The 42,205-nt window shown below is 61.3% G+C and carries 36 protein-coding genes (1 of these 36 running past the window's edge); 8 read left to right on the forward strand and 28 right to left on the reverse strand.

The features are described 5' to 3' along the window. On the forward strand, positions 1–420 hold the end of the coding sequence (locus ACE03M_RS00230; protein WP_485932049.1) for an iron-containing alcohol dehydrogenase. Its footprint begins 900 nt before the window's first position; 420 of the gene's 1,320 nt are visible here — the last part of the coding sequence; the start codon falls outside the window, past its left edge; it ends in the stop codon at positions 418–420. A 121-nt stretch (positions 421–541) separates the two neighbouring features. On the opposite strand, the gene ACE03M_RS00235 is transcribed toward ACE03M_RS00230, so the two are convergent. From ACE03M_RS00235 to ACE03M_RS00265, 7 genes are all read right to left on the reverse strand, one after another. After that, positions 542–1,444: a patatin-like phospholipase family protein gene (locus ACE03M_RS00235; RefSeq protein WP_485932050.1), complete on the reverse strand. Its 903-nt coding sequence runs from the start codon at positions 1,442–1,444 to the stop codon at positions 542–544. 98 nt (positions 1,445–1,542) lie between these two features. Next, the gene (locus tag ACE03M_RS00240) at positions 1,543–3,558 is read right to left on the reverse strand and encodes an ABC1 kinase family protein (RefSeq protein WP_485932052.1); all 2,016 of its coding nucleotides are present in this window, start codon (positions 3,556–3,558) and stop codon (positions 1,543–1,545) included. 841 nt (positions 3,559–4,399) lie between these two features. Continuing rightward, the gene (locus tag ACE03M_RS00245; protein ID WP_485932601.1) at positions 4,400–4,693 is read right to left on the reverse strand and encodes an 8-oxoguanine DNA glycosylase OGG fold protein; all 294 of its coding nucleotides are present in this window, start codon (positions 4,691–4,693) and stop codon (positions 4,400–4,402) included. A 155-nt stretch (positions 4,694–4,848) separates the two neighbouring features. After that, entirely contained in the window at positions 4,849–6,129 is a 1,281-nt protein-coding gene (gene dctP / locus ACE03M_RS00250; RefSeq protein WP_485932054.1) for a TRAP transporter substrate-binding protein DctP, read from the reverse strand. A 138-nt stretch (positions 6,130–6,267) separates the two neighbouring features. Beyond that, positions 6,268–7,812 carry a TRAP transporter large permease gene (locus ACE03M_RS00255; RefSeq protein ID WP_485932056.1) on the reverse strand — a complete coding sequence of 515 codons (1,545 nt, stop codon included), beginning with the start codon at positions 7,810–7,812 and terminating at the stop codon, positions 6,268–6,270. A gap of 23 nt (positions 7,813–7,835) precedes the next feature. After that, positions 7,836–8,372 (reverse strand): TRAP transporter small permease, encoded by a 537-nt coding sequence (locus ACE03M_RS00260; RefSeq protein ID WP_485932057.1) that lies wholly within the window; start codon positions 8,370–8,372, stop codon positions 7,836–7,838. Next, positions 8,372–9,322, reverse strand: a complete 951-nt coding sequence (locus ACE03M_RS00265; RefSeq protein WP_485932059.1) for a LysR family transcriptional regulator — start codon at positions 9,320–9,322, stop codon at positions 8,372–8,374. The genes ACE03M_RS00260 and ACE03M_RS00265 overlap by 1 nt, the downstream gene beginning before the upstream one ends. Positions 9,323–9,427: 105 nt before the next feature. Between ACE03M_RS00265 and ACE03M_RS00270 the strand changes: the two genes are divergently transcribed. Beyond that, entirely contained in the window at positions 9,428–10,174 is a 747-nt protein-coding gene (locus ACE03M_RS00270) for an aspartate/glutamate racemase family protein (RefSeq protein ID WP_485932061.1), read from the forward strand. Positions 10,175–10,389: 215 nt separating this feature from the next. Here ACE03M_RS00270 and ACE03M_RS00275 read toward each other — a convergent pair whose 3' ends face one another. The 6 genes from ACE03M_RS00275 to pheS all read right to left on the reverse strand — a co-directional run bounded on the left by ACE03M_RS00275 (position 10,390) and on the right by pheS (position 20,526). Beyond that, positions 10,390–12,354, reverse strand: a complete 1,965-nt coding sequence (locus ACE03M_RS00275) for an ATP-dependent nuclease (protein WP_485932063.1) — start codon at positions 12,352–12,354, stop codon at positions 10,390–10,392. A gap of 510 nt (positions 12,355–12,864) precedes the next feature. Continuing rightward, positions 12,865–13,638 (reverse strand): aminotransferase class IV, encoded by a 774-nt coding sequence (locus ACE03M_RS00280; protein ID WP_485932065.1) that lies wholly within the window; start codon positions 13,636–13,638, stop codon positions 12,865–12,867. A 1-nt stretch (position 13,639) separates the two neighbouring features. Beyond that, entirely contained in the window at positions 13,640–15,871 is a 2,232-nt protein-coding gene (gene pabB, locus ACE03M_RS00285) for an aminodeoxychorismate synthase component I (RefSeq protein ID WP_485932066.1), read from the reverse strand. Positions 15,872–15,922: 51 nt separating this feature from the next. After that, entirely contained in the window at positions 15,923–16,804 is an 882-nt protein-coding gene (locus ACE03M_RS00290) for an SDR family NAD(P)-dependent oxidoreductase (RefSeq protein WP_485932067.1), read from the reverse strand. An 88-nt stretch (positions 16,805–16,892) separates the two neighbouring features. Continuing rightward, the gene (gene pheT / locus ACE03M_RS00295) at positions 16,893–19,481 is read right to left on the reverse strand and encodes a phenylalanine--tRNA ligase subunit beta (protein ID WP_485932069.1); all 2,589 of its coding nucleotides are present in this window, start codon (positions 19,479–19,481) and stop codon (positions 16,893–16,895) included. Position 19,482: 1 nt separating this feature from the next. Further along, entirely contained in the window at positions 19,483–20,526 is a 1,044-nt protein-coding gene (gene pheS / locus ACE03M_RS00300) for a phenylalanine--tRNA ligase subunit alpha (protein WP_127363095.1), read from the reverse strand. 211 nt (positions 20,527–20,737) lie between these two features. Between pheS and ACE03M_RS00305 the strand changes: the two genes are divergently transcribed. Then, entirely contained in the window at positions 20,738–22,393 is a 1,656-nt protein-coding gene (locus tag ACE03M_RS00305; RefSeq protein ID WP_485932072.1) for an acetolactate synthase large subunit, read from the forward strand. 723 nt (positions 22,394–23,116) lie between these two features. Here ACE03M_RS00305 and ACE03M_RS00310 read toward each other — a convergent pair. Further along, positions 23,117–23,776, reverse strand: coding sequence for a pentapeptide repeat-containing protein (locus ACE03M_RS00310; RefSeq protein WP_485932074.1), 660 nt, complete (start codon positions 23,774–23,776; stop codon positions 23,117–23,119). 70 nt (positions 23,777–23,846) lie between these two features. Between ACE03M_RS00310 and ACE03M_RS00315 the strand changes: the two genes are divergently transcribed. Then, complete coding sequence (locus ACE03M_RS00315) at positions 23,847–24,263, forward strand: VOC family protein (protein WP_485932076.1); 417 nt, start codon at positions 23,847–23,849, stop codon at positions 24,261–24,263. 2 nt (positions 24,264–24,265) lie between these two features. On the opposite strand, the gene ACE03M_RS00320 is transcribed toward ACE03M_RS00315, so the two are convergent. The 4 genes from ACE03M_RS00320 to infC all read right to left on the reverse strand — a co-directional run bounded on the left by ACE03M_RS00320 (position 24,266) and on the right by infC (position 26,757). After that, positions 24,266–25,156 carry a TrmH family RNA methyltransferase gene (locus ACE03M_RS00320; RefSeq protein ID WP_143922572.1) on the reverse strand — a complete coding sequence of 297 codons (891 nt, stop codon included), beginning with the start codon at positions 25,154–25,156 and terminating at the stop codon, positions 24,266–24,268. Between the two features lie 124 nt (positions 25,157–25,280). Then, the gene (gene rplT / locus ACE03M_RS00325) at positions 25,281–25,670 is read right to left on the reverse strand and encodes a 50S ribosomal protein L20 (protein ID WP_096157223.1); all 390 of its coding nucleotides are present in this window, start codon (positions 25,668–25,670) and stop codon (positions 25,281–25,283) included. Positions 25,671–25,771: 101 nt separating this feature from the next. Continuing rightward, positions 25,772–25,978 (reverse strand): 50S ribosomal protein L35, encoded by a 207-nt coding sequence (gene rpmI / locus ACE03M_RS00330; protein ID WP_009885053.1) that lies wholly within the window; start codon positions 25,976–25,978, stop codon positions 25,772–25,774. Positions 25,979–26,076: 98 nt separating this feature from the next. Continuing rightward, positions 26,077–26,757 (reverse strand): translation initiation factor IF-3, encoded by a 681-nt coding sequence (gene infC, locus ACE03M_RS00335; RefSeq protein WP_143922571.1) that lies wholly within the window; start codon positions 26,755–26,757, stop codon positions 26,077–26,079. Between the two features lie 272 nt (positions 26,758–27,029). Here infC and ACE03M_RS00340 point away from each other — a divergent pair, with 272 nt between their 5' ends. Both ACE03M_RS00340 and ACE03M_RS00345 read left to right on the forward strand, forming a co-directional pair. Beyond that, on the forward strand, positions 27,030–27,401 hold the full coding sequence (locus ACE03M_RS00340) for a DUF1844 domain-containing protein (protein WP_143922570.1): 372 nt from the start codon (positions 27,030–27,032) through the stop codon (positions 27,399–27,401). A 130-nt stretch (positions 27,402–27,531) separates the two neighbouring features. After that, entirely contained in the window at positions 27,532–30,981 is a 3,450-nt protein-coding gene (locus ACE03M_RS00345; RefSeq protein WP_485932081.1) for a DEAD/DEAH box helicase, read from the forward strand. Positions 30,982–31,012: 31 nt separating this feature from the next. Here ACE03M_RS00345 and ACE03M_RS00350 read toward each other — a convergent pair whose 3' ends face one another. Then, positions 31,013–31,669, reverse strand: a complete 657-nt coding sequence (locus tag ACE03M_RS00350) for a TetR/AcrR family transcriptional regulator (RefSeq protein ID WP_485932083.1) — start codon at positions 31,667–31,669, stop codon at positions 31,013–31,015. 167 nt (positions 31,670–31,836) lie between these two features. Between ACE03M_RS00350 and ACE03M_RS00355 the strand changes: the two genes are divergently transcribed. Continuing rightward, positions 31,837–32,862 (forward strand): NmrA family NAD(P)-binding protein, encoded by a 1,026-nt coding sequence (locus tag ACE03M_RS00355; protein ID WP_485932085.1) that lies wholly within the window; start codon positions 31,837–31,839, stop codon positions 32,860–32,862. Positions 32,863–32,924: 62 nt separating this feature from the next. Here the strand turns inward: ACE03M_RS00355 and ACE03M_RS00360 are convergent, their stop codons facing one another. From ACE03M_RS00360 to ACE03M_RS00400, 9 genes are all read right to left on the reverse strand, one after another. Then, entirely contained in the window at positions 32,925–34,562 is a 1,638-nt protein-coding gene (locus ACE03M_RS00360) for an AbgT family transporter (protein ID WP_485932086.1), read from the reverse strand. 128 nt (positions 34,563–34,690) lie between these two features. Further along, positions 34,691–36,037 (reverse strand): M20 family metallopeptidase, encoded by a 1,347-nt coding sequence (locus tag ACE03M_RS00365; protein ID WP_485932087.1) that lies wholly within the window; start codon positions 36,035–36,037, stop codon positions 34,691–34,693. Positions 36,038–36,131: 94 nt separating this feature from the next. Continuing rightward, positions 36,132–36,932, reverse strand: a complete 801-nt coding sequence (locus tag ACE03M_RS00370) for an SseB family protein (RefSeq protein ID WP_485932088.1) — start codon at positions 36,930–36,932, stop codon at positions 36,132–36,134. A gap of 4 nt (positions 36,933–36,936) precedes the next feature. Continuing rightward, positions 36,937–37,674 (reverse strand): bifunctional 1-(5-phosphoribosyl)-5-((5-phosphoribosylamino)methylideneamino)imidazole-4-carboxamide isomerase/phosphoribosylanthranilate isomerase PriA, encoded by a 738-nt coding sequence (priA, locus tag ACE03M_RS00375; RefSeq protein WP_143922563.1) that lies wholly within the window; start codon positions 37,672–37,674, stop codon positions 36,937–36,939. 76 nt (positions 37,675–37,750) lie between these two features. Next, positions 37,751–38,380, reverse strand: coding sequence for an imidazole glycerol phosphate synthase subunit HisH (gene hisH / locus ACE03M_RS00380; RefSeq protein WP_485932090.1), 630 nt, complete (start codon positions 38,378–38,380; stop codon positions 37,751–37,753). Next, on the reverse strand, positions 38,377–38,979 hold the full coding sequence (locus tag ACE03M_RS00385; protein ID WP_485932092.1) for a hypothetical protein: 603 nt from the start codon (positions 38,977–38,979) through the stop codon (positions 38,377–38,379). The genes hisH and ACE03M_RS00385 overlap by 4 nt, the downstream gene beginning before the upstream one ends. Next, a complete protein-coding gene (gene hisB / locus ACE03M_RS00390) occupies positions 38,976–39,572 on the reverse strand; it encodes an imidazoleglycerol-phosphate dehydratase HisB (RefSeq protein ID WP_143922560.1) in 597 nt (198 codons plus the stop codon). The genes ACE03M_RS00385 and hisB overlap by 4 nt, the downstream gene beginning before the upstream one ends. 101 nt (positions 39,573–39,673) lie before the next feature. Continuing rightward, positions 39,674–40,807, reverse strand: a complete 1,134-nt coding sequence (locus ACE03M_RS00395) for a histidinol-phosphate transaminase (protein WP_485932095.1) — start codon at positions 40,805–40,807, stop codon at positions 39,674–39,676. Between the two features lie 9 nt (positions 40,808–40,816). After that, positions 40,817–41,149, reverse strand: a complete 333-nt coding sequence (locus tag ACE03M_RS00400; RefSeq protein ID WP_143922558.1) for a LysM peptidoglycan-binding domain-containing protein — start codon at positions 41,147–41,149, stop codon at positions 40,817–40,819. Between the two features lie 234 nt (positions 41,150–41,383). On the opposite strand from ACE03M_RS00400, the gene lexA reads away from it, so the two are divergent. Further along, positions 41,384–42,139 carry a transcriptional repressor LexA gene (lexA, locus tag ACE03M_RS00405; protein ID WP_143922557.1) on the forward strand — a complete coding sequence of 252 codons (756 nt, stop codon included), beginning with the start codon at positions 41,384–41,386 and terminating at the stop codon, positions 42,137–42,139. The last annotated feature ends 66 nt before the right edge of the window (positions 42,140–42,205 follow it).

Here is a 42,205-nt window from a genome sequence, read left to right on the forward strand (position 1 = left end):
GGAACCGGACTGCTCATGCCATACGTGATGGAGTTCAACTGTCAGGCTCGAATTCCGGAATACGCAGAGATTGCTCGGATCATCGGAAGAAGTGTCATTGCGGACGACATCTTGTCGGCAAGTGTCTCACAAGCGGATCATGCGCTTATCCTCGCTGCCAGCAACGGAACGAGCGCAGGCGGAAACCAAGAAGAACAACTAGCGGCCGCAGCACCCCGTCTCGTACAGCTGTATCTGTCGGGAATAGAAATTCCGAGCGCTCTGAGCCAGATCGGCTTCGATCCCGCCACGATTGGGTCGGCTGCAGAGAAGGGGGTCGCCTCCAAGCGGCTCTGCGACAACAATCCCATCTTGCTCGACACTTCAGGAGCAGAGTCAATTCTGCAAGCTGCAATGATTGGTCGTTTGTCTCTGGGGTGAGATTACCCGTCGCGATGTAGAAACCTTTAATGGCGGTTCTCGTGGAACTACGCAGAAGTGGGCTCCGTTTCCACGCGGAATCGTGTTGCGAAAAGCTGTCGTTCGCGTAGCAATTCGCTGCTCACACCCCGAGGAACTCGCGCATCGCCGGCAACTCACGGCGTGACTGAGACAGCCCCATACGATGAGCCGCGGCGAGACGCGAGAGATCCCGGGTGCCGTTGTCGACCGGCATACGCTCCGGTGCGAACACGTGGGCCTTCCCCTCGGCTTCGAGAGCGAAGATGCGGTCACGCGTTTCGTTGTAGCGCTTCCACCGAGTCAGCAGCGCCTCGCCCACCGCCGGGTACCGACGAAAGATGCTTCGGTAGATGGCAGGAAAACGCTGCGGTACCTTCCGGTATGAGCGCTCCTGGGTGAGGACGATGACGAACTTCTCGAAACCTTCGCGCTGGGCCTGGCTCAGCGCGATTCCGCCATCTTCGCCCATCGCCCCGTCGACGTAGACGTGTCCGTTCAGGTGGACCGGCGGCATGAGACCCGGCATCGTCGAGGAGGCACGGACGCGAACCATGAGATCTTCGATGTGCGGTGTGTCCTTCCGCGACCACACGACGTCCTCACCTGTCACTGCGTCAAACGCGACGATTCGCATTTCGGCAGAACTCGACTGGAAAGACGCCCAATCAAAGGGCAGGGCCTCTTCGGGACCGCCGGCCTTCTGGTAGATGTACTCCGCGTTGAACATGCCCTGCCCGCGGGCAAAGTAACGCAGACCGCCGAATTGCTCATCCGCAGCAAAGTCGACAAATGATCTGCGTGCCCGACGTGCGTCACCGGACAGATAGTTCACCGCATTCGACGCTCCGGCGCTGATCCCTGCCACCCAGTCGAAGTTCAGACCGGCGCCAAGCAACGTGACGACCATCCCGCTTGTCAGAGACGCTCGCATACCGCCGCCTTCGAAGATAAGTGCGGTGTCGCTGATGCGCGCCGTTCCTGTCGTGTGGTCTGTGTCCGTCATGTCGATCATCCTAGCGAGTGCCATTCCGCTTGCAGTGCACCGCCGTCACTCCGCGACTATGGGAACAAACCAGCCACACGGTGTCAGGCCGCCTTGGATTACCCCAGGCCTTCCCACACCATCCGCTGTCGCAGCGCCGGTGCCAGCACCATCGCCGCTATGACGCTGCCGACCAGCAGCACCCAGGCTCCGAAGTACGTGAACAGCTTGAGCTCGGGCGCCAGCGGCGGACCGAAGTCCGCGGCCATGAGAATGACTCCACCGAGGATCAGCGCAGTAGACACAATCACTTGGATGAACTGTTCGACCGTTGACTTGAGCAGCCCCTTGATCATCGAAATATTCAGGCCGCTCGTACCGACGTCGAGGGTCCCGTCCTGCAGGTGGCCGGCGATGCGTGAGAGCTGACCGGGAAGTTCTGCGATCTGCGGACCTACGGCGGCCGCGTAGAGTGCTGTCTCCTGCAGGTCGACTCCCAGCCCTCCGACCTCACGCAGAAGGCTGCGTCCGTTCTGCGTCACGAGAGTGAGCAGGTTGAGCTCGGGGTTGAGCTTCGTGATCGACCCCTCGAGCGTGCTGATCGCACGGAAGGCCGTGGCCACAGAGGCCGGCATGGGGAAACCGAAGTCGACGACGAAGTCGATGAGCTCCCCGAACAGGGCAGCCGAGGTCGAACCAGGCAGGCCGTCACCGTATTTGAGTAGTATCTGGCCGATCTCTCGCTGCAGCTCTCGAAGATTGATGTCACTGGGTGTGCCGAGGAGGTCGAGAATTGCGGCCGTCGCGGCCTGGGAGTTCTGCGAGTCGAAGGCCATGAGCAGCAGGGCAATGGCACGGCGGTCTCGTTTGTCGATGCGCCCGACGGCCCCAAAGTCGACGAGGCCGGCCCGGCCTGCTGGTGAAATGACGATGTTGCCCGGGTGCAGGTCGGCGTGGAAGATGCCCTTGCCCAGCACCTGCCGGACGACCATGAGGAAGAGATCCTGGGCGATCTCGTTTCTGGCCAGCTCCGAAAGATTCTCGATAACCTCGGTGGCATGTGAGAGCGGAACACCTTCGATGAGATCCATGACGATGACGTACTCACCGGAGTACTCCTTGTACACCCGTGGGATGCGCACCATGGAGTCCGTCCCCGAGGTGGATCGGCCCGTCTCGTCGGCTGTGCGCAAAGCCTCGATGTGGGACAACTCCCCGCGGTAGTCGAGTTCTCCCTGCAGGGAATCGACGAAGCTGCGGGCAAGTTTCCCAATGCCGACCCTGCTCGCCCAGTCGGTGGAGCGTTCGAGGCGATCTGCAAGGGTGAGGACGATATCGCAGTCGGCTCGGACTTGTTTGCGGATCTTCGGCCTCTGTACCTTCACGGCGACGACACGACCGTCCCAGGTGATGGCTCGGTGGACCTGTGCGACCGAGGCGGCAGCGAAGGGGACCTCGTCGAACTCTGCGAACACCTCGGCGACGGGCCTGCCCCACTGTGCTTCGAGCTGGCCCTTGACCTCACTGAACGGCACCGGCGGCACTCCCGCCTGCAAAGTAGAGAACTCTTCGACGAATTCGTGCGGGATCATGTCACCACGGGTGGCGATGAACTGGCCGAGCTTGATGAAGGTGACGCCAGCAGCGGCGAGCGCGTCACGCGTGGTCGACGCGACCTCGCGCAGGGACACTCGCAAGGTCGGAATCCGGGGCTTGAGGTAGCGGGAGAGTCCGAACTGGATGAGGATCTTCTGGATCTGGGCCAGGCGATTGAGCCTGCGATACCAGGTGGGGATCTTCGGCGCCGACCGCAGCAGCGAACTCAGCGATCCTGTCGGGAGAACGAGCTCGATGGCCAGGAGCACGAACATCTGGATGACGATGAACCAGGCGAACAGCAGGAGGAAGACCATGATGGCCGGGAAGCTCATGTCGAGGGTCGGATACTGTCCGCCTTCGGCGATGCCCAGAAGACGATACGCCTGGAGGGTGATCGGCCAGATCGACAGCCCCATGGCGAGGGAAACGATGGTGTTGCGAGCTGCACCCGTGCCGGTGAACATCATTCGCCGGACGAGGAAGCCGACGATGAGTGCACTGAGGACGCCCAGTCCGATGGAATAGAGGATCGTCACCCGTCAAGCCCTTCTGTCGTTCGATCAGATGCGCAGAGCGGCGCTGGCTGTGGTCGGCAGACCGACTCAGTTGTGCGCCGCCACCAGCCTAATTGATCAAGCCTCGCTGAGATTGAGAATTCGCAGTGCATCACGACTACCCGTAATCCTGGAACAACCATAGATCGACAAGAATGCTAGTGAGCCCGGAGTTGGTGCCGCAATTAGTAAAAGCATTCGAGGCCATTCTCGAGGCTGCGACGATAACATCGCTGTTCTTCAGTACTGACCGACGTGTGCACGAGATCAATCAGATTTGGCTGAAATTAGACGAGCGTGTTTCACTTCAGATCGTCGAAGCTGGCCTCTGATCGCACCGTGCCGAAACGCCATAACAAAAATGGCGACACTAGCGGCCATGCAAACCGCCACGCCGAAGGACATCAACTTACTGACTTCGTGGACCAATATATCGATGTCACTACCGAACATACGATCGTTGTCCCTGGTCCGGCCGTCTTGGCTTAAGAGTGTATTTGATCCAAGATTGAAGAATACGGCGATCGTGCTTACGAATAGTGGAGCGCCGAGTGCAAACGCAATTACCGGGATGTTCGTCCAAGTCCGCCAACGCTGGTCTCGACGTGCTAAATCCTGGATTTGGTGCTCGAGATCCTCTAGATCCCGTTGGTCGCCATGATCTTTCATAGATTCCTCACAAATAGCCTTGCCACCGGCAATATGGTACTCCGATACAAGCTGTTGAAACGAGTCGTTTAGCTGAGTCGCCAGATGTGCGCTCCCGACTGAGGCCGAAAATCGCGAGTTAAACCAGGGAGCCAGTCTTGTTGACTGGGGCCCTTCACTGGACCAGAAACGAAATAGAGACTGACTTCCCTTGAGTTCGGTCCGCTCTAGGACCAACACAGTTGTTGGGTTCAACGTGACGAACAATCCAGCCTCCGACTCGCTGATCAAAAATTGGAGCGACGTCCTCATCCTGTTCAGATTCTTCCATTGAACGAATCGCGAGCCACTTGGTGAATACTGCTCCGCCTAGATATTTGACATGTTCGACACTATTCATGAAGCAGAAGGCATCTATTGCTCTCCGCGTCTGCAGGTGGCAACGCCAGGACTCACTAGTGCAACCAATACGGCTTCACGATGTCGAAAAGTTCTCGGCACACGACTTTGGCTCCGCCGCCTACAAGAATTGTCGGCCCACACATGGGAGGTGAATTCCGGACACAAAATCAGATCCTCAAGATCACCGAGCAACTGAGGATCGCGTTAGTCCCCCGCCCTACCTCACTCCGGCCGGTGCTCTGCCATGGCCTTCTCGAAGAGCTGCGTTCCGAGCTCGTCGTAGTTCGCGTCCTTCGGGTACCACTGATCGAGATCAGCGAAGTCGCCCTTATCGTCGTAACCGAGCTCGGTCACGCTCTTCTGCCAGTCGGCCCCCGCGGTCTTCAACGTCGACGGCGCATCAGGGACGTCGGCGTTCTTTGCGGTCTTATCCGAGAGCGTCTTGGCGTACTTCGCCATCTGCTTCTGCACCTCATCGTCGAAGGGCTCAACCGATCCGTCGTTGGCCTTCGCCTGTTCGACGGCCATCGCCTTGGCACCGATGACGACCTCCATCATGGTGGAGAACGTCGTCGACATCGAGTCGAAGACGATCTGCTGATAGGCCGCCGGCAGCTCCGAGTACTTCTTCCCGGCTGTGATGGCACCGGCAGAGCGCGCGATTCCCGCATCGGAGGCGACTCCGATATTCGGGGCGACTTCGAACGTGCCGGCCTCCACGTTCGGGGCGAGCTGCCCGAGATCGCAGTCCACGGTTCCGCGCTGCAGCGCCTCATAGGTCTCCGGGAACGACAGCGACACCGGAGTGGCCCCAAGATCGGTGACCTGCTTACCGGCGGCGGCCGACCCGACACGCAGCTGCTTGCCCTTCCAATCGTCGAGAGACGACATCGGCTTCGAACACATTGTGGAATACCCACCGGCGGCGAGCATCGGGATGAGCGGAACGAGGTTCTTATCCTCGAACTCGGCGAGCACCTCAGGCGTCTCCCACGCCGCTTGGACACCAGCGGCATTCGCGGCCAGATCACTGGCGACCGGCGAGGACGGCAGTGTCGACATGGCGGTGCCGAGCGCATCGAAGGCCGGGTATTCGGCAGGAGTGTAGGACGGCAGCGTGAACGCGAGATCGACTCGCCCGTCAGCCAAAGCGTCATCGACGTCGGCGTAGCTGGCGATCGCCTGACCCCAGACGATGTCAACGGTGATCTTCCCGCCCGAGCGCTCCTCGATCGCCTTCTTCACATCGAGCCCATTCGGCGCGAGGATCGACTTCTCCGACATCGCCGAAGGCTGGAACTTCAGGGTCACCGGGTCAAGATCGGACAGAGCCTCATCGATCTCATCCTGTGGCGCGTCGTAGGCGAAGCCCTCCCCTGCGGAGGCATCCGAGTCTGAATCGCTCCCGCCGACAGATCCGGCGCATCCGGCCAAAAGCGCCAGCGACGCGACCGTCGCGATGGCGGTGAGAGGGCGGACTGACGCCGACCGAATGCGATTCATGGGACCCCTTTGAACAACGACTGAGAGTTTCCTTCGATCATAGATCTGAATGAGTCCACCCTGTTATGACTCCCCTCACACCGCTCTGAATCCCGCGACAGCACGCACGACGGAACTGCAGGGCCACCTCGGCGAGGGTCAGCTACTGGCCATGCCGCCGCTGGTGCGCTCGATGAGATCCGGCAGCCACTCCGTCATGCCTGGTACGGCGACCAGAAGGACGAGGAAGACCACGGCGACGGGTAGGAACCACAGCAGAGAGATGAAGTTGTCGCGCAGCGTGATGGTGTGCCCGAGGTTGACGGCCTTGTCCTTGACGATGTTGTGGATGATGTAGGGGATGATGCCGACCGGCGGGGTGATCATGCCGAATTCGCCGAGGAGGACGACGAAGACACCGAACCAGAGTGGGCTGACCCCCATGGTCTCGAGCGTCGGCAACAGGATCGGGATGGTCAGCAGCATCATCGACATGGTGTCGAAGAACATGCCCATGATGACGTAGAGGACGATGAGCACGAGCAGGAAGCCCACCCGCGACAGCCCCAGGTCGGTGATGAAGCCGGTGAGGATGGGGGCCAGCCCCGTGATCGCGAGCAGGCTGGTGAGCATCGTCGCACCGATCATGATGAAGAAGATCGCCGAGGTGGCCGACACCGTAGCCAGCGCTGAGTCCGCGATCTTTCGCCAGGGTTGGTCGCCCCGCTTCTCCCACAGACACAGCAGGACGGAACACAGTGCGGCCGCGGCTCCCGCCTCGGTGGGGGTGAAGATTCCGGAGAACATGCCACCGAAGAGCACGACAAGGATGACTAGGAAGCCCCACACTCCGCCGAGTGAGGTCAGTCGCTGGCGCCAGGTGGGAGTCGTGCGGTCGGCGGTATCGACGCCGCGACCGACGAGTTTCGGGGCGATGACACCGATGGCGAAGATGAAGACGGCGAAGCACAGCGCAAGCAGAATTCCGGGCAGAGCGCCGGCCATGAGTGCCGGACCCACGGGCACCGAAGCGATGCCGGCGTAGATGACCATTAGGATCGACGGTGGGATAAGGTTGCCGGTCATTCCGGAGACCATGATCGTGCCGACGGCCATGCGCTTGTCGTAGCCGGCCTTGAGCATCTCGGGGATTCCGGCACGGCCGAGCGCGTAGGTCATGCCGATGGTTGACCCGGTCACTGCCGAGAGTCCGGCCCCGGCGAAGGTCGTGCCGATGCCGATGCCGCCGGGCAGCCAGGAGAACCAGTGGTCGGCGACCCGGTAGATCTTGCCAGAGAGTCCGGATTGGGTGAGCAGCATGCCCATGAAGATGAACATCGGCAGCACGCTCAGCGACCAGTCCGAGACCGCGCTGAAGGGTGCCGTCGAGAGGATATTCATGGTCGCGGGGATGCCGCTGACCGCGTAGACGCCGATGATCGAAGGCACGGACAAGGCGATGGCGACAGGAACTGAGAGAAACAACAGAACGAGCATCATCGCGATGCACCAGGCGCCTCCGACTGCTGCCGAGGGGCTGGTGAAGAGGCCGATCAGGCAGATGGCGACCAGGCCGAAGCCGATGATCAGAGCGAGGACGCCGGGCGGTTTCCTGCGGGAACCCGATGGCAGCAGCTGGGGGCTAGTCGGCGGGCCGTCATCCGGCGTTGGGCCAGCGGCCGGATTATCAGTATCTGCGTTCACAAGTCGGTTCCGTCAGCAGCTCGTCAGTATGTTCTGTTGTCGGCGTCGTGCTCGGCCGGTCTGCCCGTGGCACGGTCGAGCACGGATTCGCTAGTCCGGGCGATGAGGACGGCGTCGAGGACGTAGAGCGCGGCTAGGAGTACGAAGACGATCGGGACGAGGAAGTAGACCGGCCAGGTGATGATGTCGGACACGTCAGCGGTCGAGCCGATCGCCATGTTCTCGAGTGCCTTCAAGAAACCGAACCAGGCGAAAGCGAGGGAGACGAGGGCGCCGAGAATGCAAGCGAAGACTCTGAACACCGAAGCGGTGGCTGGCCGTGCCCGGTCGATGGCCATGGTGACGGTGATGTGTTCCTTCTGCAGCTGCGCAGCTGGGATGCCGAGGAGTGCCACGATCGGCAGATACCAGTACTCGACGATCTCGTTGGTGCCGTAGATCGGGGCGTCGAAGAGAGAACGCGTGAGCGCGTGGATGACGATGTGGAGCATCATGATGATGACCGCGGCTGCCGTGGTGATCGTCAGGCACTTGTTGAGGACTTTCGTGAACGTCGGCATCACATATCACCTGCGACTTCCACCGCACGAAGCGCATTCAACAGATCCTCGACCTCTGATGTCGAGCGCAGTCCATCGGGGATCATCGCGGTGACTCTGCGTGCCCCGGCCTCGTCGAGGACGATCGGGTCGATGCCGGCTACTTGGGAGTAGCGACGGGCGCTGCGTGGCAGAAGGGCAACGCCCAGTCCGTTGGAGACGAGCGACTGGATCGCACCAGGGTTGTCCGTGATGTGTCGTGTGCGTGGTTCGAAGCCAGCGCGCCGGCAGAGACGCTCGGCGGTGGAGCGGCAGCGTACGCAGCCCATGATCCACGGCAGGTCTGCGACATCGCTGAGGCGGGTGATCTGTCCAGCTCGGTTCCATCGTTCGGGGACCAGCAGGTCAAGATGGTCGGCGCCGAGATCGACCGTGTCGTGAGCAGGAAGGCTTGGAGCTTCCTCATCTTCGTGATGGAACAAGAAGGCTACGTCGATCTCGCCTTCCTCCAGCAGAGTCATGGCTTCGGGCGGTTCTGTTTCGGCAACCTCGTAGGAGTGGTGTTGGACGGATTCGCTGCCCGTTCCGGAGGATGATGCGAGACTCCCCAGGGCTGCGGCCAAGGGGCCGACGACGAAGCTGGGGAATCCAGCCAGTCGGACATTGCGTCCGCCGAGGCCGAACGCTCCGGCCAGGTCCCCTCGCAGACCCGTCACCGAGGTGGCTATTTCGTTGGCGCGGATGCGTGTCAGTTGGCCAGCTGTGGTGAGGACGATACCGCGAGAGGTGCGTTCGAAGAGTTTGACGCCCAGATCTTTCTCGAGCGCGTTCATGTGTTGGGACAGTGCCGGTTGTGACCAGCCGAGTTCGCGTGCGGCGGCTCCGATGCTGCCTGCCTCGGCGATCGCGCCGAAGATCAGCAGACGTTTCGGTTCGCCGACGTCGAGCGCCTGCTCAAACACATTTGCCATAAGTCCAGGTTATGTCATGGCAGAGGGAACTGGGCCTACCGGGAGTCCCTGGATCGGACGAGACTGGAGGGAAAGCACTGATACACGAGGACGAGGAGACAAACTATGCGCAGGATCGGACTGTTGGGTGGAATGAGCTGGCACTCGAGCATCGAGTACTACACGAAGATCAACTCGGCTGTGACTGAGCGTCTCGGCGGGCATCATTCTGCACAGATCCTGTTGGACTCAACCGACTTCGCCGATATCCGCGACATGCAGGTCGCCGAGGATTGGGCGGGTATGGATGCCTCCCTGGCCGCAACGGCACAGCGACTCGTCGAGGGTGGAGCCGAGGCAGTGGCGATCGCGACGAACCTCATGCACAAATGCGCACCTGCCGTAGAGACCGCAGTCGGTGCACCCCTGATTCACATCGTCGATGCAATTGCGACGGTGGCCAAGCGTCAGGGCCATTCGACTCTGGCGGTGCTCGGCACTAAGTGGACGATGCTCGACGGCTTCTACACCGAACGGCTCGAAGCGCAGGGCATCCGCACTCTCGTCCCCGACGAGGAGACCTGTATCGAGATCGACCAGATCATCTTCGACGAACTCACCCAGGGCATCTTCACCGATGCCTCCCGCGCCCGATATGTCGAGATCATGAAGGATCTCAAAGCTCGCGGCGCCGATGCCGTGGCACTGTCGTGTACGGAGATCGGCTTACTGGTGCCGGCTGGAGCCGCGCCCCTTCCGGCAATTGATTCGGTTGAAGCGCATGTTGCGGCGATTGTCGAGTGGATGATGGCGGAGGAGCTGGCGGGCGATTGGCCACAGATAGAGCACAGGGCACAAATCCCAGCGCCCTAAGTTGCCTATACAAACGACCGAAGGTCGAACAAGACGCTATTGCTGCAGTCGCTATGAGCGAACAACTCTAGCTCGAGACTTCCACCCACTACCTACCCGTCATCACCGAACCATCTAAAACGTATACGTACGAAACACTTCCCCGTATCACTTTTGGCTCTCTCAGATTAGGTTCGAGCATACAACAACTTATTGCCGTCACGGTCAACAGATGGTCAGCAAACAAATCCACCGCCCATCGCGTCATCTGTCACATTTAGCCCGTTGTCTCCAGGTAGCCCTCCGATCACACTCCGAATTTCCTCATCCAACCCCTCAAGGCCAGAACCGTGGCCTTCAGACACTGAAACATCCGACACGACAAACAATGACGATAGCTTATCCCTAAAGCGCAAAAACTCCTTAGGCATGACTTTAGAGCTGCCCCTGGAAGCTTGAAGTAATACTTCAATAAACGCTTCTCCGGTACGATAAATGCGCATCTCTCCATTCACAACATTTAATACCTTTTTTCCATCGACGTACAAATGATAGAAGTCTTTCCACTTTGAGTCGATTTCATTCGAAACCTCGGCTCGTATATCTTCGAATCTATTTAATCGCATTTCCCAGATGCTAATCTGCCTCTGCATATAGTCGGAGACTGCATTCGAATGCTCAAACGATTTTTCACTGGGCAGAGTCAGGGCACGCTGCTCTGCGAAGACACCAATAGCCTCAGCTCGAAATCTATCTGCCGCCGCGCGGATGATTACTGCAATTTCGGCTGCGCTCTTATACGTAACAGCAGAAATTAGAGATGAATTCAGTAGAATGTTTTCTATCATCCGTGCTTTCCATACAAATACACCTTTTCCTTCCAGCCTCATGACCTCTCGGTCAGACAGGTAGTCCCGGTCTACAACACACAGGTGAGGAATTCCGACTTCGACCCGACTCAGCGCTTCAGAAGCGCGAAGGACCTGCTCGCGACTCCCTGCCTCCACTATCTTCACCCTGGCCAATTCTTCAGGAAACAGTACTTTAAGTCTTTTGGCGTCATTAGGGCCTTCGACGATAAGCAGTGCCTCTATCTGCAACAAGTCGCGCGGACTAATGCCAAGCTCAAGTAGGGGCTCGAACCACTTTTCGGAGTCGCTGGCCCATTCAAGCTGGTTTTGAAGCGTCTCCCATGCCCCCTTCACCGAACCGATTCGGTCTTGCGGAACAGTGGCCACGATGACTGGCGAGTGGGTCACAATGAAGGCCTGCCCCTCACTTGCAAGTGAACTGATCGCCTCCAGTACTGCGGATTGCAGAGAAGGGTGTAGATGTTTTTCGGGTTCGTCTAACAATAGAACGCCATTCTTAGACGATAGTTGACTGATAAAATAGAACATGCCGATCATCTCGCGTTCACCATTAGAGAGGTCGGACAAGCCATGCTCTACGCCGGAGGGAAGCTCGACTGTAATAACAGGACGCCCGGTGTGCTCATCAAACCTGGGACGTGAAATACTCTTCCCGGTTGCCCGATAAAATGTGTCGCATAATCGGCTGTACTCACCGGAAATCTGATCCGACGACTTGGAGTTGACGTACTCGCGGTAGTCCAACGCAGCCAGATAGGAACCAACGTCAGGCATCACTTGCGCATTTTTCCAACGAATCTCATCATGCATCATCTGCCGACGATTCATCGCGCTCTGGGCAGTATCTAGAAGGTTGAGGTCAATTCCGATATCAGCTTCAAGCGTCGGCTGCCGACGTGCCGAAAGTAGATCGATATTGGCAAATGAATATCGGCTAGCAAAATGCCGGTTTTGGAGTGCCTGTATAACAGGATCAATTTGAGCATAACGCCCAGACTCTTGAGTTGAAGTCGCGATTGCCCGTACCACGTGTTCATTCTGCCGTTCCGACTGGTCCTGGCCTGTCTCAGAAAGCCATTTATCAAGAAGATCGTATTCGTGGCTAGAAAGTTGCACTGCAATTTCAATCGATAACGAGTTCGCATAGGGGCCAACCAAATCGGGCAAATTGATTTCTCCTGCCCAAATAGCCGCGATTGCTTCAAATATTAGACTTTTTCCGGTCCCATTACGTCCAGTGAAAACTACATAGGGCAGCTCTGATAAATTCGTGGCTTCAGCTTTCCGAATGCCTTTGTAGTTCAATATTTCGAACCGAGCTATTTTCACTATCTGACTCTTCCTGCTATCGTTGCTATTACAAGCCTCAAATCAATTAAAATAACTCCATCACTAACAAACTGCGATGAGTTAACGATCACAATCTTACTGTAGCCCGATCGTCCGCCAGCTAGCTCTGCGACGACCGACAAACTCAGCGGAGCATGAGACGGCAGAGGGCCGCGTCAACGCAACCGCCGTCCCAGCGATCAATGATTCTTCGGTATCGGCACCTGCAGGCACGTAACGACCTATGAATGCGTCGAGGTTTCGGGAGGCCAACGCCAGAGCCGGATCGGCGACCTGTTCCGGAGCTGTCCAGTTACTTTTACCGCGTAAGTCGTAGATGGGCATGGACTTCGTCATTGCCGTCTCCAGAACGGGTGCCATCTCGTAGATCCGCAGCTCCTAGTCGTGACCGAAGTGGACAACCTACTCGGCGAAGCGGGACACGACGGCTACGTCACTTGCCCGTGACGCTGGGAAGTTCGGCGTAGCTACCGCCGAACTAGCATGTCCTCAGAACGGTTCTGCCTGCGCTTCCAGCCAAGCTTTCCACTCCCAGAACCGCTCTGGGGCAGGCCTGGCAATGGAATCGTTTGAACCGGAGAAGGTGTGTACGCGCCGGATTCCGTGGAGAGCGTTGACGAGCCATACCTCGTGTCCCAACAGACTGTCCGGTTGCACCTGCCGATATTGAACACTGATGCTGCGCCTGCAGGCTTCGTCTTGGATCAGTGAAGTGGTCACGCCCGGTAGTTGGGCCAAATCAGAGTGCGGAACGCACAGCGTCTCGTCCTCCCACCACAGCAGGCTCGAGGTTGCCGATTCGACAGCGAACCCGTGTTCGTCGACGAGCAGCACCTCATCGCATTTCTGCTCCTCGCGCGCCCGCGTCCTCAACTCGCCGAGGCGTGCAATGTCCGGGCCCTTCGTCCGCGGGTATTGACGCGGATCGGCGAACGGTGGGATCCACACATCGAGTTCATCGGTTCGAGGCGGTGCTGGTCTCAGCCGAAACCCGAGGACGGGTTCGCAGCCACCGAGGACCTCTACTCTGGGGAACCACTCCCCCGAACGCGGAATGAGGTCGCCGAGTGCCGACCAGAAGTCCGCCGAGGCGGCATCAGCGCACCCCAGCTCGAGTGCGGCCTGGCTGAATCGCTGGCGATGCCGGTCGAACGCACGGACTCTGCCCGCCTCCACGAGCCAGGAATCTGCAAGGCGAAGTGCACCCTCGGCACCACCTGCGATGAATTCTCGTTGCTGCTCATCCCAAGTCCAGATCGTCATGTCATGAGCTCCCCTCGGCGGTGGAATCCTCGGCCTCAAGCGTCGTCTCACTGCCTTCCTGCCCAAGCGGCATGTCCTCAGCGGCTCCGGGAAATGCGGCATCACCGAACAACTTCAGCAATGGAGCTGCTTTGGCTACAGTTTCAATATATTCGTCCTCGAGGTCGGAGAGGGCGACGATTGCACCACCGACCCCGTAGCGGATGGTGCCATCCGAAATGACCAGGGTTCTGATGGCGACGCTGAGATCGACGGCCCCGTTGAGGGAAAAGTATCCGATTCCACCGCTGTAGACGCCGCGGGGCCCGGTCTCGAGTTCGTCGATGATCGACATCGTCCGCAGCTTTGGCGCACCGGTCATCGAACCCGGTGGGAAGGCCGCTCGGACACACGCCACCGGGGAATTCTCGGGGTCGAGGACTGCACTGACCGTGCTGACCATCTGGTGGACGGTGGCATAGGATTCGATGCCGAACAGTTCATCCACGGATACGGATCCGAGCTGGGCAGTGGCTCCGAGGTCGTGGCGGACAAGGTCGACGATCATGAGGTTCTCCGAGCGATCCTTCTCTGAGTGGAGGAGCTCGTCTCGGATCGCATCATCCTCACTTTCGGTGGCACCACGTGCCCGAGTGCCCTTGATCGGCTTTGATTCGATGCGACCATCGGCCGTGATGCGCACAAACCGTTCGGGCGAGGTGCTGAGGACGGTGGCTTCTCTGGACTTGAGATAGGCCCCGAACGAGGTGGGGTTGTCTGCGCGCAGTGCACGATACATGCCCAGCGTGTCCGCCTCGGTGTCCAACTCCATCCTGGCCTCGAGCATGTTGGTCAGGCAGACTTCGTAGGTCTCCCCGTCTGTGATCTTCTCCAGCACGCGCTCGATGTTGTCCCGGTACTCACTGCGGGAGTGCCGGGCCACCAGAGACGTCGCGTTGGGAACAGCGATTCGGGTTCCAGTGCCGGCTGTCAGTCCCTGAGGAGTCGACGGGGTGCCAGTAGCCAGGTCCTGGATCGCTGCCCTCGTCTGTGCGCACCAGGCCTCGGCGTCCGCCGGTGAGAAACCGAGCCCTTTGAGTGCCAGCAGATAGACTCTCGACTCCTCGTGATCGATGACCACAGCGCGGTCGAGGAACATCAGCGTAGCGTCTGGCAGGTCTGAGTGGTGCTGGTTGAGCGAACCGACCTCGGACTTCAGCTCGTATCCCAGGTATCCGACCCAGCCGAGGCGGAAGTCGAAGGGAAGTGCCGGAACCTCAACGTCGATGGTGTTCAGCTCGGCCTCGAGCCAGTCGAAGAGGCCGCTGCTGACTGTTGTCTCCGCATCTGCCGGGTCGACCGGAGCACGTCCGGTGTGGCGAATGCGGATCGTGCCGGTGGATGTATCTGCCGTAGCGACTCGGCCATTAGCTCCGGTGGGCGCACCCATGATGCTGAACCTCGATGACCTTCTGCTCGGGTCATTGCCATCGAGCCAGACGGCTTCTTCCTCGTCTCCGTACAGCGCTGAGAAGATGGCCTCGTCCGGCACTGTCAACTCCAAAGTTTCTACCTGAAGCGCCACTGTGACTGGCTCGGGTCGGTCAAGTGTGCCGGAGCTTGGAGTCCCGGAGTTCAAAGTCCCAGTGTTCGAGGCTTCAGTCTCTCCGCCTGCCCACTCCCGGGTCAATCGCGCGAAATTGCCCAGCAGTTGAAGGCTATGTTCGGTGGAGATCGATTCGGGGTGGAATTGGACTCCCCACTGCGGAAGAGTGCGGTGACGCAACCCCATGATGACTCCGTCGTCGGAATAGGCAGTCACCTCCAGCTCCTCTGGAACATCGGTGACGGCCAGCGAGTGATAGCGCACCGCATTGAACGTCGGCGGAATTCCCGAGAAGAGATCGACGCCGAAATTCCGGATCTCCGAGAGCCGCCCGTGCCGTGGAGTAGGCGCGTGAGCGACTGTTCCACCGTGAGCCAGGGCGATCCCCTGGTGCCCCAGACAGATACCGAGGATGGGAATTCTCGCATCGTCAATCACCTCGGCGCAGATCCCGAAGTCGTCGGACTTGTCCGGCGACCCGGGTCCTGGGGAAATTACGACATTGTCGAACTCCTCGAGGGCACCGATGCTCCAGTCCTTCCAGTCATTGGACACGATGACGGGTGGGCAGCCGTTGACCTCAGTGAGGTAGTGGTAGAGGTTAAAGGTGAACGAGTCGTAGTTGTCGATGAGAAGTGTGCGTATCACTGCTCTGCCGATGTCTCAGTCTGTCCGTGAGCTCTGCGAAAACCTGGGAACTCAGCCGAGGACAAGACGTCGTGTGGACTCTGTGAACCCAGCAGCCGCCTCGGTGAGAAGCGATTCCTCGGTGTCAGCACCTGCCCGCACGTACCGCCCGCTGAACGCATCAAGCGTGCCAGAGGACAAAGCTAGCGCCAAGTCGGTGACCTGCTGCGGGCTGGTCCAATCGTCTTCGCCGCGGAAGTCGTGGACGGGCATGGACTTCGTCATCTCGGTCTCGACGACGCCAGGTGCCATCTCGAAGATCCGGAGACCCTTGTTATGACCGAAGTGGACGACGGAATCGGCGAGACGGAACAGGGAGGCCTTCGATGCCGAATACACGGCGTAGGCGGGAGTGCCCTTTGCTCCTGACCCCGAATTGAGGTCGATGATGCGGCTAGGACGACCGGTCGCCTCGGCGTTGGTGATGAGGACCGGGGCGAAGGCGTTGATCATGAGGGCGACACCAAGGACGTTGGCGTCGACGACACCTTTGATGCTCTCCGGGTCTGCCTCCCACAGTGGGCCCTCGGTGGACTCGATGCGGCCGGCATTGTTGACGAGCACCTGCATACGGCGGCCACTCTCAGATTCGAGCGCTGCAACCGCAATGTGCAACGCCGACACCGAGTCGATGTCATCGGCGCGCAGCGCCAACCCGGTGACCGCTCCCCCGGTGGCGTCGACGATCTCCGCCGCCGCTGCCTCAGCCTTCGACGCCGAGGTGGCTGTGACGACCACGTGGTAGCCGGCCTTCGCGAATGCTTCGGACAGGTACCGACCGATGCCGCGTACTCCCCCAGTGATGACAGCGATCGTCTCGGACGGCACTGCTGTCGCCTCGGGTTTCGCTGTATTGGTGGGCAGGTTGGTACCGTAAGGCAGCTTCTCGGTCATGGTCGTACTCCTGTGATGTTCGGTTCGGATGTGACAGTACCCGGCCGGGACACCAAAGCAACCGACCGGGCCATCATGCGTTCAGTCCTCAGCTTCGGACTTCAGCGCCGTGACGCTCAGCCGCCAGCTGGGTCGCAGCCTCACGCATCGCTGAAGCGTCATCTGCCTTGAGCGTACGATCCGGTGCCCGGAAGGTCAGCCGGAAGGCCAGCGACTTCTTGCCCTCGGGCAGCTGGTCACCGGTGTAAAGGTCGAAGGTCTCGAGAAGCTCAAGTTCCTCCCCCGCACCTTCACGCAGTGTTGCAGCCAGCGTCTGAGTCGGCAGATTCGCGTCGACGATGAGGGCGACGTCCTGGCGGGAGACCGGGTAGGTCGACAGTGCGCCGTCCCAGGTCCGCAGGTCCTCCTGTCCCAGGAGTGCGTCGAGATCGATCTCGAAGGCCACGGTCCGAGCCGGCAGGCCCAGGTTCTCGCACACCTTCGGGTGGAGTTCACCGGCATGTCCGAGTTCCTGACCGTCGGCAAGGAGGAACTTCGCGGCACGGCCTGGGTGCCAGGGCGCGATCTGGTCAGCTTCGACACTGACCTCGATGCCGTTGACGCCGGCGATGCGGCGGACGGTGTCGATGACGTCGGTGGCCTCGGCCTTGCGGCCCTTGCCCCAGACGCCGGGCAGTTCGACGTTGCCGGAGATGATGCCCGCGTAGTGGTACGGCTGGGCGGGAACCGAGGCGTAGACCTCCTCGAGTTCCGCATCCGTCGGGTGGTAGCCGGGCAGGTGCCGTGGCCCAGGACCTGTAGGCAGTCCCGCCGAGGTGGAGACGAGCCCGGCCTCGAACAAGGCGACATCCTTGGCTCCACGACCGAAGTTGCGTGCCACCAGTTCGACCAGGGTCGAGAGCAGGTTGGTGCGCATCAGTGGCAAGTCCTCGGACATCGGGTTCGCCAAGCGGATGTGCTTGCGGCGCACATCGTCGGCTTCAAGGCGCAGCTGATCATCACGCTTATCGGACGTGAACGGGTAGGACAGCACCTCCGTGTACCCGTCGGCGGCGAGCAGATTAGAGATCCGGCGCCGCGTGCGCTGTGCTTCGGTCATGCCCTGTCCGGCGCGAGCGGCCGGTTGGATCGATGGGATCCGGTCGTAGCCGCCGGTGCGGGCGACTTCCTCAATGAGGTCGACGTCTGCGGTGATGTCCGTGCGCCAGGAGGGCACGGTCACGGCCAGACGGTCCTTGCCGATGACCTCGATGACTGCACCGATACCTTCGAGCAGCCCGGTCACCTCGGCGGTCGTGTAGTCGACGCCGACGAGGGAGTCGACGCGCTTGACCGGAAGCTCGATGACGGTGGGTTCGGGAGCCTGCCCGACCTGTGTTGTCGCCGGGCTGAGTCTGCCGCCGGCGAGTTCGACGAGCAGGTCAGCGCAGCGGCGTGCAGCCACGGGGCCGAGCAGCGGGTCGACTCCACGTTCGAAGCGCCGCGAGGCCTCGGAAGACAACTTGTGCCTGCGTGCGGTCCTGGCGATCGAGATCGGGTCGAAGTGAGCGGATTCGATGACGACGGCGGTGGTCTCATCGTTGACCTCGACCGCGGCTCCGCCCATGACTCCGGCGAGGCCGATGATCTTGCCGCCGGTGCTGTCTGAACCCTGTCCACCGCGGTCGGTGATGAGGAGGTCCTCGGCATCCAGGGTGCGTTCGACGTCGTCGAGGGTCGTGAACTTCTCCCCCGCCTGCGCACGGCGCACGACGATCTCCTCGCCCAACAGTGCCGTGTCATAGGCGTGGAGGGGCTGGCCGAGTTCGAGCATGACGTAGTTCGTGACATCAACGGTGAGGCTGATGGGGCGCATGCCTGCGGCGATGAGACGGCGCTGCATCCAGAACGGTGTCGTCGCGCTCGTGTCCAGGCCGGTGACCTGCACGGCGGTGAACTGGTCGCAGCCGACGTTGCCGTCGATGGGATTGGAGTCCTCGATGACGACATGAAAGCCGTCATCAGTGGGTACGTTCACCTCGGCGACGGTGGGGCTGCCGATGTCGGTGAAGGGCTGGCCCTTCATCTGCGCGTACTCGCGGGCGATGCCGCGCATCGACAGCTGGTAGCCGCGGTCAGGGGTGACGTTGACGTCAAGGGTGACCTGGTCGAGTCCGAGGAGGGCGATCGCATCGTCACCGGGTTCGCCACTCAGGCCGAGGTTCTTCAGGACGATGATGCCGTCGTGGTCCTCGCCCAGGCCGAGTTCCTTGGCCGAGCAGATCATGCCGTCGGACTTGTGTCCGTAGGTCTTGCGGGCAGCGATCTGGAAATCACCGGGCAGGACGGCTCCGGGCAGGCAGGCGACGATGAGGTCACCGACGACGAAGTTGTGGGCTCCGCAGATGATGCCGCGACTGGGTCGTTCCTCGCCGGGCTGCGGGTCCTTCGGATCATCGAGTTCTTCATTGTGCTCAGGTCCGACGTCGACCCGGCACCAGTTGACGGTCTTGCCGTTCGAGTGCTCTTCCTTGGTCAGTTCAAGGACGCGACCGACGACGAGGGGCCCGGTGATCTCGGGGCCGAAGAAGTCCTCTTCCTCGAGTCCGATCGACGCGAACTCCGCTGCCAGGGCATGGGGATCCGTATTGGCCGGGAGATCGACGTAGTCGGCCAGCCAGTTCAGTGGGACGCGCATATCAAGCCTTCATTCCGAAACGTGCCGAGAAGCGCACATCGCCCTCGACCATGTCATGCATATCGTTGATTCCTTCGCGCAGCATCAGGGTGCGCTCGATGCCCATACCGAAGGCGAAGCCCTGGTAGACCTCGGGGTCGATGCCCGCTGCCTTGAGCACATTGGGGTGGACCATGCCGCAGCCGCCCCATTCGATCCAGCCGGGCCCGCCGACCTTGTTGGGGAACCAGAAGTCCATTTCCGCGCTCGGTTCGGTGAACGGGAAGAAGCTGGGGCGCAGGCGGGTCTTCGACTCCGGGCCGAACATCTCGCGGGCGAAGCCGTCGAGGGTGCCCTGCAGGTTGGCCATGGTCAGGCCCTTGTCGATGGCGATGCCCTCGATCTGGTGGAAGACCGGCGTGTGAGTGGCATCGAGTTCGTCGGTGCGGAAGGTCTTGCCCGGGCACACGATGTAGAGCGGGACACCGCGCTGCAGGAGTGAGCGGGACTGAACCGGTGAGGTGTGGGTGCGCAGGACGAGGCCGGCCTCAGGAGGATCGACGAAGAAGGTGTCCTGCATCTGGCGAGCAGGATGGTCGGGTCCGAAGTTGAGGGAATCGAAGTTGAGCCACTCGGATTCGATCTCGGGGCCTTCGGCAACTTCCCAACCGAGGCCGATGAAGTAGTCAGCGGCCTGTTCCTGGATGAGGGACAGCGGATGGCGAGCGCCGAGGCGGTTGCGGTCTGTGGGCAGCGTGACGTCGATGGACTCTTCGATGAGAACGGCAGCGTCGCGCTCGGCCTCGAGCTCGGCCTGACGGGCGTCGAGGGCCTTCTTGACCTGACCTCTGGACTTGCCGACGATCTTGCCGGCGGCGGCCTTATCGGCCTTGTCGAGTCCGCCGATGGCTCGGTTGGCCAGCGCCAGCGGGGCCTTGTCGCCCGTGAACTCGATCTTCGCGGCCTTGAGATCGTCAAGGGTGCGTGCGTCCGCGAATGCCCTCAGTGCCGCGTCAACGGCCGCATTCACGGCCGACTCGTCCAATGGGTCGAGCTGGTCAGTCATCAATGTCCTTCATCTGCCTGCGTAGGTACCGTTCGTCTACCGCGATCAAGTCTATCGCCTGTGATTCGGTGTCAGGCCACCCGTCCGGATGATGTCCCATAGGGATTTAACCTCCCACCCTCGCCGAGGTGGTCCGACCCGAATCCGGTCCGTGTCCTGGTCTGTGACCTGGCTCATCGAGACCTGTCAACAGAAGATGTAGTGTCGAAGAATGACGACTCAGCGAGCTTCCGATGTCATGGTCAAGGCCCTGGAGAACGAGGGAGTCGAGCGCATCTTCGGCATCCCCGGTGAGGAGAATATCGACTTCATCGATTCTCTGCGCCAGTCCTCGATCGAATTCGTCCTCACCCGCCACGAACAGGCTGCCGCGTTCATGGCAGCGACCTATGGGCGCCTGACCGGCAAGCCAGGAGTGTGTCTGACCACGCTCGGTCCCGGCGCGCTCAACTTAGCGACCGGCGCGGCGTACGCCCACCTCGGCGGGATGCCGGTGATCATGATCACCGGGCAGAAGGGGATCCGCACAGCAGAGCAGGCACGCTTCCAGATCGTGAATACGGTCGCGACGATGAAGCCGCTGACGAAGGACAGCCGACAGATCACCTCGGCGAATATGGTTCCCACCATGGTCCGGGAGGCCTTCCGCGTCGCCCGGTCCGAACGGCCGGGCCCGGTCCACCTTGAGCTTCCCGAGGACATAGCCGCGATGCCGCTGGAGCACTGCGACCTTGTTCAACCGCACACCAATGGACGGGCGACTGCCAGCGACGATGCCATCGATGCCGCCGCCAAGGTGATCCGGAATGCCGAGCGGCCGCTGCTCATGCTCGGCGCCGATGCCTCGCGCTCGGACTGCAGTGAGGCTCTGTCGAGATTTGTCTCTCGGGTGCGCATCCCCTATTTCACCACTCAGATGGGCAAGGGTTCCGTGTCCGGCTCGTCCGATCTGTACATGGGCACCGCGGCCCTGACCAGCCGCGACTATGTCCACGATGCGATCGAGAAGGCCGATGTCATCGTCACCATCGGACACGATACGACCGAGAAGCCTCCGTTCACGATGGACGAGAACGGACCGACCGTCGTCCACGTCGGCTACCGGGCAGCCGTCGTCGAGCAGGTCTACTTTCCGCAGGTCGAAACCATCGGTGACTTGGGCCCCAGCCTCGATCGACTCGCTGTGGAACTCGTCGGTCACGTGCCCAACGCCGGAGCGCTGCTGCCGATGCGGGCCGGAATTCTGGAAAAGATCGAAGAAGGCACGACGGATGATCGCTTCATCCCACAGCGCATCGTCGCCGAGGTGCGCGCGGTCATGCCCATCGATGGAATCGTGGCGTTGGACAACGGCATGTATAAGATCTGGTTCGCCCGCAACTACCGCACCACCCGGGCCAACACCCTCCTCCTCGACAATGCGTTGGCGACGATGGGTGCCGGTCTCCCCTCTGCTATGGCCGCCAAACTGACCTACCCGGATCGCCGGGTCATGGCAGTCGTCGGCGACGGCGGATTCATGATGAACAGCCAGGAGATGGAGACCGCTGTCCGCCTCGGTCTCGACCTCGTGGTGCTCGTCCTCGAAGACAGCTCCTATGGCATGATCCGGTGGAAGCAGGCGGTGGACGGCATGCCCGACTACGGCCTGACGTTCGGCAATCCGGAGTTCGTCGCCTATGCCGAATCCTATGGTGCAACCGGGCACAGGCTGGAGAATGTCAGCGAGATGCACGATGTCCTCGAGTCGGCCTTCGCCGCCGGTGGAGTCCACCTCGTCGTCGTGCCCGTTGACTATTCGGAGAACCAGCGTGTGCTCATCGATGAGTTGGGTGACCGCGCGACTCAGGCGCTGGACGCACAGTAGGTCTGACTTCAGAGTCCAGCTGAACCGGCCGCACTTTCCCGCTGACCTCGCGGCGCTGGGCGACGATCATCAAGACGCTGAGTGAAGTTGTCTCCGTTGCCTCGACGGGAAATACTGCCCCAGCGTAGAACGAGCGGATGCGAGACGAGCCGAGCGTGCCATCCTCGAGTTGGTCAGCCTGGGCCGCATGAGATCTCGTCACGAGCTCTTTAATCCGGACTCGCTGTGTGCAGTGGCGACGGGCGTTGCAGTCTCGTCACCGTTCACCCAGACCAGGCACCTCGATTCGAATCTCCTCGCGTTGAGGCTACGTAGCGTTGTCATTGCCCACTGGAAACTCAACTATGACACCCAGGAGAAATGATGACGACTCGCATCCGATCGAAAATAGCCGGCGTGGCTCTCGCGCTTGCCACTTCTGCAACCCTTTTCACTGCCGCTCCTGCGGCCGCCTCTCCAACTTACAGTTGGGGCATCTCGGTCCCCGGTGCCAAGAGCAAGTGCCTGGCAGCCACAAACAAGAAGATCCACGAGATCAGAATGGATGGTGGATCCGTCGTCAAGAGTTCTATCTGCAAGTTCGCGCTTGGTAAAAACCCTTCCACGGGTAAGCCCGTCATCTACCATTCGACCAATCTCAGTTGGAAGCCCCGGTATTGATCGCACTCGCCGGTCGGCCTGCGTCAACACTGCGCGGGCCGTCCCCCAGCGATGATGGCCCGATCATTCGACCGTGATGCCGAGTTCGTGAGCGAAGAGTTCGGCGAAGAGCATCAGTTGTGTTTCATCAATGGTGGCTCCGCGCAATGAGTGGACTCCGGAGATCTTGTGCGGTTGTAGGCCCCGGAGGTCGACATTGCCCAATGTTGAGCCTTCGCACTGGAGCACTCCGACGGTGGAGCCGGGGAATGACACTTGGTTGACCTTGGCTCGGTCGAGGTCGATCTCGTCGATGACGCAGTCGCGAAATTCGACGTCGGTGAGTTTGGCGCCGCGTAGGTTGAGGTAGGAGATGCGGCAGTTGTTGACGGTCGTTTTCTCCCACACGCTGTCATGGAAGACTCCGGCGCCGATCCGTGTTCCAGAGATCTCGGTGTGGATGAAACTTCCCCGTGGCATCGTCCAGGTGTCGGCACGAGAGTCTTCAATTTTCGAGCCTGAGAAACGCGCACCGGTGAGATCCGCCGGCTCCTCAGATGCGCCGAAGTTCACCCTCGCCAGTGAACAGTCCAGGTATGTAGCCTGGGAGGAATCCACCTCAGCGAGGTTGAGATCCGTGAACTCCATGCCCTCGAGAAACTCTTCCGGAGTGATATCGCCGAGGTAGCCGGGCACCAGGTTCGTCAGTCTGATCTTCGGCGCGCGAGGAGCTTCAGTCGTCATGGCTTCAGCGTATCGGTCCGCCCTGACTCGAATCGGGCAGCCCACTGTACTTGATCGCTAGACTGGGCCCATGAAGCCACTGACGACAGTCTTGTCCCTGCCGGTCACCGACCCTCAGCGCACCGCCAACTTCTATCGAGACGGACTGGGCCTCGAAACAGAGGGCGTCGACGAAGGCATTGTCGCCTTCGAACTTCCGAATCTCTCGGTCTTCTTCATCGAATCAGAACAATACGACAGCTACATCGAACTGTCGGGGCAGATCGCGGTTGACCATCCCTCTCCCGGCGCCAGCATCATCTCCTGCGCCTTCGCAACACCGTCCGAGATCGATGACACCCTCACAAAGGCAGCAGCAGCTGGCGGATCCTCAGCACCGGCCAATGACATCGATGGGTCATATATGGGCTACTTCTCCGACCCGGACGGATACATCTGGGAACTGGTCGCCAATGAGCACACCGCAAAGTCTGCAGAGGCCCGATAGGGTCACATCCGCTGGTTCCGAGCACTCTCGTAGATGCACACGCTCGCGGCGGTCGCGAGGTTGAGGCTCTCGGCCTTGCCGTAGATGGGCACGGCGGCCGAGGCGTCGCAGAGTTCCAGGTCTTTCTCGCCCATCCCCCACGCTTCGTTGCCGAAGACCCAGGTGGTGCGAGCGGTCAGGTCGAGCCCTGAGTCCCAGGGGTGGTGAAGGTCGTGGGCATCGTCGTTGGCGTCTGCGGCGAGGACCTGGAGGCCACGGGCACGGGCCATTTCGGTCACCTCGGACAGTCCCACACCGGTGACCACAGGGATGTGGAACAGAGAACCGGCGGTCGACCGCACGGTCTTGTCATTGTAGATGTCGACGCTCGACGAGGTGAGCACTACTGCATCAGCGCCGGCGGCATCGGCCAGGCGGATGATCGTGCCGGCGTTGCCGGGATCTCGGACCTGTGAGAGGACGACGATGAGCTGAGCTTCTTTGTCGATGACCGAGTCAAGGGCCACATCGAGGTGTTCACACACGGCAACGACACCTTGTGAGTTCACGGTCGTCGCCAGTTCGGCGAGCACCTCGGGGGTCACGATGTTCCAGTCGATCTGTGCGCTCTTCACGGTCTCGACGAATTCGGGATGAACCTCGGCCGCCTCCTCGGTGATGAAGAGGTCGACGACAGCACCCTTGGGATCGATAGTCGAGCCCATCCACTCCGGTACACCAGGATTGTGCCCGTCAAGATCCTGCGAGACATGACGATCCAGAGCCTCTCGCACGGCCTGTGGCCCTTCGACGAGGAACTGGCCTGAGCTCTTGCGGCCGTGGCGCTTGAGCAGCTTGACGGCATTCTTGATCCGTTTCGACTGTGTGGAGGAGATGACGTCTGGAAGCTTCATGAAGTTTGTAGACCCGCGTTCTGGGAGTTCTGGAAGTGCTGAGGAGTTCTGGATGAGCTGAGACAAATTCAACGGCCCCGAACAAAGTAAGTTCGGGGCCGTTGAGAGTATGAGGACCGGCAGCTCAGGCTGCGGCGGTCTTAGCTGCGTTGACGTCAGCCGGAAGAGCTTCCTTAGCAACCTTGATCAGGTGCGCGAAGGTGGCTGAATCGTTGACGGCGAGCTCGGCGAGCATACGGCGGTCAACCTCGACGCCAGCGGCCTTGAGGCCCTGGATGAAGCGGTTGTAGGTCATGCCGTTGGCGCGAGCACCGGCGTTGATGCGCTGGATCCACAGGCGACGGAAGTCACCCTTGCGGGCGCGACGGTCACGGTAGCTGTAGACCAGCGAGTGGATGACCTGTTCTTTGGCCTTGCGGTACAGGCGCGAGCGCTGTCCACGGTAGCCCTTCGCCCGGTCAAGGATGACCCGACGCTTCTTGTGAGCGTTGACCGCTCTCTTAACACGTGCCACGTGTTACTCCTTCAAAATTAGTTCAACCGGCAGTGCCGGAGTCTGGTTCAAGCTATGGGAACCACGTGCGTGGTTGCCCGGGATGGAGACCCGAAGGGGTCTCACCTGCCCTTGAGCTTGCCCAGAAGCTTGCGGGCTTTGGCGCGATCTCCGCCGGTGAGGACCTGGTCCTCAGCAACGCGACGCTTACGGGCCGAGGACTTGCCCTCGAACTTGTGCTGGTTGTTCACGCCTTCACGCATGATCTTGCCAGTACCCGTCACACGCATGCGCTTCTTGGCGCTGCTGTTCGTCTTCTGCTTCGGCATCGAGCCGTTCTCCTTTGCATTTCGTTGTCGGTGGCGACCACCGCCAACTACTTCACACGCTGAAACCGTTCAGGCTTCAGCGAATCGGTACTTACTTCTCACGCGTCGGGCGCTGCGTGCTTCTCTGCAGCGACGCGATCGCGTCGGGATTTCACCTCGGCGACGTTGCCCTTGGCATCTGATGATGCCTTGCGGGCCTCGGCCTTGGCGTCGGATTTTGACTTAAGTGGACCAATGACCATCACCATATTGCGTCCGTCGACCCGTGGTGAGGATTCGACGGTGCCTAGGTCCGACACATCTTCGGCGAGGCGGTTGAGCAGCTTAATACCCATTTCGGGGCGCGACTGTTCACGTCCGCGGAACATGATCATGACTTTGACCTTGTCGCCACCGGCCAGGAAGCGGGTCACATGCCCCTTCTTGGTCTCGTAGTCGTGTTCATCGATCTTGAGACGGAAGCGGATCTCTTTCAGCGCAGTGTTCGCCTGGTTCTTGCGGGCTTCTCTGGCCTTCTGAGCAGATTCGTATTTGAATTTCCCGTAGTCCATGAGTTTGGCTACGGGAGGCTTCGCCTGCGGTGCTACCTCGACCAAGTCGAGATCTGCCTCACGGGCGAGGTCGAGTGCCTTGCGAATGGCAACGATACCGACCTGTTCACCGTTGGGTCCGACCAACCGAACCTCGGGAACCCGAATCCGGTCATTGATGCGCGTCTCGCTGATGTGTTCACTCCTTTTTAGCTCAAATGATGTCGTGGCAATAGAAAAGGCTCCCATTGACCACATGCCAAGGGAGCCTGCACACACATCAGAGCAACGGAATTGAAACCGCAGCACATCAAGTGAATACACCTCGATCTGAAAACTTCTGCCTCAGGTTTGCACCCGGGCTGTCGATCATCAGATCATTGGACCCGATCGCTCTACACGATCAAGGTGGGAGTCAGACCCCGCTTCGCACCACTATTCAGTGTACTACGCTTCATGACTCTTCGCACATCGAGGTCGATCGTGCAATCGTCGGGTCAATCATATGACAAGCTAGTCCCATGAGTTCTGAAAATTCTGTACCCGCCGAGGCGGTTGCCGATGTCACTCGTGATATCGCCGAAGTACCAGCCGTCGAGGTCATCACATCAGCAGCTGTGCACCTGATGTCCGCTGCCGCCGTCAAATGCGGACTGGCCGAGGACTCCCCCGAAGCTCCGGCAGCAGAGCTGCAGGACCTCGACGAGGCGCGCAAACTCATAACCGCCCTGGCCGGCCTGGTCACCGGAGCCGCCACCGTCATCGGCGACCACCATGCTCGCCCCCTGCGCGACGGTCTGCGCAGCCTCCAGCTGGCCTTCCGCGAAGCCTCGACGATTCAGGACGAGCCCGGACAGGGCCCCGGCGAGAAGTTCACCGGCCCCGTTCGCTGACACAAGCCTTGATGAGTGCCGGCAGTCTCGTCGTGCACCACTCGTGGTGACTCTCCTCATCCGCTGCGGCTCTCGACCATTGGTCGGGGGCCGCTTTAGTCATGTCAGTGCCGAGTGAGACCATCGTTCCATGCCTCCCGTTGAACTGCCATACGTGAGTGCCAAGGAGTTACAGGACTACTTCGGTGCCACGTTCTACGAGCGCGGACGCAGCTACGCCAACAAGGGAATGGTCGGGCAGGCCAGCTGGGATCCAGACGCCATGACTCTTCGGGCGGATGTCTCAGGCACCGCGGCACACGGTTACACAAGCACTGTTCGGCTGGAGCGGCACGATCCCACAGCAAAATCGTTCACCGTGATCTCCTCTCTGTGCACCTGCCCTGTGGGCGGAGACTGCAAACACGTGGTGGCTGCGCTGATGGCGGCGTCGATCCGGCAGGTGGCACCTTTCGGTTCCACGGCGCTGCACGATCCTGAGCAGCGCCGCTCCCCTGACGAGGCCGACTGGCGCAGCGCCCACGTGCGCACTGCGCGCTCGAGCCCCCGAGGCCGGCCTCCTGATGGCAGCGACGTGTCGTCGCACAGTCGAAGAGAACCCGACTGGAAGTCGATTCTCTCCGGGTTCTCCTCCGACCGAGTCGACGATTCGGTATGGGCCTCCGGTCCCGGGGGCACTTTGGTCGGCAGCGCACCGACTCGCCTTGCTCTCGGCTTCGAGATCTCCGAGCTGAGACGCACGGGCTTCGGGAACTTCGAAACCCATCCCACCAGACGATCCGAACTCACCGGTCGCACCGACCTCGTCGTGACCCTGCGACCCTTGATGGAAGGTGCGCGCCGCAATTGGATCAAGGGGAACGTGTCGTGGTCCAACATCGCCAACAACTCAAACACTCGTGCATTTGCACAGGGGCAGGCGGCCTGGTTCGCACAGCTCTACGGCCTGTCCGCCATCAGCTCGAATCACCTCATCACGAATGACGACTCGGTCGTCCTTGACTGGTTCACTTCGCCCTTGCTCTGGCATCTCTTCGATCAGGCGAAGTCGCTGGGTATCGAACTCGTCGGCACCAGCCGCGGACTCTCGATTCGCCGAGGCGAGGAAGGGTCGACCGAATGTGATGTGGTTGCGGTCTCGGACGGGCTCGAGGCCCGCTCCCTGGTCACGATTGACGATGTGTCGTTCGACCAGGGCTTCTGCGGCCCGATCGATGATCACGGCTTCTACGGCATCTCGACCTCCGACGGTATGTCCCTCGTTCTGGCTCCGACCGAGGAAAGAACGAATCGTGATGTGGTTCAGATGCTGCGTCGGTGGGAACCGATCACCATCACCGACGGCCAGATCCGTGACTTCTTCACTGATTTCTATCCCAAGCTCGCCTATGCCACCACCGTCGTCTCCTCCGACGATTCGGTGACCCTGCCTGTGCTCGTACCTCCCGATCTCGCACTCACCGTCACCCACGGTGACCATGGTGCGCACCTGACCTGGGAGTGGCATTATCACCACCCGGTGCAGACGTTCCCGGTCCGCCGTGGACCGCTGGCTGATCGCAACCGGAGCATCGAGCACGAAGACCGTGTGCTGGAGAAGCTGAGCACCACAGTTGCTGTAACCGCGATGCCGCTGACTCTGCCGAGCGAAGCTCGCCGGGCGGACACCGTGGGCCTCGACGGCCTGCAGACAGCAGTTTTCGTCGACAAACTGCTGCCGGCCCTGAGCGACATCGATCATCTCGAGGTGCATGAGGTCGGAGATCGTCCGGGCTATCGACAAGTCACCGATGCACCCCTGGTCGCAATGTCGACCGACGATGCCGAGGACAGCGACTGGTTCGACATCCGCTTTGACATCACGATCGCCGGACAGCAGGTGCGCTTCGCCGACCTGTTCGTCGCCTTGGATCAGGGTGCTGCGATGATCGTTCTGCCCGACGGTGCCTACTTCTCACTCGACGCACCCTTCTTCGACAAGTTTCGGCAGATGCTCGCCGACTCCGATGTCATCGCGGACTGGAAGCCGGAATCACCCCGCCTCTCCCGATATCACATGGATCTGTGGGCCGAATTCGACGAGCTCGTCGACGAATCTGCTGCCGCGGCCTCATGGCGGCGCTCGGTCGAAGCCCTCAGCCACCTCGGCGAGATTCCAACTCTCGACGTGCCCGAAGGAATCGAAGCCACACTGCGGCCCTACCAGCAGGAGGGATTCAGTTGGCTGGCAGCACTGTGGTCCAGCGGACTCGGCGGCATCCTGGCCGACGACATGGGCCTGGGCAAGACGCTGCAGGCGCTGAGCCTGTTCACTCACGTCAAGAACACGGACAAGAACGCCGCTCCCATCCTCGTCGTCGCGCCCACCTCGGTGATGTCGACCTGGCGAGCCGAGGCGGAGAAGTTCGCGCCGGGACTGCGAGTCGCCACGATCTCAGCCACAGAGAAGAAGCGGAAGACCACCCTGGCCGAAGAGATCGAGGAAGCGGACCTCGTCATCACCTCATACGCCATTCTGCGCCTCGACGCACTGGCCTTCAGGTCGATCGTGTGGGATACGTTCGTCCTCGATGAGGCACAGTTCGTCAAGAACAGGACCGCCAAGGTCCATACTGCGGCGAAGGCGATTCAGGCCCGGTTCCGCCTGGCCACCACCGGCACACCGATGGAGAACTCCCTGACCGACCTGTGGTCGCTGTATTCGATCACCTCACCAGGACTGCTTCCGGGCTTCGAGAAGTTCCGGCGCGAAATCGTCTCCCCCATCGAATCCGGCGAGGCCCCGGAGGGGATGGCTCTGCTGCGCCGGCGGATTCGACCGTTCATGAAGCGGCGGAGCAAAGAACTTGTCGCTGCCGACCTGCCACCGAAGCAGGAACAGATTCTCAGCGTCGAACTCAGCACCAAGCACAGGGAGCTGTACAACACGGTTCTGCAGAAGGAGAGGAAGAAGCTCCTCGGTCTCATCAACGACATGGATCGCAACCGCTTCGCGATCTTCCGTTCGCTGACACTCCTGCGGATGTTGGCCATCGACCCGTATCTCATCGATGCGAAATATGAAGGCATCGGGTCGAGCAAACTCAGCGCACTATTCTCCCACCTTGACGACATCGTTGCCGAGGGCCACCGGACCATCATCTTCAGCCAGTTCACCTCGTTCCTCACCCGGGTCGGTGAACAGCTCGAGCATCGCAATATCAGTTACGCCTACCTCGACGGCTCCACGCGGAATCGCGGCGCAGTCATCGAGGATTTCAGGGCCGGGGACGCACCCGTCTTCCTCATCAGTCTCAAGGCAGGTGGGTTCGGTCTGACACTGACGGAGGCCGACTACGTCTTCCTCCTCGATCCCTGGTGGAACCCGGCGGTGGAGGCTCAGGCAGTCGACCGCGCACACCGAATCGGGCAGACGAAGAACGTCATGGTCTATCGGATGGTCTCGGAGAAGACGATCGAGGAGAAGGTGCTGGCGCTGCAGGAGAGGAAGGCGCAGCTCTTCGACTCCCTGGTCAATGAGGGTGAGGGATTCTCCTCAGCGATCACGGGTGAGGACATCCGCGGACTGCTCGACGGGTAAGTGACTCGTCGTCACTGGTTCGTTCTCCGACTCAATACCCGAGCGTCGACACGAGTCCTTGCATCAGTTCGTCTTCGACCAGTTCGATCCCGGGGCCGAACTGTCCGAATCGCAGGGCGTTGATGAGGCCGATGATCGCAGCCCACACGGTCACAGTGCGCATGATCACCTGATCGTCTGGCTCCAGTCCCAGTTCTCGCAGTCCTTCACGCAGCACGTCCAGTGCATGAGCCGGCGGTACCTGAGTATTGGGAGTCTGATGCACAGAGGACTGTGAGAGCAGGGTCGTCAGCGTCACCATGATCCTGGTCCCAGGAATCACGGTCTCGTCCCGCGGTGCCTGGTAGTCGGGGACGGGCGTGCCATAGATGAGCGCCCACCGGTTGGGATGCCTGCGCGACCACGCCAGCATCGTCACACCGACGGTGAGAACAGATGTGTCGTGTTCGAGAGCTTCGTCCACGTCATCGGCGATCGAGGTGAATGCGTCGCGGATGAGTATGGTCAGCAGTTCGTCGCGGTTCTTCACGTACCGATAGATGGCGCTTGAGACGATTCCGAGTTCCCGTGCGATGGCGCGAAGCGAGACTCCGTCGAGACCGTCGTCATCAAGCATTCGGTTCCCGATCCGGGTGATCTGCGCTTCGGTTTCCAGCCGAGCCCGCTGGCGCGGAGTCGAGTTCGTCATGCCTCAACCCTAGAGCGAGAGAGCAAAGATAACAATAGTGAGCACCGCTCTTGAATTCGCGCGAGCGGCGGTCTATTCTCATTTCAGAGAGCAGTGCTCTCGTCCACCGAAGGACTCGAGGGTCCGCACGGCCTCACGACACCACGAAACTGCGAAGGACGACCATCATGAAATCTGCACTCGTCATCGGCTACGGACAGATCGGCAGCGAGATCGCCTCCCAACTCACGGCAGCAGGAATTCACGTTGCAGTCGCAACCCGTTCGGCTCCAGCCGCTGTCGCCGTTACCGCCGCAGCCAGCCAAGGATCGACAGTGCCCGGAGACGCCGATCACGCCTATGGCGCCGACCGGGCCAACCGGGCCAACCGGGCCAACCGAGCAAACGGAGCCGACCAAGCCACGATCGCCCGTGTTCAGGCAGACGCATCAGACCCCGAGCAACTGCTCGAGGCCGCTGCAGGCAGCGATGTCATCTTCGCCTGCGTTCATGCTCCCTATGACAGCCGAGTCTGGGCACAGGTTCTGCCTCAACTGGAGAAGACGATCATGGATGCCGCCGCGGAACTGGGCATTCCGGTCATCTTCCCCGAATCTGTCTACGCCTTCGCCGGCACCCCCGGCCCGGTAACGGAGACCTCTCCGTTTGCACCGGTCGAGGAGAAGGGACGGATCCGGCAGCAGCTCATGGAGGCGAGGCTGGAACACCCGGCCACCTCGGCGAGCGTCGTTGCCGGGGATCTGCTCGGTACGACCGCACAGCCGCAGACGTCGGTAGTGCGGATGTGCATCACCGCTCCGATCTCCAAAGGGCGTCGGGCCATCGTGCCCGCACGCTCCGATGTCGCCCACGGCATCACCGTGATCGAAGACCTCGCTGCCGCGATGATCCGTGCGGCACAGCTGCTCGAAGACGTCCCCGCGGGGACGCATCGCCTGCTCATCGCTCCCTCGTCGAATCCGACTCTCGGCGAGATCGCGGAGTTCACCCACGAGCATCTGGGCACCAGGCCGAGAAGACCTCTCTCGCTCCCCCGCTGGACGACTCGCGTCGCCGGGATCTTCGAACGCTCGATGTACGAACTCAACCAGCTCGCCCCGATCTGGTACTCCCCCTGCGTCATCGAGTCAGGGGCATTCGCTGAGGATCTCGGCACGACCAACTGGCGCGAAGGCGTGAGGCAGATGCTGTGAAGCCACCCCGGCGCGGGCCGTGGTGCGCACCGAGCTCCCACGGTCCGGCCCTCCCTATCGTCCTATTTGAGGAAGATGCCGTTGCCGGGGCCCAGGGGCAGGTCGAAGAAGAACCAGATCGCCAGCAGCGCCGCCCAGGCGAGCCAGAATGGGATGACGAAGGGGAACATCCGCGAGATGATCGTGCCAAGTCCAGCATTGGGTTCATACCGGCGCACGAGTCCCAGCAACACAATCATGTATGGGTTGAGCGGGGTGATGACCTGGGTGGCCGAGTCACCGACGCGGAACCCGGCTTGGATGAAGGCCGGCTCATAGCCGAGCAGCGCGAACAGCGGGACGAACACCGCGGCCATGAGCGTCCACATCGATGAACCGGAGACGATGAAGAGGTTGAGCACGCTGGCCAGCAGCATGAAGCCGAGGATCGCTGCGAATCCGGTGAGTCCGATCGCCTCGAGACCGGAGGCACCGGCAACCGCGATCCACGATCCGATCCCCGTCCAGTTGAACAGGGCGATGAACTGGCCGAGGATGAACGCGAGGATGAGAAAGGACATCATGTCGATGATCGATTGGCTCATCATCCTCACCAGGTCGTTCATCGACCGCACGGTACGCACGACGAAGCCGTAGACCACGCCCATGAGCATGAAGTAGGCGAAGACGATGAAGACGATCGATGACAGCAGGGGCGACTTCGGCAGGAAGCCGCCGTCCTCGTTGCGCCACGGCGAATCGGGGATGAGCACGGCGAAGAGCACCACCGCCGTCAGCAGCAGCGCGGAGCCCACGGCCCACAGCAGCCCCTTCTTCTCCTCAGGCTCAAGTTCGGCCTTGACCTCCTTCTGAGATTCCTCGACCTCTTCGGCAGACACCGAGTTCTCGCCAAAGGGGTTGTCCTTCGCCTGGTATTCCTTGGCCAGGCCTGAACCCTTGGCATCCGCGTATTCGCGCGGAACGCCCTTTCGAACCATGTTCGGTTCGATGAGCTTGTCGATGATGAAACCGGCGATGACCGCCAGCACGATCGAGGCGACGATATTGAAGAAGTAGTTCGACACCGGATTGACGGCCGTATAGTCAGTGTCGGGCAACGTCCCCATCACCGAGGTGGTGATGCCGGCGAACAGTGCATCGAGGCTCGTCGGCACGATCGAGGTCGAATACCCGGCCCCGGTGGCGGCGAATCCGCCGATGAGCCCGGCCATCGGGTGCCGCCCGGCGGCCTTGAACACGAGCGCAGCCAGGGGCGGGATGATGATGAAGGCCGAGTCGGCCATGATCGACCCGACGACGCCGACGAATCCGACGGCGTAGGGCAGCAGCCAACGGGGGCTCTTGCCGAAGGCGATCCGCACGGCCGCAGCGAGCATCCCCGACTTCTCGGCCACGCCCACCGCCAGGAGGATCGGCAGTACGGTGGCCAAGGGTGGGAACCCGATGTAGTTGTCGCCCATCGTCGTCGTCAGCCACGACATGCCTTCCCCGGTGAAGAGTCCCTTGATCGCCACGGTCTCATCGCTGCCGGGAATCTCAACCGACACGTCGGCTATGGCCATGCCGGTTGAGATCGCTCCTGTGATGAGGAACAGACCGAGGAAGAGGGTGAACGGCTCAGGCAGTTTGTTCCCCAGGCGTTCGATCCCGTCCAGCAGGCGCTGGCCGATACCGACTTTCGCTGTCGTCGTCGTTGACATGTGACTTCCTTCTCTTCGATGGTCGCGATCCGAGCCGAATCCCTGGTCTCGCCCGCTTCGCAGCGTTATCCAAATCGTCCTGGGCCTTCGAGACGCCCAGCAGGTGTCGTCTTGAAGCCGATCTGTCTCTAGTTGAAGTAGTTCTCCACGTCTACCGCTCCTCCGTTACGCTCGAATTCCGCAGCCACCTCGGCGGCCAGTGAATCGTCGACGAGGAAGTCCAATGCAGTACACGCCAGTCCATACCCGGCGTCGTGAGCAGCATCTTCAGCAGCAGGTGTGATCGAGGCTGCCGCGAACTCGCGGGTGTGCAGCGCCACCTCGGCGTCGGCGGTCTTGATGAGTGGGTGGATGCCCGGTATCCGGTAGGAGACATTGCCGAAGTCGGTCGATGCTGCGATCGACTCATCGAGCACTCCGCCTGGCAACGGTGTTCGCCCCTGCGTCTCCTCGTGCACGGCCCACCGCTGGGTCAGCGCGGAGTTCGAGCGCACCGGCAGCGAGGGCGGATGCTCGTCCCATGTCACGTCGACCCCGGTTCCGGTCATGAGCGCCGCTCCCTTCGCCGCGTCCTCGACGCGCTCCGAGAGCTCCTTGAGGGTCGCTGGGAACTTCGACCGCACATAGCACTGAACGGTGGCCGATTCGGTGATGATCGAGGGCCTGGTCCCGCCTTCGGCGACGACGGCGTGCAGTCGAGAGATCGGCGGCATCTGCTGACGGATGAGCCCCAACCCTTGGTAGAAGAGATTGGCGGCGTCGAGTGCGTTGCGGCCCATGAACGGCTGCGCCGAGGCGTGGGCGGCGACTCCCGTATAGGTGACCTCAAGCAGCCGCCTGCCCAACCACACCTGATCCGCGCAGTCGTACCCGTAGCCGTGGACCATGATGGCCGCGTCGATGCCGTCGAAGGCACCCTGGCGAGCCATGACCTCCTTGCCCGAATGCCCCTCCTCCGCGGGTGTGCCCAGCAGCACCACCGTGCCGGAAACGGCACTAGGATCCTGTTCGAAGAGGGAGTGAATGGCCAGGAATGCTCCCACCGCCGAGGTGGCGATGAGGTTGTGCCCGCAGGCATGGCCGATCTCGGGCAAGGCGTCGTATTCAGCGAGGATCGCGATCGTACGTCCCTGCCCGGAACCTGTGGTGGCCCGCAGGGTGGTCTCGACGCCGAAGAGCCCGGTCTCGACCTCGATTCCACGATCACGCAGCAGCGCGGCGATGGCGGCGACGGATTCGTGTTCGTCGTAGGCGGTCTCTGCCAGGGAATGGATCGTGTGGAGCAGTCCGTCGAGTTCCGGCTTCGCCTCCGCGAGCCCGGCTGCGATGCTCGCTGCACTCGCTTCGGGCGCTCCGGAGAACCCTGAGGTCCATGCTCCCACCTGTTCTGCGCGGGCGCGGGTCTCGGCAGCGATCTCGTCGACGTAGCTCTCGTCGGGGACGGTGGGTCGACTCAGATCGCGCATCGGGTTCATGGGGACCAAGCATAGAAGATGAGCGGCAAGCGCACATGCTCTTTCCCGCTATCTGGTACCTGGCCGAACAGCACGGGCGTGTCGACGCGAACGCTCAGGACTCGGCGAGCTGGAGCGCCATCGAATCCACGCTCTCGACGATGGTCGCATCGGCGGCCAGAGCCGCCTGGAACCGTTTCATCTCCTCGGCCGGCACCTGGGAGCGCACACCCAGCCTGATGCCGACCTCCGGTCCCTCGACGTGGACTCGAGCACTGCCGGGGCTGAGACTGATCTGAGCCACCCACGGAAACTGTTCGGCGATGGCGACTAGCGCCTGCCCCACCTCGGCGTCGGCCCAGGCCGGGGTCCACTCACGGCCCTGAACGAACGCGAACATCGCGGGGCGACGCAGCAGGAACGAGGTCTCGGCACCCGGGTCGAGGACGACGAGCTGAGAATCGGCTTCGATCGCCCCGAGGACGAGCCGCTCCGATTCGATCGGCACGGGCCGAGCATCGCGATGCCATGCTGTCAGCGGAGGGATCGAGCAGAATCCTGGGGTGCACTCGCGTCCGTCTTCGGCCTGCAGCCGCACCATGGCCATCTCTGAGGAGTTGTCGACCATCAGCCCGTTCTCGCCGACCTCCTGGTCGACAGCCATCGGAACGATCGGGGCATAGAGACGTGCCTCCGACAGGGCGGTGACGACGTTGCGGTGCAGATTCGGATCCAGGGGGTTCCGGCTCACCAAGGTGAGGGCCTCGAGGAGCCCGGCATCGGCCAGTCCCGAATCACCTGAGAACGGATTCGGGCGCAGATCGCGCCCCGACCATGACACTCCTGCCGAGTCGGACCGGCCGGGTGCTTGTTGCCGGTCAGGCGGCTGGGACTGGTCGTCCGAATCCGATGCCAATTCTTCAGCCTCCAGCGACTTCGAGGGCTTCTTCCAATGTGAACTTTCCGGCGTAGAGGGCCTTACCCACGATCGCCGAGTCCACGCCGAAGGGAACCAGCTCGCGCAGGTTCCGCAGATCGTCGAGGCTGGAGACTCCACCCGAGGCCACGATCGGCTTATCCGTCTTCTCTGCCAGAGACTTCAGCAGCTCCACATTGGGTCCCTGCAGCGTGCCGTCCTTGCGGACATCGGTGACGACATAGCGGGCGCAGCCTGCCTTCTCAAGAGTCGAGAGAACCTCGTAGAGGTCTCCCCCGTCCTTGGTCCAGCCGCGGGCCGCGAGAGTTGTTCCGCGCACATCGAGACCGATGGCGACCTGATCGCCGAAACGAGAGATCATGTCGGCGGTCCATTCCGGGTTCTCCAACGCGGCAGTGCCGATGTTCACCCGCTCGGCACCGGTGTCCAGTGCACGCTCGAGGCTCTCGGTGTCGCGGATGCCGCCGGAGAGTTCGACCTTGATGCCGACAGCCTTGACGACCTGGTTGAGCAGATCCGAGTTCGATCCGCGACCGAATGCGGCGTCGAGGTCAACGAGGTGGATCCACTCCGCTCCACGGCTTTCAAAATCCTGGGCCGCGTCGATGGGAGAACCGTAATCTGTCTCCGTGCCGGCTTCGCCCTGGACGAGGCGGACGGCCTTGCCATCGGCGACGTCGACGGCGGGAAGCAGGACCAACTTGTTGGGGGTTTGAGTCATTGTGACCTTTCTCAAGAGGCTGTCGAGACTGATGTGAACAGATTGGAGCAGGTGAAGTCGAAGGGTTCGGACAATCCTAGTGGGCAGTCGCGCCCGCTCCGGAGAACGTGCCGAGCCAGTTGCGCAGCAGACGCGCTCCCGCATCGGATGACTTCTCGGGGTGGAACTGGGCTGCCCAGGTGGTGCCGTCTTCGACGGCAGCGATGAAGCTGCTGCCATGGGTCGCTGTGGTCACCATGGTCTTCGGTGGAGTGTCGGTTGCCGCATAGGAGTGGACGAAGTAGAAACGCTCCTCGGCCACACCGTCGAACATCTGTGAGGACTTCGGTGCGCTGACCTGCGACCATCCCATGTGTGGAACGACCGGAGCCTCGAGCGCGGTGACGGCGCCGGGCCACAGTCCGATGCCTTCCGTCTTCACTCCGTGCTCCTCTCCGCGGGCGAAGAAGACCTGCAGCCCCACGCAGATGCCGAGCAGAGGCCGCTGGCTTTCGTGCCAGGTGCGGATGAGATCATCCCCGCCGACTCGCTTCAGTCCGGCCATCACTGCCGAATAGGCGCCGACGCCGGGAACGAGCAATCCGTCTGCGTCATCGATGATGGCACGGTCTGCTGTGAGCACGACTTCGGCACCGGCCGCTTCCACCGCGCGGACAGCTGAGCGGACGTTTCCTGCCCCGTAGTCGAGGACAGCCACCGTGCTCATTTCTTCGCTCCCTTGGTCAGGACGCTGTAGATCCTCCACAGGGAGAAGCCGAGGACGATCGCGCCGAAGGCGGCGACCACCCAGGCCATGGTGTTCCCGCTGAGCCCGATCGTGATGCCGAAGGCGGTGATGAGTCCAGCGAGCACTGCCACGACGATCCACAGCAGTGCCGTCCGGGCCACGGCTGCCCGGCCAGGAGACATCGTGGCGGCACTGGCCTGCAGCTTCGTCATGGAAGAGGTGGGGATGTTGCCCTCCACGTCATCGGCTGATCTGATCTCGAGCAGGAGCTGCTCGAGGACGTCTGGAAGGTTCTTCAGCGCCAGACCTGCGGGAACATCCGATTCGCGGGCACCGTGGCGGAAGTGACCGGCATCGATCTGCTCCTCACTGCGGGCCAGGAGGAGGACCTCATGTTTGCCGGAGAGTTTCGAGATCGCCGCGGCCGCCTCGTTGCCCGCCTGGACATCGGTGTCGGCCAAGACGATCCCGGTGAAGTCTCCGATGGGAACAATCGTTCCTTTGATGTTCGACAGTACGCATGCAGCGGCCAGCTGCTCGGCAACTCCGAACGGCGTCACGATGACGGTGGTGCTCACAGGACTCCCTTCGTGCTGGGTACCGAGCTGTTGCGCTCATCGGGTTCGACTGCCTCACGCAGAGCGCGGGCGAAGGCTTTGAACTCGGCTTCGGCGATGTGGTGAGGATCCCGGCCGCGCAGCAGGTCGAGGTGCACGGTGAGACCGGCGTGGAAGGCAATCGACTCGAGGGAGTGCGAAGTCATCGACCCTGTGAAATGTCCGCCGATGAGGTGGTACTGCTGGCCCTCGGGTTCTCCTTCGTGCACGAAGTACGGGCGACCGGCCACGTCGACGACGCAGCGGGCCAGAGCCTCGTCCAGTGGGACGGCGGCCAACCCGTAGCGGCGGATGCCGGACTTGTCGCCCAGTGCTTCGCTCAATGCTTGGCCCAGGACGATCGAGGTGTCCTCAACCGTGTGGTGGACGTCGATGTGTGTATCGCCGTCGGCCTTGATCTCCATGTCGATGAGTGAGTGCTTCGACAGTGCTGTGAGCATGTGGTCGAAGAAGGGAACACTCGTCGAGATGTCGGACTGACCGGTTCCGTCGAGGTTGATGGATACGGTGACCGAGGATTCCGAGGTCGTACGGGAGCGTTGTGCCTGCCTCATGAATGGCCTTTCGTAGGAAGGGTGGGTGCCGCCTGAGGACCATTGTCCCCTGACTCGAGCGAAGTGGTGTGACTCAGCGTGCGCATCTCAAAGCCGGGATCTCAGTTCGATTCCAGCAGAATGCCGGGGTCGGCTGCCAGGATCTCGTCGACTGCAGTGAGGAACGCGGTGGTCTCCTCCTCGGTGCCGGCATTGACTCGAGCGTGGTGGTCGATGCCGATGTCGCGGATGAGTATTCCGCGATCAAGCAGCTTCTCCCACAGTTCATGCGGTGAGGCGATATTGCCGAAGAGAACGAAGTTCGAATCGCTGGGATAGACACTGAATCCGGCGTTGCTCAGGTGTTCCGAGATTCGGTCGCGAGCGTCGATGAGCCGGTCCACGTTCTCCAGGAGGACGTCTGCATGTTCCAGAGCGGTGCAGGCCAGCACCTGAGTGATTTCCGACAGATGGTACGGCAGACGCACCAGGCGCAGGACATCGATGAGCTCCGGGGACGCGATCGCGTAGCCCAGGCGCAGACCTGCGCAGGCGAAGGCCTTGCTCATCGTTCGTGATACGACCAGACGGGGACGACCTTCCAGAAGCGTCATCGCCGAGGCTTGTGCGGGCCTGGAGAACTCGGCGTAGGCCTCGTCGACGATGACGATGCCCGAGCAGTTGTCGTACGCGGCTTCGATGACGTCGAGACCGATCGATGTTCCTGTCGGATTATTCGGTGTGCACAGGAAGACGATGTCTGGATCGGCTTCGGCAACCTCGGCGCCGACGGTGCTGGCATCAAGCGTGAAGTCGTCGCTGCGCGCCGAGGACTGCCAGGTGGCACCGGTGCCCGTAGTGATCAGCGGGTGCATAGAGTAGCTGGGAGTGAATCCGAGAACGGTGCGACCGGGACCGCCGAAGGCTTGCACGATATGGGAGAGGACTTCGTTCGATCCGTTTGCCGCCCAGATCAAATCGGGGCTGAGCTCGACGGTCTGACCGGCCCGGTCGTTGACTCCGTGCAGATAGGTGACCAGATGTTCGCGCAGGTCCTCGAACTCACGGTCGGGATAGCGGTTGAGTCCGGCGAAGTGACCGTCGACTGCCGAGCGCATGCTTTCGACGACCACGTCCGGAATCGGATAGGCGTTCTCGTTGACATTCAGCTGCACCGGCACATCCAGGTGCGGAGCCCCGTAGGGCTTGAGGCCGACTAGGTCCGAACGTACTGGCAAAGACTCGTTATTTCCCACCGCATCAGTCTAGCGTTGGGGCACATCCAGGGTCTGACCCGGGTGCACCACAGGCGAGGACAGATGGTTGATCTCCACGATCTCGGTCACGACATCGCGAGTGTCGCGTTCGATTCCGAGGTTCGACGCGACGGCCCACAGCGACTCACCTTCGCCGACGACGACAGCCTCGGTGTCGATGCCGATGTCTTCGGTCTCTGCTCCGGCGGCGGCCGAGAACGACTGTGTGGCGACGAAGAATGCCCCGCCGATGATGACGAGAGCGCACACCATGGTCCGAAGCAGGCGCATCGCCTGGCGTCCACGAGTGGTGAGACGCAGTTCCTGGTTCTGTGCAGACATCGCTTAACCTCTTCCCTTCGTACGATTCCACCCGTAATAGGTAGAACGTCTGTTCTATTCAACATGCCAATCGAACATATGTCCAGTCCAACTCGAACATTTATGCGACAATGAGAGAGAACCAGCGTTGTTGATTGATCTGAAAGAACCATCTCAGGCGGCACTGACACGAGAATTCTCGACGTGAGGATCCAGCTGTGAGGCCGGCGGGAATAGAACGAAGGGGAACGAGCAATGGTTCAGAACAAACGAGGGAGGGGCCGTCCCCGCAATGAGGACGTCGCCAGCGAGATCGCGGCCGCCCGCAGCGATGACGAGGACGTCTCGATTCCGGAAGGCTCCACCGGCGAGGGCGATTTTCGTCTGACCCCGCGACAGCGACTGGTCCTCGAGACCATCGAACGCGCAGTCGTCACCAACGGCTACCCGCCGAGCATGCGTGAGATCGGCAAAGCGGCCGGACTCGCCTCACTCTCCAGCGTGGCCCACCAACTCTCCCAGCTCGAACGTCTCGGCTATGTCCGTCGAGACCCGAAGCGCCCGCGTGCCATAGAAGTGGTCAATCCCTTCGAAGAGGAAGAGGCCGAGCGCGCTAAGTACGAGGAGCTGGCCAATAACACCGTCCAGGTCCCTGTCGTCGGTCGCATCGCCGCAGGCGGGCCCATTCTGGCCGAACAGGAGATCGACGACGTCTTCTCTCTGCCGACACAGGTCGTGGGCTCGGGTGACATGTTCCTGCTCAAGGTTGTCGGTGACTCGATGATCGACGCAGCCATCTGTCACGATGACTGGGTGGTCGTGCGCAAACAGCACACCGCCGACAACGGTCAGATCGTCGCTGCGCTGCTCGATGGCGAAGCGACCGTGAAGACCCTCAAGCGCAAGGCGGGCCACCAGTGGCTGCTCCCCCACAACAAGGACTACGAACCGATCGACGGCACCTATGCCCAGATCATGGGCCTCGTCGTCTCGGTCATTCGCCGCCTCTGACATCACCGCGAGGCCCCGACGACCCTCAGGTCTTTCGACCGCTGACGTTCCAACGCACTGTGCCCC

Source organism: Brevibacterium sp. AGC70 (assembly GCF_057334195.1).

What these genes read in the sequence shown, in the direction of transcription:
- dctP (WP_485932054.1), bottom strand. Translation starts at nt 6,129, where the DNA reads ATGAATCGCATTCGGTCGGCGTCAGTCCGCCCTCTCACCGCCATCGCG.
- ACE03M_RS00280 (WP_485932065.1), bottom strand. Translation starts at nt 13,638, where the DNA reads ATGACGATCTGGACTTGGGATGAGCAGCAACGAGAATTCATCGCAGGT.
- ACE03M_RS00320 (WP_143922572.1), bottom strand. Translation starts at nt 25,156, where the DNA reads ATGAAGCTTCCAGACGTCATCTCCTCCACACAGTCGAAACGGATCAAG.
- hisB (WP_143922560.1), bottom strand. Translation starts at nt 39,572, where the DNA reads ATGAGGCAGGCACAACGCTCCCGTACGACCTCGGAATCCTCGGTCACC.
- rpmI (WP_009885053.1), bottom strand. Translation starts at nt 25,978, where the DNA reads ATGCCGAAGCAGAAGACGAACAGCAGCGCCAAGAAGCGCATGCGTGTG.
- ACE03M_RS00340 (WP_143922570.1), top strand. Translation starts at nt 27,030, where the DNA reads ATGAGTTCTGAAAATTCTGTACCCGCCGAGGCGGTTGCCGATGTCACT.
- ACE03M_RS00365 (WP_485932087.1), bottom strand. Translation starts at nt 36,037, where the DNA reads ATGAACCCGATGCGCGATCTGAGTCGACCCACCGTCCCCGACGAGAGC.
- ACE03M_RS00345 (WP_485932081.1), top strand. Translation starts at nt 27,532, where the DNA reads ATGCCTCCCGTTGAACTGCCATACGTGAGTGCCAAGGAGTTACAGGAC.
- ACE03M_RS00310 (WP_485932074.1), bottom strand. Translation starts at nt 23,776, where the DNA reads ATGACGACTGAAGCTCCTCGCGCGCCGAAGATCAGACTGACGAACCTG.
- ACE03M_RS00235 (WP_485932050.1), bottom strand. Translation starts at nt 1,444, where the DNA reads ATGACGGACACAGACCACACGACAGGAACGGCGCGCATCAGCGACACC.
- ACE03M_RS00270 (WP_485932061.1), top strand. Translation starts at nt 9,428, where the DNA reads ATGCGCAGGATCGGACTGTTGGGTGGAATGAGCTGGCACTCGAGCATC.
- ACE03M_RS00360 (WP_485932086.1), bottom strand. Translation starts at nt 34,562, where the DNA reads ATGTCAACGACGACGACAGCGAAAGTCGGTATCGGCCAGCGCCTGCTG.
- ACE03M_RS00350 (WP_485932083.1), bottom strand. Translation starts at nt 31,669, where the DNA reads ATGACGAACTCGACTCCGCGCCAGCGGGCTCGGCTGGAAACCGAAGCG.
- pheT (WP_485932069.1), bottom strand. Translation starts at nt 19,481, where the DNA reads ATGCGCGTCCCACTGAACTGGCTGGCCGACTACGTCGATCTCCCGGCC.
- lexA (WP_143922557.1), top strand. Translation starts at nt 41,384, where the DNA reads ATGGTTCAGAACAAACGAGGGAGGGGCCGTCCCCGCAATGAGGACGTC.
- ACE03M_RS00355 (WP_485932085.1), top strand. Translation starts at nt 31,837, where the DNA reads ATGAAATCTGCACTCGTCATCGGCTACGGACAGATCGGCAGCGAGATC.
- ACE03M_RS00305 (WP_485932072.1), top strand. Translation starts at nt 20,738, where the DNA reads ATGACGACTCAGCGAGCTTCCGATGTCATGGTCAAGGCCCTGGAGAAC.
- hisH (WP_485932090.1), bottom strand. Translation starts at nt 38,380, where the DNA reads ATGAGCACGGTGGCTGTCCTCGACTACGGGGCAGGAAACGTCCGCTCA.
- ACE03M_RS00315 (WP_485932076.1), top strand. Translation starts at nt 23,847, where the DNA reads ATGAAGCCACTGACGACAGTCTTGTCCCTGCCGGTCACCGACCCTCAG.
- infC (WP_143922571.1), bottom strand. Translation starts at nt 26,757, where the DNA reads ATGGGAGCCTTTTCTATTGCCACGACATCATTTGAGCTAAAAAGGAGT.
- ACE03M_RS00260 (WP_485932057.1), bottom strand. Translation starts at nt 8,372, where the DNA reads ATGCCGACGTTCACGAAAGTCCTCAACAAGTGCCTGACGATCACCACG.
- ACE03M_RS00265 (WP_485932059.1), bottom strand. Translation starts at nt 9,322, where the DNA reads ATGGCAAATGTGTTTGAGCAGGCGCTCGACGTCGGCGAACCGAAACGT.
- ACE03M_RS00400 (WP_143922558.1), bottom strand. Translation starts at nt 41,149, where the DNA reads ATGTCTGCACAGAACCAGGAACTGCGTCTCACCACTCGTGGACGCCAG.
- ACE03M_RS00290 (WP_485932067.1), bottom strand. Translation starts at nt 16,804, where the DNA reads ATGACCGAGAAGCTGCCTTACGGTACCAACCTGCCCACCAATACAGCG.
- pheS (WP_127363095.1), bottom strand. Translation starts at nt 20,526, where the DNA reads ATGACTGACCAGCTCGACCCATTGGACGAGTCGGCCGTGAATGCGGCC.
- priA (WP_143922563.1), bottom strand. Translation starts at nt 37,674, where the DNA reads ATGACTCAAACCCCCAACAAGTTGGTCCTGCTTCCCGCCGTCGACGTC.